This window comes from Cesiribacter sp. SM1, assembly GCF_020178975.1.
Taxonomy (GTDB): Bacteria; Bacteroidota; Bacteroidia; order Cytophagales; family Cyclobacteriaceae; genus Cesiribacter.
Map to the genome: position 1 here is coordinate 288358 of NZ_JAHXBU010000092.1, position 57671 is coordinate 346028.

The following is a 57671-nucleotide window of genomic DNA, read 5'->3' on the forward strand; positions in this document are numbered from 1 at the left end:
GGGTCTCCTCCCTTTTAGTTTAAGCTCTGTTTCAATAATCCACTATATAATTCTATGAACGAATGTGCAATGTCTTCGTTCATGTACTGTCCCTTTACCTGCTGATACGCATTTTGGGTAATGGTGCCGGTTATGTCCTTCCGGCTCACAGCTTCTATGATTGCCTCTGCAAACCCTTTTTCATCACCACACTCCGGCAGCCAGCCAGTTTTAGCAGGTGTTACCACCTCCCCAATACCGCCTACTTTATTGGCAATCACGGGTGTTTTATACAGCATGGCTTCAAGAATTACCCCGGGCAGACCTTCTATAATGCTTGGCAGCAAAAGGGCTTTTCCATGGGCTATGTAATCCAGCGGGTTTTGTACAAAACCGGTGAAATGGACCTTCTCCTGCAGTCCCATGTCAGCAACCATGGCTGTGATCTCTTCTCTCATTGGGCCATCTCCCACCAACCACAGGTGCGCAGCAGGCAACTGCTCCAGCACCTGCTGAAAAATTCGTAACAGTCCCTGGTGGTTCTTTTCAAAAGAGAAGCCTCCCACATGCACCAGGTTAATTTGTGCCGGATCTGCCTCAGGAAAAGGGTTATTAACTACTTTCTGCTTCTCCAGCCCAATCGGGATTACTTTTGCCCTGGCAGAGAGGTAGGGAAAAAGCTTAACCAGGTCCTGCCTTGAGTATTCACTCACTGATGCCACTGCATCTATCTGTCTGAATAAAAAATCTGTGTATACTTTCTGCAGCGGCTGTTTCAGGTATGAACTTAGGGTACTGGCATTACGGAAAACCAGTGGCTGCCGCCAGCGGAAAAGCAGCTTTGAGAATACAGCATATTTAAGTGTGTCTCCTGCATTGGCCTGAACTATGTCTGGCTTTTCCTTTTCCACCACCCTGGCCAGTTCCTTCCATGCTGCCCTGTCCCATAAGCGGGCATCCGGATTTGCTTTTATGCTTATGCAGCTCCTGTTATAGCTGGCGGCATTGGTATTATCATAAATGGCAAGCAGCTTGGAGCTATGCCCCTGTTGCTCGAGGTTATCAGATAACTGCGCAGCAAAAATCTCGGCTCCACGCAACTGTGGTGTATGAATTAACTGAAGAACTTTCATCAATACCGGGCAATTCCCGCTTTACATCCTGTTAAAAAAATAAAAGACACTAAGCAGCAAAATCTGACACAGAGCTTAAATCACCGTCAGCAGGCCAAAAAATGCTTTTCATCTTGTATCCTTTTAAAGGAATACAAGCTTGAAAAAATAGCTCCTTAGCTTAGGATCAGCAGTTTAATCAAGCAGTACGAGCCAGGCTGTATGATTTTGGCTCACTATTAATCTGCTTACGAACGTATTTTACCGCATATGGGTACGATAATTCCTCTGGTGTGTCTGCCGACTTTATATAAGCTTCCTTATATACCCTGAAATCAGGATCTAGGTTAATATCAAGTGTCTCTAAATTATAACTGTCAATATTGATAATGGTTGCATTTAATGCCTTCTTCAGGACTTTTATGGGGCTGGCAATCTTCTCGTAGCCCGCAAAGCTGCCGCTATCAAGCAATACTACAGGTTTGTTGTAGATTACTGCAAAGTTGGTAGCAGTGCTGTAGTGGCTTACCACTAAAAAAGCATGTTTCACCAGGTTAAGGCTTTTTCCTACCACAAACTTCTTACCCCGAAACCTTTTCGCGTAATCCGGATGTTTGTCGGCTTCCGGATGCCCTGCAATTACTACCGGCCTGCCATATTTTAGAGACAGGTCGTCTAACACCTGATTTAATTTCTGGTAGTAAGTGTCTACATTCATCAGGCCTTCTCCCAGTTTTTTAAAATCAGGGTGGTAATAGAGCATCTGGTCCAGAAAAACAATGGCATCCTGAGCCGAAGGATCAGGCAATACATCCTTATTCAGGAGGTGAATGTTGTAATCATCTGCATGTGTTACAATAACTCTGTCTTTAGGAAAACTTGCAGGTGCCTGGCTGGCATTGGAAACCATCAGGTAATCTGGCTGAAATGCGTTTATCCCAAGCCTGTTGCCCCATTTCCGGAGAATTTTCTGAATTACATACAGTACTGCATTACTGAAAGGCCTGTACAGCTTGTAAAAAAATATGCTCCCCATCATAGCTTTAAGGGGATTTACCTTTTTTCTGCTTCCAAGAGGCAGACTTTTGGTAATCCTGCCGATCCAGATCAGGTCTTTGCGTGATTTAAATACTTTGTAAAGGATTGGGTAGTAGTAAAGCATACCCAACATAGAAAATATAATGGTGTTTGGCTCCAGCTGCTGTACCTTTGCCTTTAACGCCTGAAGGCTCTCAATTTTTACAGCATACTCCTGAATTGCTGGTGCATTTAAAATAACATTGCTGCTAACATCAAACAGGCTGCCGATGTGCCAGATCTCTACTTCATGCCCCAATTCAACCAGCTGCCTGATCTGATAGGTTTCTAACATGCTGTTACGGAAGAGGCGCAGTTCCAGAAATATTACTTTACTCATGCAGGTGCATCACAAAATGATCTTGAAAAAATAGCCTGTTGAAGGCACAAAACTGAGAAGTACTACTTTTGTAGATCCTTCAGTAGTATTAACCCGCTGATAAACCCAAAGGTTTTTATATTCAAAGAGGGAGTTGGTAAAGCGTGCGCTCATAAGCCACAACGCCAGCTTATTAGAAAAAACAGTGCAGGAATTTTATTTTCTGTTCTGCGGTAAACGGTAGATATATATTATAGAAGATTAACAGGTTATTTATACCTGGCGAAGTGCTTTGTTCTGCTGTCGGCTGTTTCTACCAAACTTCATGATCATTTCCCTTAAACAAACCACCGGAATTCCTGTAATACTACTGCAGCAATTCTATATTTATTAATGCTTGCTGTCGTTTATATTTCTTAACGTAAATATAACCGCTGAACCTGGGGAAAACCCATTTTGCAGAAATGCCTTGGCGTAGACTTCGTTAGCTGTATCACTACGATCCTGTATTTTTCAATATTAATCAGTCGCAGAGATGAATACATTTTTTATCAGGGCGTTGAACAAATTGAATTATCTGGAAAATTTTAACCTGAGTGGCAGTGTATGCTTAAATGGGAAAGTTTTCAAAGTACCTCTTCATGGAAAAATAGGTCTGGGAAACCTGCTGATGAATGAACCCTGGATGATTGATGTTCTAAAGATTGCGCTTAAAGTTGAGGACAGAACTTTTATAGACATTGGCGTTAATGTTGGGCAAACCCTGCTAAAACTAAGAAGTGTTTCTGACAGCATCAGATATGTTGGCTTCGAGCCCAATCCCGGCTGCATAAGCTATGTTAATAAACTGATAAAAGACAACAGGCTTACCAACATTGAATTAGTGCCGGTGGGCGTTTCTACCGTAAACCAGATTGGTAAACTGGTTTTTTTCAATGAGAACCCTGCAGATAGTTATGCCTCTATCATCGATGACCCAAGGCCTAATAAAAAGGTTAACAGGAAGGAATTCATACCCCTGTTCAACATGGGCACCATCAGGAACTATGTGGAATTTGAGAATATTTCTGTGCTTAAGATAGATGTGGAAGGCGCAGAACTTGAAGTACTTACAAGCTTCAGAGAGGAGTTGAAAAAGTATGATCCTATAATTCTGATGGAGATCTTACCTGTGTACAAGCCTGAAAATAAAAGCAGGTTACAAAGGCAGAACAGCATTGAAGCACTATTAAAAGAGGCTGGTTATATCCTGCATAGGGTAGTAAAAAAACATAAAAAACTAGCCGACATCATTGAGATTGATGAAATAGGAATACATTCCAATCTGAAAAATTGTGATTATGTGATTGTTCCTCACACAAAGCTGGCACAGTTCAAAGAACACTTTCAGGAGTGGCGTGCTATGTAATGCTGCAGGAGGTATAAGTCGTTCCAATTTTTCAAAAATGGCACTTGCATGGCCATGAAGGCACATACCGCTGCTTAAGAACTTTTACAGTGTTGGTGGCATTTGATTATTAGCAAAATCAAATGTTACAGTATTGTTTAGACTGTTTCCAATGTCTACAGAAACATACATAGAAACTGATTCTTCTAAATCTTCCAGTAAAATATTCAAAAATCAGGATGATTCAGCAACTGACTTTTAAGGGAATCATCTGCAAGTCCATCGTTTTTTACCCTCTTTTTCAGGAGCTCCCATTGCTTATGCCTTGCCACCACAAGTACCGGTACTTTAGCCAGCTTAAGCGTTTTTGATAGTGCCAGCCTGTTATTACCAGTAGCATTGTTGTAGATAATTTCTCCATTACGGCCTATGTTAACAGAAATTTCGTGATGAATACCCTTGCTCCTGTCGTCTTTGCTGGCAGTTTTATTTTGTGTGTTGTAGCCGTTTATTTTTATATCATTATACAAGCCTTCGATGTATGCGAGCCTGTTATTTTTAAATTCATCGAGTGACCTGCATCCGTACAGTACACCCCCGTTCCTGAGAATTTCAGCTCCTTTTTTAAAATATGGGGTTTCCTCCCAGGCAGCACCTTCATTGAACCTCTGGTTATAAGATTCATACAAAATCTCACCTGCATAGGGTTTTACATGCTGATCCCAGTCTCCGCCAATCACCCTGCCTGTATTGCGCCTCGGATCGAAAGCGCCCAAAGAAAGGTCGTACAGCGGCAGTGTGTCCTCCTTTACTTTCTCAAAGATATTAAGATCTGTTTGGAGGCCGGTTAGCAGCCTAAGCCTGATATCAGCAGGGTTTACCCAGATTAACCGGTGGGGATCTTTAACGGTCTGGTGAATAAACCTGTTTTTAAGATCAGCAATAAAGTATGAAAATCTTTTTCTAAGGTATTTATAAAGACCTCTTAAGTATTTTCTGTTAAAGCGCATGTATGTTTAAAAAGTACAGAATGAAAAAATGCTCTTACTCAGCCGGGTTTACAGGTTGTTCATTTCAACCATTTTCTTAAACCTGTTGGAAGATTCTTTAAGCATATCAAAGCTACCTTCATTTTCCACAACTCCATTTTTCAGGTAAATGATCCTGTCTGCATCCTTTACGGTTGATAATCGGTGTGCGATGATGATGATGGTATACTTGCCCTTTAGCTGATCAATATTTTCCTGTATGCTTTTTTCAGTTTCAGAGTCAAGTGCAGAGGTGGCCTCGTCCATGAACAGGAAGTCTACTTCTTTGTACAACTCCCGCGCAATAGACAGCCTTTGCTTCTGACCACCGCTGACCATGATACCATTATTACCAAGGGTTGCCTGTTCTTTTTCCGGCAGTCCCATCACAAAATCATAGATGGAAGCCATTTCGAGTGCCCTGTGGAAGCGAGCAACATTCTTCTCTGTGGGTTCATCCCAGAAGGTAATGTTATTGAAAATGGTATCGTTAAAAATTACAGGCTCCTGTGTAATATAGCCTATCCTTTGCTGGAAAGAACGTATATCATACGACTGAATGTCTTCGCCATCAATCATGAATGCCCCAGTATTTACCTGCAGCAAGCCGCTCAGTACGTTCATGAGGGTAGTTTTGCCTGAACCACTCTCTCCTACCAGGGCTACTGTTTCGTTTCTCTTTATTTTGAGTGAAATGCCCTTGAGCACATGGGCACTGCCATAGGAGAAATTAAGGTTATTTAGCTGAAGCTCGTGGTTAAAACGCCCGAATTTCTTCTCTCCGGGTGTTTCCTGATGCCTGGCCAGTTCTTCGGTAAATTCTGTCATATTATCCAGAGAGCCCGAAACAGCCAGGAAGGAGTTCCAATAGTTCTGCACCGACATCAGGAAGTTGAGTGCCCGGTAAAAGAACAGCAAACTTAGGATAATCAGGCCAAGGCTTTCGCCGAACAGGTTAACCTGAACCAGGATCACCACCACTACTACCAGTATTACAGTTGGCTCACGAATGGCAGTTAAGGCAGCCGCAAGCGTGCCCAGCCTGCGCTGGATCACCTCTATACCGGTAATTGAGTTTTTTAACTTTCTGCCGTACTCATATATAAGACCAGATGCTTTTAAATATTTAAAGTTTGCAACCATCTGGATGAGCAAACCCTGGAAAGAGTGCGATTGTGAAGTATACTTTTTGGAAAGCTGTTTAGTCTTCTTATAGAATATGTTAAATATAAAGTTGGTAAGTGCACCGCCAACGGCAACAAACAAAGCAAACTGTGCATTGGCCATCAGCGCAAAAACCATGTACACCATTACCATTACCCCATACTGGTAAGTCTTAAAGTAGGCACGATAGGCCTGGTTTACTCTGTCTACCTCTCCGCTGAAGGTATTCTGAATTTTACCGGAGTCGCTGTTCACAAAATCTGTATAGCGGTAACCGGAGAGCAGGGTAATGTTTGAGAAACGGATCTGGCGAATAAACCTCTGCTGCAGAATAACCTTGTACAGCCCCTCAAAGAATTTCATTACGCCCTTAAGGGAGAAAAACAGCAACATTACCAGCAGTACTGTCTGCAGGTTGAGCGATAAGCCGATCGACTCGAGGCCATCTATCAGGAAAGACAGGTTTCCCATCTGCTCAGAATCAACATCTCCGCCACTGCGGCTGTCTACCATCTGGAGCAGGGGCAGAAACATGGCAAGTCCGAAGCCATCGAGCACACCTACACCAATACTAAGTGCCATAGAAACAAATATTCTATAGCCTAGGTGGTGGTAGAAATAGGCAAAGTTCTCAAAGTATTTATTTATGAATTTTTTCAACTTATGTCTGCTCTTCTTCTTTAGAAATAATAAATTCTACAAGCCTGAAATCTGTTTCATCATCAATATCTACAGAGGACCTTTTATCCATTACGTATTTTTGCTTCTTCAGCTGCGAAAGTCCTTTTTGTTTTAACTTTGCTACGTTAATGATGTAAATGGCGCCATTGAGCTCCCAAACAGCCGGGCAATCCTGCCTCCTGGTGAAAGCACCTTCTTTCGATTTCTGTAGTATACCCTGCTCGTCTTCTTCAAACAGCACATAATATGGATTTGCATCTGTTTCCTTTACAGATACGATCATTTCAGTATAAGGGGTAACAGCGGCCATTGCCTCCTGTAGGTGCCTGCCAGTTCTTAAGGGAGAGGTTGGTTGTAGTATAACTACAAAATCATAGTTTATTCCCTGCTCTTCGTAAAACTGCAGGGCGTGCATTAACACCTGCTCGGTGGTGGCACTATCGGTGGCCAATGCAGCCGGCCGTTTAAAGGGCACCGGGAGGCCATACTCCTCAACAAGTGCCGCTATGGTACTATCATCGGTAGAAACACATATATGCTGCTGCTCACTTACTGCTCTTGCAGCATCTATGGTATAATAGATCAATGGCTTACCATTGAGCGGCTTTATATTTTTACCCGGTAAACCCTTAGACCCGCCGCGTGCCGTTATCAGAAATAGAAAGTCCATCTAAAATTTAATATGCCTGATATCTTCCTGTGCTTTTTTAAAGTCTTCGGGCTTACCTATATCAAGCCAGTACCCCCTTAAAGGATAAGAATTCACCTTAAGGCCTTTTTCTATCATCAGCTCCATCAGATCGGTTGTATTGTAAAAGCTATTCTTAGGAATGTACTTCAACACCTCTTTCTTGATCAGGTAAATACCCCCATTCGAATAGTAGGTATAGGTTGGTTTTTCCTTAAAGCTTTTAATGCTGTTATCTTCAGTCTCCAGTACTGCATACGGAATATTAACACTGTAGGGTATGGACACTACTGAAATAGCGGCATCTTTAGAGATAAAGTCCAGGAAAAAGTCTTCATAGTCGAGGTTAGTGAGCAGATCGGAATTAGTAACCAGGACGTAGTCATGCTGGAATTCCTCTATTTTGCTAACAGCACCCAGGGTACCGAGTGGTTCATCTTCCCACACCCACTTGATATTGACAAACTTAGAGCTGCCATCCTGAAAGTACTCTTCCAGCTGCTCGCCCAGGTATCGTACCGAGATCCAGAAATCATCGATCCCAAAGCTGATCAACCTGTCGATGTTGTGCTCTATGATTGGTTTTTCACCAACCTTCAGCAGTGGCTTGGGTACATTATCGGTAAGCGGCCTCAGGCGCGATCCTCTGCCACCAGCCATGAGTACGGCATCTACGGGAAGATAAGATTTTAAGAATCTGAAGTTGATCACATTTACAATCTTGCCCTCTCTGCAGAGCACAGGGATAATCTTAAAATGATTTTTCCTGTAGTTGATCACCTCTTCAATGGTGTAAGCTCCCTTTTGTATATACTTAGGGTTTGACTGGATAAATTTGTCTACAACATCATCCAGGGTGAGCCCTCTTAAAAACCCCCTGCGCACATCACCATCCGTTAAAGAGCCCTTTAGCTTTTCTTCCTCATCCACTACAAAGAGAATGGCATCGGCCGCCAGTTCATTTAACTGTGCCAGTGCCTGTTTTATAGGTGATTTACATTTGATAATATGCCTGTGGTAGTCGTTCATATTATTTATCGATATATTTTAAAAGTTGATAGGCCTCTGCATACTGCACACCAACACTTGCTCCGCGGTAATGTGCCAGGGCCTTTATATTTTCAATGGATCGTGGAAAAGGATGCTCACCCAGTTCGGAGGCGTATATTCTCATGATATCCAGCTTCTGATCCAGGTATTCGGTAATGTCTACAAAGTAATTAGGCAGGAATGCCTTTTCCGGCAGCACAGGCGCAAACTCTGTTTCAGATATACATTCATACATCAGCACCTGCTTTACATAAGGATAGCGGAAAGACTTTGTACAGGCCATTACCCCGTCAAAAACAACACGGTGGTCTGAATGAGCATCGGACCTGTTAAGGCAGTAAACGGTTTCCGGTTCAACCTCCTGGAAAACAGCAGAAATTTTGGGTATCAGCTCCCGCAATGAGGAGTTTGACAGCGACATAGTAGGATAACCCAGCTTGAACGTTTTTTTGATGCCCAGCTTTTCTGCAACCCTCCGGATCTCCTGCTGGCGGCTTTCCACTCTTTCCTGTGTAAAGCCATGTTCTTCAAAAACATCTGTAATAATTAACCAGTAAATGGAGTCGCCCCGGGTTTTATGTTTAAGTAAAGTTCCTCCTGCACCCAGTACTTCATCGTCGGGATGCGCAGAAACGATCAGTATGTTCTTCATATCAGATATTCTCCGACTGCTATATTTTCTGTTAAATCAAATTCTGTTAGCCATACTGCGCCATCACCTGTTTTTACCAGCAAGTTGCCTTTCTCATTCCCCAGCACTTTACCCGGTTCTATGTTACTGTCAAAGTCCATTTGGGGCACCTTGCATTTCCAGACTTTAAACTCACTGTCATTATATATAAAATGGGCTCCTACATAAGGCCTGGTAAGTGCCCTTACTAAATTCCTGATATTTTCGCTGCTCATCCGCCAGTCAATTTCCCCGTCTTTCCGGCCCCGCTTTCTCCAGGAATTCCCTTCTCCTGATTGTGGAATCCTGGGATAGTACCCGTCCTGTAACTGGGGCACAAACTCTTCTATCTGCTCAAGCGCAAGTGCAGTAAGCTTTTTGTACACACTACCGGCATCATCTTCGTATACTATCTGTAACTCTTTCTGGCTAAGAATGTCACCGGTGTCGGCTCCTTCGTCCATAAAAAAAAAGGTGGAGCCTGTTATTTGCTGGCCTAGTACCAGTGCCCAGATAATAGGGTGTCTCCCTTTATTCCGGGGTAAAAGTGCCGGATGATATCCAACCACCCCCATAGGTGCAATGGATAGTAATTCGGTTTTAAGTAAACTGGACCATCCAAAACAAAAGATGATATCGGGGCTTAATGTTTTGATCCAGGCTATATTATTGGGATGATTGATGTTCCTGACCAGTTTACAGGGTATGCCTTTCTCCAGGCATACTTCCTCCAGGTTTGCAAAATCAGCATTGAAATCAGACTTTCCTTTAGTCACAACTCCAACAACATCAACCTCTAGCTCTAAAAGTTTTAGCAGCGCTCTTTTAGAAAATTCAACGGTTCCTATAAAAATGACCTTCATTCTAAATCAAAAAATTTCTTCTTCAGAAGATGCTCTATCTCGGTTTCTTTAAGTATGCTTACAATTTCTCCTGATGCGTTCTTTTCTCCATACGGGTTTTTCACCCCCTCTAACGTAGCGCTGAAATCTGCTGAAAAAGCTTTCTGAAGGGCCTCTTTCACAGAGCTGTAGTCAGGTCCGCAGGAAATAACACTCGCTGCTTTAATTCTTCCCCGCTGACGGTCACCTATATCAATGGTTGCCTTTTTAAAGCTGGGCACCTCTATCAGTCCGCTGGAGGAATTTCCCGCTACCACATCTACATGCTGTAAAGCAGAAAGGTACCGGAGCTGTCCCAGAGATATAAAAGCTACGCTCTTAGCAGGATGGTTTTTTACGTAATCGTCAATCAGGTTTATGATTATTCTACCGTCTGTATCGGCATTAGGTTTCGTAAAAATGATTTTTGTATCCTCCAGCTCATCCAGCGCCCGCAGCAGGTCACTAAACTGTTTTTCTGCTGTGGCATGCTCCAGGGTAACCGGATGAAAGGTTACGAGCACATTTCGACTGCCCAGTTCAAAATCAATACTTTTTTCAAAGCTCCTTCTGTCGAGCAGCTCCAGCCTGTTGATGTTTTCAATACCAAGGGCACCAACGTTATGTACCCGATCGGGCTGCTCTCCGAGCTGAATCACCCGCTTTCTGTACTCCTCTGTAGCCGTGAAATGAATGTGCGACATTTTAGTGACGGAGTGCCTGATGGGCTCATCAATGAGCCCTTCGGTAGCTTCGCCGCCATGGCAGTGTGCCACAGGTATCTTGCCTATCATGGCGGCTGTGGCAGCTGCAAAAATCTCAAAGCGATCACCTAAAACCAGGATCAGGTGGGGCTTTAGCTCGGCAAAGGCTTCAGCAAAAGAAATTACACCCAGGCCTATGCTCTTTGATACGCCCACAGAAGAGTCGGAAGACAGCAGCACTTCAACCTTTTTATCGATGCTGAAGCCATCTTTTTCGATTTGCTTATAGGTTAAGCCAAACTCAGGAGACAGGTGCATACCTGTTACGCACAGCTGTAACTGAAAGGTGGGATCTTCTTTTAATGCTTTTAGTGTCCAGTACAGCAGGCCATACTCCGCACGGGTACCAGTCACTACACAGATCTTCTTCATGAAAAATGATTAAAGGCTGCAAGTTCACCTTCCTGCACAGCCCTGTTCAGGGTTCTGCCTACCAGGCTATCTACCTGCATAGGGCTGATGCCTTCAGCCGGGCGTTTAGCAATAAAATGATTTTCCTGCAGTATGGTCCCTTCCGGAAGATCTCCATTATAATAGAGGCTCTTTCGTACCAGTGGCTTGTTTTTTGCTTCTGACTGGCTTGGCCTTTTTCTTCCATCCGCACTAAGTGCCATCTCTATATTACGGATGGCCTGTACCATGGATTTAAGCTCTGTTGGGTTAAGGGAGGCTTTATGGTCCGGGCCAGGCAGGTTGTTATCAAGGGTAAAGTGTTTTTCTATGATGGTGGCCCCCAGTGCTACTGCCGCAACAGGCACCTCAATGCCCAGGGTATGATCTGAGTAGCCAACGTTGATCTTAAAAGCATCCCTGATGGTTAGCATTGCCTTAAGGTTTACATCTTCCATGGGCGTGGGATACTCGGTATTACAATGTAACACAGATATCTGTGAACGTTCCAGGCCTGCCTCTTCCAGTACCTCTATGGCCTCTTCTATTTCTTTTAAAGAAGCCATACCTGTTGACAGGATAACAGGCTTGCTTTTGCGGCCAATATGCTTCAGATATGGTTTATTGGTAATTTCCCCTGAGGGGATCTTAAAAAGCTCAAGCCCAAGCTGGTCTAAAAAGTCGAGGCTGTCGTGATCGAAACCAGTGGAGAGAAACTTTATACCTTTTTGATGGGCATAGCGCTGAAGTTCATGATGATCGGCCTCGGATAACTCCAGCTTCTTCAACATACCATATTGGGTGTCATCATCCTGGCCGCTCTGGTTCTTCACCTGGTATGCGGCCTGTTTGGCCGATTTGCTTACCAGCTTATCGGCTTTAAAGGTCTGAAATTTTACAAAATCAGCGCCGGCTTCTGCAGCTGCATCTATCAGCTGTTTGGCAAGTGCTATATCGCCATTATGGTTTACACCAGCTTCGGCTATAATCAGCGTTTTACTCATTTTATTATCTCTCTGGCTGGGTTTCCTACCCAGGTTTGATGATCGGGTATGTCTTTTAACACTACTGCACCGGCACCTATTACTACATTACTGCCAATGCGCACACCTTGTTTAACAACAGCATTGGCACCAATAAAACTACCTTCGCCTACCTGCACACTGCCGGCAAGCACAGCACCGGGGGCTATATGAACAAAACCAGCTATGCTACACTCATGTTCAACAATACAGCCGGTATTGAGGATAACCCCCGCCCCTATTGTTGCCAGTGGATTTACCTTTGCACCTGCAGCAATAAAGCAGCCATCGGCCACTGTAGCCAATCCAGAAACAATGCTGGCAGGATGAATCACGGTAGTAAAGCTTACCTGCTGGTGCTGCAGGTGTTGCATTACTTTTCGCCTGATGTTGTTTTCGCCTACACTGACAATTGCGCAGGCAGATTGCTGCTTTAAAATATCTAAAGCCCCTGCAACATACTCATCGCCTAACCAATCCAGTCCAAAGGGATTAGTGATGGCCTGCTGCCGCTCATAGTACCCCAGCAGCTGATCTCTGCTCAGCTTTACAGCATCAGCCACTACATAGGCGTGTCCGGAATAACCTAATAGTGCGATTTTCTTCATAAACTATACTCTAACACTGCTCGGAATATTCACCAGCCTGTCTTCTACCCACTGGCTTACAGCAACACTATCGTGCTGGCAGTCCCGGAACATGGGCAATTTGTGCATCAGCGTCCAGGCTGGCCGTGACATTACTCCATTATTATTTGCTTCCGCTAAAAAAGCATCACGTTCTTCCCTGTTATCCAGCAGCAGCACATTGAGCCAGTAATTGGCTTTAGCTTCTTTGGCTTCTTCACAATATGCTATGCCAGCTATATCCTGAAAAAAAGCTTTATAGGTTGCTGCCAGTTTACGTTTATTTTCTACAAAACCAGCTAACTGCTCCAGCTGTGCACAGGCCAAGGCAGCATTAAGGTTAGGCATACGGTAGTTGTAGCCAATGTAGTCGTGGTTAAACTCCCAGGCATGCGGTACTTTGGCCTGTGTGGTTAGGTGCTTTGCCAGCTTTGCCAGTTGCTCATTATTAGTAACAATGGCCCCGCCTCCCCCGCAGGTAACTGTTTTGTTGCCATTAAAGCTGTAGGTACCCAGCAGCCCAAAAGTACCGGTGTGTTTACCTTTGTAGTAGCTTCCCAGCGATTCTGCGGCATCTTCAATCAGTGGAATATTCCATTCACTGCAGACAGCAGCAATGCGGTCTATTTCGCAGGGAAAGCCAAAACTGTGCATGGGCACACAGGCGGCAATACGGTTGCCAGTTTTTTTATTGATGGTGCCTTCGGCTCCCTTCTGCCCCCACTCATCCAGAAATGCCTGCAGCACATCTGCCGATAAGCCCAGGTTTTTTCTGTCGATATCCAGAAACACCGGCTTTGCACCAATGTAGCTGATGGCATTGGCTGTTGCTATAAAGCTAAGGTCCTGTGTCAGCACTTCATCGCCCTGCTTAACACCTGCCACTAGTAGTGCCATATGCAGGGCAGCGGTGCCATTTACAGTTGCAACAGCATACTTTGCACCCGTAATCTCCTGCATCATTTCTTCAAAGCGGTTCACATAGGCACCTACCGACGAAACAAAGGTAGAGTCTATGGCATCTGCCACATATTTTTTCTCATTACCTGTAAACCTGGGCTCATGCAGTGGAATAAAATCCTGCCCCGGATAAAGTGTTTTGATAAAATCAATGATATGGCTGAACTTGCTGCTTTGCCCCATAAGTTTTTAATGGTTGGTGAAGCTGATGTTTTCTGCAGCGAGCGCTTTACCCCGCTATGGAATGAAAGGAATAAAAACAGATCCTAAATATTATATATATCAGCCTTGTAATGGCGCAGGTTCTCTTTGTTGCTGAACCATTCAATGGTTTCACGAAGGCCTTCCTCCAGGCTGTACTTCATTTGCCAGCTGGTATTTTCCCTGATCTTGCTATTGGCTCCATACAGGCGAAACACCTCGCTTTTGGCCGGGCGTAAACGCTCCTCGTCCTGTACAATACGGGCCTGGGGGTTGATCTGGTCAATCATGCCCTGCGCCAGCTGTCCGATGGATATTTCAGATTCGGTGGCTATGTTACAGTCCTCACCCATCAGGCTGTCAGATTTGGCAATTTCTACAAATCCGTTGGCGGTATCTTTTACAAACAGCAGATCGCGTGTGGGTGTAAGATCGCCCAGCTTGATTTCTGTTTTACCATTGAGCAGCTGTGTAATGATGGTAGGAATTACCGCCCTGGCAGATTGGCGGGGGCCATATGTATTAAAAGGACGAACAATGGTAAGGGGCAGGTTAAAGCTCCTGTAGAAGGATTCTGCTATACAGTCTGCCCCTATTTTTGAGGCCGAGTATGGTGACTGTGGCTGTCTTGGGTGCTTTTCATCAATAGGGATGTATTGTGCCGTTCCATAAACCTCTGAGGTAGAAGTTACCAGCACACGCTCCACGCCCAGGTCTTTTGCGGCCTGAACTACGTTAAGCGTTCCTTTTACATTGGTATCGATGTAGCTATCTGGCGAATGGTAGCTGAAAGGGATGGCAATAAGTGCCGCCAGGTGAAACACTACCTCTACTCCTTTCATGGCTGTGCGTACTCCATTTGGATCCCTGATGTCTCCGGCAAATATCTCTACCTGCGAGAGCTTTTCTTTAGGGAAGTTATCCAGCCAGCCCCAGCTGTTAAATGAGTTATAGTATACAAATGCCCTTACCTTACACCCTTCTTCCAGCAAACGCTCCACTAAATGGCTTCCTATAAAACCATCGGCACCAGTTACAAGTACTTGTTTATTTTTTAAGTCCATTGAAAAGTTAATTTTTGCAGAGGCTCCTGTGGCAGTACCTCTTTTATTCATTTATTAAAAAATCATGTCTTCTCCGGCTGTCGGCAGGGCAGAACCAGACGCATGTAAAGAAGCTAAAAAAGAATTTATTTATCCAACGGGAAAGCCCTGTTTTATACGTATGATCAGCTTTCCACAGCTTGTTTGCTTACTTTCCGGTAAAAATTCAGCATTTCCTCATTTATATTATCTAACCTGAACTTCTCCTGATAGTTTATAAGGCTGCGTTCACGCATGCGCTTTTGCAGTTCGGCATTACATACTACTTTCTCGATCTGCTTTGCCATGGCCTGTGCATCCGTTACAGGAAACATAAGCGCATTATCACCCGCATTCACCACCTCGTGCAGCACAGGAATATCAGAACACACCACCGGCAGTGCTGCTGCCTGTGCCTCAATCAGGGAGCCTCCCAAACCTTCATACAAAGAGGGAAACACAAACACATCTGATGCGGCTAATAGTTGGGGTACATCATGCCGGTGTCCCAGCCATTGCATATGCTTGTTCAGGTAGGGATGTGCCTCTGTGAAGTCATCAATATCTGCAGAGGCATTGCCCATTCGGCCACAGAACAGTATAGATATTTTATCCCAGACTTCCCTGTTACGCTCATGGAGTATGTGCAGGGCTTCCAGCAGATGTACGTGTCCTTTCTGGTACTCCTGCCTCCCTACATGTATCAGCAATACTTTATCTGCTGCTATCCCCAGTTCTGTAATTAACTTTTCCCGTATGGCAATCCTGTCGGCCAGGTGTGGATTTTCCTTTCTGCCCCGGAAAATAACAGACATCTGAGAAGAGGGGATGTTAAACTGCTCCTGATAGTGCTTTGCTACTTCGCGTGTGATGGCTATGGAATGATCGACCCCCCTGGAGCGGCTAAAGAAATCCATGTACTTTGCCAGGTAAAGGCCGGGTTTGCTTACCCTGGGATCCTTGAAACGGATTGGTGCATAGGTACAGTTTACCAGGCTTTCAACATGGTAAAAATCGGCAAAGAGCTTGGCAAACCTAACCCTCATATTCGATTCATACAGCACTGAATGAACAACAGAAGGATTGAATTCCCTGATGACATCAGCAATATCGCGCCCGTTTTTCAGAAAGTTACCCCGCTCCAGAAAGGTAACGTTAAAACCTTCGGAGAGAATCTCCTTTTCTATTCCTTCTTTCCGGTGCCCCAGCACAACAATCCTGAACTCCACGCCCCTCTCCCTAAGGTAATACCAGAGGTAGGCATTGGAACGCTCTGCGCCGCCTGTTCCCAGGCTATCCTGTACAAATAGTATTTTCATGCCTTAATCAGGTATCCGTACTCCTCCAGATAGGCAGCAGCCTCCCGGTTTATTTCTTCAATGTCCTTCCCGCTAAGTTTCTCCAAACTTTTTTCATTCATGTTCCTGATACTGCTCTCCACGTTATGAATTTTAAACACATTTCCTTTAAAGGTATCCCTGAAAGGTTCAACACCTATAAAGTCGGTTATCGTCCTTAAGACCTCGTCGGGATTATCAGTAAACTCTTCGTAAGTAATTTCATGAAAGCGGTTAGCCTTATTTTTGGTTTGCTTTACAAGCGCTATACTCCTGGCCCATTGTCTGGCACAATACGCCAGCGGATACTGCGAACCGGCCCTGAACTGGGGGTTACCCTCCATTATATCTGCCTTTCGGTGTATACCCTCTGCTACAGCATAGCCATTCCTGACCAGATGTATAAAGTATACATCATCGAAATGACGGTTAAAAAATTCTATCCGGGTAGTGTTGGCAATTGATTTTTCAAGCAGTACCGGCTTTTTCAAATCATAGAAATGCGACCACTGCCTTTTGATTCTGTTTGCTCTGGCTGCTGCACCGTTTTCATCAATCTTCATTTCTTCTTCACAGGCCTGCCACATACGGCGCCAGTTAAAATCTTCGGGCCGCAGCAGGGCATCAGTGAGCACAACACCCTCATCGTTCAAAGAGCTCATGGCCGGATGTGTGGAAAGCACCTCCTCCAGCAGTGTAGTACCGGAATTGTAACACCCAATGATAAAGACCCATTTCCTGTTGTGGATATTTCTGCCGCTTATGTTGAGCAGAGACATTAAAGTTTTATGCTTCCTGTAGCGGGAAACAAACCGTTGAAAAAGTGATTTCTCAGCCATTTAATACTTTATAGAGTTTTTTACTCACAGGCAATACCCTGCTGTGCCAGCCGCTTAAAATAAAGTGCAGCTTATTTACGCTGGTCTGGTCTGTTACACTTAACCTGGATATGCGGTATGGGTTAAAACCTTTCGAGGGCAGCTTATGATCAAACAGAAAGGCGTATTCAATGCCTGCTTCTTTTGCTACCTTTTCTGTTAAAGTGCTGTGGTTGCCATTTGGATAAGCAAACAATCTATATCCCTTCAGCCCCCGCTCTTCAAAAAACTGCTTAGATTTCATAAACTCGTCCTGCAGCTCTGCTTCCGTACACTTATCGAACATGGGATGTGTGTGCGAATGATTTGCAATGGTAACGCCAGCTTCCTGCATTTCCAGCAGTTGGGCAGTGGTTAGCTGCTGTTGTTCAAGGGGTGCCTTATCAACAGTAGCGCGCAGCTGCTCCAGGTATGCAAGCCTTTTATGATTAGGCCATTCCTTTACTTCCCACACTTTTTTTCCGCCTTGTTCCGGCCCCAGCAGGTATTCAAGTTCATCCCACCAGAATGGTATCTTAGTATCTATGAGTCCGGTAATAACAAACAGAATTGCAGGAAGTTTGTATTGCTTAAGCAGCGGGAACATATGCTGATAGAAGGAAACATCACCATCATCCACAGTAACAAGAATGTTCTTCTGCTGGTAAATATTGAAATGTGCAGCAAGCTTATGCTGTGCATCTATCTTGTGATAAGTTACAATTGTAGGATTTAGCTCTAGCTCCTTCATGCTTTGGGTGCAATACTTTTATGAGACCTTTAAGGTTGTGACGGTACTGAATACCCTTTTATGCTGCAGTCAAAATATGAAAGCAACTACTAAAGAAAGGCTCACCTTCTGCATGCATAACACTTAAACTGATCTCTATATAAGAACAGCACACATGCTGTGATGTTTAGAAATAACTGATCTGGACTAACCTAACATTTTGTCTGCTGCCGGCGTGTTGACATAGCAGAAAGGGAGCCAGTACATAGCACTTTTTCTAAGCAGTCTTTTTAATTCCACACCAGCATATATCGAAAGGCTTTTAAAGTTCCATGACAAGCCTTCGCCGGAAGTATCAAAGTCTTTGTATCCGAATTGTTTTGCCAGCTCTATGGTTTCATCGCTTAGCTGATGGCCAAATGCTTTATCCTTTTTCCATTTGTCAAGCGAAGAACTTCTAAAGCTGAATGCATCAGAAACCGGTTTCAAACCTAGCTTTTCCTCAAGAAATGCAGCATTTTCAGCAACCAGATCCTCGTAACGGACAATATCTATATTAAGTGATTCTTTATTCTTCAGCAGGTTAACGTTGGAAACAAACCATTCCCGTTCAAACTCGCTGCAGTCATGTTTCCAGCGATCCCAGCCAGAATAAATAACAGATAAAGGATGCCGAACAAGCCCCAAAAACTTCACATTAACCTTATCTTTATACTGACAGGCAAATTCAGCCAATAGATCCAGATTGCTCTGATTATACAGATGATGCGGACTTTTCTCAACAAATAATGGTTTGTACTGGCTGATCAAATCAAAGTAAGCGCTGAATATTTCTGCCTTAGATGCGTCTGCTGAAAGGCACTCTTCTACGCTGTTATCTTTAAGAAATTTATTTAATGCCTGCAGGGCAGCAGACCTGGAGAATGGCACTTTACTCCTGTGCATTTTATCCTGATAGAGATCTAATGCAGAGGCTGCCTTGCTCCAGAAAAGTGTTTCGTTCTCGTGGTGTGTTGTATTCTTAACCATGTTGAAACCATAGTTCTTCACCAGCAATTTTTGTAAAGCGCTGGAGCCTGCAGATTTTGTTGAAAGGATTATACAATTGTAAAGTTTATTCATATCGTTCAATGCCGTTGATCAAGAAAAACAGGACAGGGAATCCCCATAACTCCCTGTAACCTGGTATTATTTACAAAATATAAGGCTGAATTAACAACCTCTTACAGCTTACTTTTTACTTTCCTCAGGTACATAAGCTGAAACCTGGAATTTGCTTTGATCAGGAATTCTTCAGCTTTCGACCGTTTCTTGTCAAAGAAATCCTGATGCTCCCTTACAATGGCCGGAAACCTGTTTTTGATTTTGTCATATATCAGATTCCTGGCCTGTTTAACATAGGAATGGTTGGAAATGCCCAGCTTCTTTTCAATAGCAGAGTCTACCAGTTCCCAGCTTTGAATCACACTCCTGACTTTCTCTTCTTTATTCCAGGAGCTGGTGTTGCCTCCGGTATGGCGCCTGTAATAGACTTCTGTAGAGGGCACAAAAACAATGTGTGATGCACTAAGCAGTACCCTCGCAAAAAACTCACCATCCTGGTTCATTTTCAGATCTTCGTTCCAGTAACCTGCCTCTTCCAAAAGGCTTTTTCTCACCAGGTAAACGTGTGGCGGAAACCAGATGCTGTGTTTGCCAAATACATCCAGCAATTTTAGCGGACCATTACTGCTGATATACGTTGGTTCATGAGCCTTGGATGTCAGCTGATCCTGTCTGGTTCTGAATCTGCCCCATTTACAGGTGGCAACAGCATGCGAATCATAGGGTTCTAAGGCCTTTAGCTGCTCCTCAAATTTGTTGGCAGCAATCAGGTCGTCTGAATCCAGAAACTGAATATACATGCCCTTAGCCATTTCAATGCCTATGTTTCTGCAGGTATTTCCACCCTTACAGCGTTCTGCAGGGCGGCGTACATAGCTAAACCGTGAGTCTTTACTGATGTATTTTTGCAACACAGCCTCTGTTTCGTCAGTTGATCCATCATCAACTACAATACATTCCCATTCAGGCATGGTTTGAGCTGCAACTGAATCTAAAGTTTCGCTTATGATATCTCCCCTGTTATACGTTGGTATAACTACAGAAACTTTGATTTCCATAAAAAAATGATTCTCTGAATCCCGCTTAATATTGTGCTATTTTAGACCCATAGTCTTATATAATAATATGATCAGGGCCATATTGTTTAGATTATGCAGTCTATTGATATTAAATAAACAAAGTAGCGGAAGCCATATAAAACAACATATATGAGGTGCATAAAATATTAAAGCCGGCTAAACCGGCTTTATAAGATTTTCTGTAGATAACACTTCATGCTTTGGCATACCAGTCTACCGCCAAAGACAAACCCTCCTGAACAGAATAAGCTGGCTGGTACCCAATCAGTGATTTTGCTTTGGATATGTTGGCCAGGCTATGTTTAACATCCCCCACTCGCTCTTCCCTGTAAATGGGCTTAATGTCTGTTCCAGTTAGCTCACATATCCTGTTCCACAGCTCATTAAGGGTGGTGCGCTCTCCAAAAGCTATGTTTACAACCTCATGTTCGGCTACTTCCGGGGCAAGCATCGCTTTTATGTTTGCCTGAACTGCGTTTTCAACAAAGGTAAAATCACGACTGGTTTCCCCATCACCATTGATGTATGCCGCCTGCTTGTTTAAAGCAGCTTCTATGAACAGGGGAATAACTGCAGCATAGGGTCCGTTAGGGTTTTGCTTTGGACCAAACACATTAAAGTACCGCAGCCCTATTGTATGGAAATTGTAGGTTCTCGAAAAAACGCTGGCATATAACTCATTCACATACTTGGTAATTGCATAGGGAGATAAGGGATTGCCTATTTCGTTTTCAACTTTAGGCAGGCCCGGGTGATCTCCGTAAGTACTGGAACTGGCAGCATAGACCATACGCTTCACCCCCGCATCTCGGGCAGCAACCAGCATGTTTAAAAAGCCAGAGATGTTCACTTCATTTGTAGTAACAGGGTCATTGATAGAACGCGGAACAGAACCCAGTGCCGCCTGGTGAGAAACATATTCTATTCCGGCTACTGCTTTTTTACAGGTCTCGGGGTCACGTATATCTCCTTCCATAAATTCAAATGCGGGGTTCTCCATGAACTCCTGCAGATTGCTGCGGTCACCTGTAGAGAAGTTATCAAGCACCCTTACCTTTTTAGCACCATATTTCAGTAGGTACTCTACTATATTAGATCCGATAAAACCTGCGCCACCGGTCACTAAAAAACTGTGCTTGTTAAGTTCTTCTTTATGGTAAGCTGTATTGTACATGATGTAGGAGATATGATAATTTTAAAAATCAGGGTAAATGTAAGCTTAAAGATTCAATTTGTGATGCGCAGCTAGAGGCTATGCCAGCAGAACAACCGTTGCGCCACCACTTAGGCAAATAAGTGCCTGCACCTGCAATAAACACTTGCATAAATACGGTGCGGCAAACAGAGGCCGCACCGTAGTACTATAACAGTTTTCAGAATTCTGTATTAAGCTATTTACTTACCAAATAACCTGCCGAAAAATCCTTTTTTCTTTTCCTGACCATAGCCATAGCCGTAGCCTTTGCCATAACCGTAACCTCCACCCTTTCTGGCGTCGTTGAGTACGATCATGGTATGTTTCAGCTTTTTCTTTTTGTAGATGTCATCAACTATTTTCACCTGTTCCTTTTCTGTAAACTGGTAGCGGATCAGGTACAGGCTTACATCAATATAAGCCGACAGTGAGAAAGCATCTGCCACCTGTCCAACCGGAGAAGTATCAATGATCACATAATCAAAACGCTGCCTCAGGCCTTCTATCAGTTCACCTATTTTCGGCAACAGCATCAATTCTGATGGATTTGGCGGTATTGGCCCTGCTCCCACCAGAAATAGATTAGGTGAAACTTTGGTAGGCTTGATCAGATCATTGATCGGGGTATTTTCTGTTACCAGGTAATTAGTAATGCCAAAATCATTGGTCATCGCCAGGTTTTGGAGCAGGCTTGGCTTTCTTAAGTCAAAATCCACCACCACCACTCTTTTGCCTGAAAGCGCCAGGCTGGCGCCAAGGTTAAGGCTGAAGAAAGTTTTTCCTTCGCCACTGGCACTGGAAGTTACCAGCATCACCTTGTTTTCTTTGCCAGCATTGGCAAACTGCAGGTTTGCCCTGATGAGGCGGAACAATTCTGCCACCGGACTTCTGCTGTCCTTTGTTACCACCAGGCTCTCGCCACTACGCTTATGTGCTATTTCTCCAAGTACAGGTGTAGCAGTAGCCTTATCCACATCTTTATGCTCCTGCACCTTGTTGTTAAGCATTTCCTTAACAAAAATAAAGGCAAATGGAACCCCAAGGCCCAGTATCAGGGCATACATGTAAAAGGTGGAGCTTTCAGGCGAAACGGGGATACTACCTGCCGTTGCAGGATCTATAACACGTGAATTTGACACGGTTGCAGCCAGTGATAATGCAGATTCTTCGCGTTTCTGCAGCAAATACAGGTAAAGACCTTCTTTGATTCCCTGCTGTCTGCTAATGGCCTGTATTTCACGCTCCATAAGAGGAACCTGCTCAATTTTTGATTCAAACTGTGCAAAATTTGCCTGCAGATTGCTTCTGGTAAGTTCCATGCTTTGCTGAATGTTCCTTAAATTTTCAAGGATATTCAGGCGCAGGTCATTCAGCTGTTCTGCTAAATTTTGTACCAGTGGGTTGTTGGGTTTGTTGGTTAGCAGCAGACGCTGTCTCTCCAGCTGAAGTTCGTTGAACCTGTCAATGAGCCGCTGCAATGTAGGGTCGCCAATGCTGAGACTGCTGGGCACTAAACCAAAATCATTATCACCTTTACTGAGATAGTTCTCTATAGAACTTAGGATTTCAAGTTGTAAATCATATTCTGCTAATTGCTGGTCGTAGCCTGTTCTTCCCTGCAGGTACATTTCTGCCTCTGTGCCAACATTTACCAACCTGCGTTCACGTTTGTATTCTTCAACGTCTTTTTCCACATCTGTGAGCTCATCTGTCAGAAACTTTAGCCTTTCGTTTATAAACTCAATTGTGTTCGCTGCAATTACATTTTTATCTTCAACAGCCTCTTTATTATATACTTCTATAAGTTTGTTCAGAATATCCACTCCTTTTTCAGGAACCGGATCTACAAGACTCAGCATAAGGGCACTGCTCCAGGCAAGCTGGTCTTTTTCTACAACCAGCCTGTTACTGTAATTACTGGCCACCTTTTCAGTATCATGAAAATGCACCCTTACCCGCATCCCTTCCCTGTTCCTGGCTGGTGCCGAAACAATGGTGAATTCTCCAAACCCCAGGTTTACACTTTGCCCGAATTTATGAGTGCTTACTTTTTCATTGTACTCTATGTTATATACGTTATTTCCCCTGAGATGAACTGTTATTACCTTGTTGTGAGACAGTGTATCAAGTTTGTTGGTAATTACCCTGAAGGGCAGCGAATTACCATACAATTCCGGATCTTTGATCCTGCCTTCTCCATAATAGGTTACATGCAGGTCCAGTTCGTTAAATACCCGGTACATAAGGCTCTGTGATTTTAGCAGCCTTATCTCGTTATCAATATTGGTACTTGATTTAAAACCTGGTATATCATTGAACACGGCACTTTCTGTGAGGCCACCAGATTGCTGATCGCTCTTAACCAGAATACTGGTTGTCACTAAATATTGCGGTGTGGTGTAGCGCAGGTAAAGATAGGCCAGCCCAAAAAACACAATGGTAGCCAGCAAAAACAGGTACCAGTAACGCAGGTACTTAAGAATGATTTCTTTAAAATTTATTTGCTCAGAATCTTCGGCAAGAAGGTTTTCCTGATCTGTCATTTTTAATGGGTTTATCTAGAAAATCGCCAGAATAACACTGTTACAGCAGATACCAGGCTTAATACAAATGGAATGTTCGCTCTTACAGGATTAGCTGCATATCCGCGTGCTTTTACGGCTTCAACATAAATCACATCGTTCTGCTGAAGGTAGAAATAGGGTGAGTTCAGCAGATTCCTGCTGTTCAGGTTTATCCTCGTCATGGTCCTGACCCCTCCTTCCTCTCGGATCAGCAGCACATTTTCCCGCTTTCCGTAGATGGTAAGATCACCAGCCATACCCAGGGCAGTCAGCAGGTTTAGTTTTTCCGATTCAACAGTAAAGGTGGAGGGGTTTCTAACCTCCCCGATTACCGTAACCCTGTAATTCAGAAAACGGATATTCACAACAGGCTCCCTCAGGTACTCCTGCAAGGAAGTCTCCAGCTTCTGCACTGCCTCTTCCTTAGTAAGACCGGCCAGGTGTAGTTTTCCCAACACCGGGAATCGGATGTAGCCTGCAGAATCTACAAGATAGCCATCGGTACTCTGGCTGCTTACACCTCCTCCACTCATGCCGCCCGGACCAGGCGCAATCACGCCCTGGTTGAACAGTGTGTTGGACTCTGGACTCAGACTGCTTACTTTGATGCTTAAAATATCATCTGGCTGTATTCTGGGAGCACTTACGTTGGTTACAGCTTCTACATGTTCTTCCCGTGTAGCAGGTTCATCAGGCTCAGTAAAATATGTTAAGTTTCTGGAGCAGGAGGCAAACAGAAGCAAAAGCCCCGCAAGCTGTAAAATTCTAAAATTCATTATGATGTACAAGGTTAAAAAAAGGGCAAAGCACCAGGCTTTTTGCCTGAAGGCTTATGCCATACATTAACATTTATTGTTTATTGATCTCTAATACCACTGATTATCTACTTTATTTATTCGGATAAGAAAGGCATCCTACTGCTTCTGATATGCCATAAGACTGATTATGCACATATTTGCAGGATGTCTGTTCCAAAAAATCGATGAACTCGTCCGGTTCCTCATACGGCTTCTTTCACATTGCAATCAATACTGACAATAATGTGCATCTCTTAACTAACGCACCAATCCTGTAATTTGTGTGGTTCATCATCTATGATTTAACTACCATCAACTTTCAGGTTTAAAAAAGATAAACGGCCAGTCCAGCTCTACATGCTGTCGTGATTCTGCTCAGGTTGTTGCGGAAGCTACACCTGAGCTGCCATTCCGGTTGTTTATACATTCACACAAATTCTCATCATCATCATCTTCTTCAGCAGAGAAATAAAAAACACTATATATTTTAACTGAACCCTCTTACTAATGTTTTAGGTGTTGTAAAACTTTACTCAAACCTGCCAAAGGCAGAATAGCATCACCCAGAGGGCTTATAAAATAGCTGTACCTGCCCCTTTCATTGGTATTGCTGAAAATTATGCGTCAATCCCGCTTGGTATACATGCCGGCACTGTTCACATAAAATGGGGTATTGGCTGTACCAACATTTCCCTGGCCATCATACACGTATACAAACAGCCTGTAGGGGCCTTCCTTTGCCGGTGCTCTAAGCCTTATTTTACCGTCTGCTACATTGTTCAAAGAAAGTGGTAAAGGTTTAGCATCTGTGGGTGAGCCTTCATTGCCATGCTCATCAAATACCTCTGGCAGAAGCTCCCATTCTATTCTAAGGGAGTCACCTTCTGGATCAAAAGTATATACTGCAGCCTCATATTCCTGCTGTGGCTTCAGGTAGATGTTTTCGTAGCCAAATGTCTTGTTTAGCTTCAGATAAGCTATGTAGGGTGGTTTGTTTTTGGTGGTATCGCCAGTCCAGAGCTCATGCATGGCATGCACCATTTCAGTTTCTTCACCAGATTTGGTGAAGAGGCTAAACCAGGTGGGGGTACCCTCAAACTTGTATCCCCAATAAAACACATAGCCGCCCAGGCACCTGGTGGTATCAACGCTTACTACCCGCTGGTAACGTTCTTTAATGAAACCGGCCTTTTCGGAGCTGGTTTGTTCCAGTGGTGCATACCACCAGGTGGTGTACGATTCCCAGTAACCCCGCGGACCGAACTCTGATACGATGTATGGACCTGCCCAACTACTTTCACGGATCTTACCCGGTATGTTGGCCATGGCTCCAAATGTATTGACTGCTATAACATCAATTGCAGGACACTTTTTTGCTATAAGATTGATTAATTTTGTTCTTGCGCCAACCAGCATGGTGGCGGTGGGGTGATCGGGATCAAGCTCATCGATCATTTCTGCAATATCATTTACGGCATCCCATACTTTTGTGTTGGAGGCTTCCAGGTTCAACTCATTTCCCAGGCCCCACATTAGCAGTGCAGGATGATCTTTGTACTGTAGCACAACTTTCCGTAACTCCTCAAACTGTTGCGTTACCAGTTCTTTATCGTAATAATTGAAGCCATCTTTTTCAGGAGCCATCCAAAGTCCTAGGGTAACCGTTAACCCATGTTTATGTGCTTCATCCAGTATGCGCTGAGCATCATCGGTATGCCAAACCCGCACAGAATTGCCCCCATGCTCTTTTATTTTGTCAAAATTATCGTAGCCGCCGCCACCCCTGATAAAATAAGGGCTACCATTGCGAAGAAGAGTGTAGTTTCCCTTCTCAAATACGATTTCTACTTTTCTTCCCCGGGCTACATACTTTTCTTCAGGATCCGGCTGTTCATCACAACTATTCAAAAACAAACCGGTAATGCACAAAAAAATTAAAATAGAGTTTGGTAAAACTCTGCAGGAAATATACATACGAATTTGGTTGAGGCAATGCCTAAGCTACAGCCCTGGCTTATGTTGCTGTACAGCTGTAAGGCGTAAAAATAATCTGCAGTTGTCCCTGCCCGCTTCATTAGAAAAAATACGGCAAACAGCTGCTGCAGGTTTAGTTTATTTACTGTCGCTTGTTGTTAATTAACAACTGGCATTTTTAAACTTAGTTATGATAATCGGCCCCAAAATTAAATACAGAACAAAATTATGCCTGTACCTGCAGTAGCAAACACTAAGACTGCAAATCAGGCATGAACTAAAAATAAAAAATATTCAGCCAGCTTCAGATCCAGCACTGCCAAAAGTTCTCTTTGCTTAAGAACGCAGCCCTTCTACAAACTTTTGCCACTCTTCAAATTCCTCCTCCTTCATAACACGAGGCATTTTCACCTGTCCGCCTTTTTTCTTTTCCCGCTCATTCCATTTGTAAAAAACATCAGGCGTTACATTGCTAACCTTAACACCCTTCAGGGCCTGCCTTCTGGCAACACCGTAGTTTTTATTCGATTCCTTCAGGTATTCATCCAGTGCTTCTGTGAGCTTGTCTACATCCACCGCACCCTCTACCCCCAGATACCAATGGTGTATATAGTCGCCATCCGGTCTAACAGCAGCCACGGTAAACTCCGGAATGGCAACATCAAAGGTTTGTTCAAGATGTTTCATGGCGCTATTCATTTTCATTACAGACAGCTGTGAGCCAACCACGTTTAAAAAATGTTTAGTCCGGCCTGAGATCACTATCTCTGCTTTTTCTTTATCTGTAAAGCGAACTGTGTCCCCAATCATATAGCGCCAGGCACCTGATACTGTAGAAATGATCAGTGCATAGTCTACCCCTTCTTCTACTTCATCAAGTGTATAGGCCGGGGCGCTCTGTACAACATTTCCATTTTCGTCTATATTTTCCTCCTTAAAAGGCACAAATTCAAAATAGATCCCATTGTTGATTACCAGCCGCATGGCCATGTCTTTGTTGGGCCTTGCCTGGTATGCCAGAAAACCTTCGGAAGCCAGGTAAGTATCAATAATGGTGATGGGTTTACCAAGCAATGATTCGAAGCTTTTCCGGTAGGGACCAAAAGCAACACCTCCGGATGCAAAAACGCTTAAGTCTGGCCAGATTTCATGTATATGATTAAGATTATGGTATTCAATGATCTTTTTTAGCATCAGCTCATTCCAGGATGGGATGCCACTCAGGGCACCCACATCCCAGTTTTTTGCATTCCTGGCGATTGCTTCTACCCGCTCGTCCCAGTCGTTCAGGGCAGAAATTTCATCTCCTGGCCTGTAATATCCCTTGAACCAGTCGGGGATGTTACTCGCTGAGATACCACTAATTTCACCCTCCAGGTGGGAACCTTTATCCACCAGGTCTGTAGAGCTGCTAAGCATCATCACTTCTTTCTGGAAAAACTCAGAGGGAAAATCAAAATTGGTAATGGCCAGAATCTGCATAATACCCGCTTTGCGGATAGCTTTCAACATATCGTCAGTTACCGGAATCCGCTTGCTTTGTTTACCGGTAGTTCCGGAGCTTAGGGCATAATACTTGGGCTTACCTGGCCAGGTAACATTTTCTTCGCCATCCAGCTGCCTGGACCACCATTGATCATGCATCTGGTGGTAATCAAAAAAAGGTACGGCCTTGGCAAATGCTGCCGCTATGTCTTTTTCCTCCAGAATCTGCTCAAAATTATATTGCTTGCCAAAAGCAGCGTCTTTTGCATTTTTGAGTAATTGTGGCAATACCTCACGCTGATTTTCAGAAGGAGATAAATCCGGAATAACCTTCTCAGTTAATTCCAGCGCATGTTTGATGATGTTTCCCAGTATGGCCATTTCCAGAACTTACGGATATATGATTTAAGAATAAAAAAGCTCCTGTAGCAGGCACAGGAGTAAATGAATGCCACTCCCATTAACGTAATGGAGAAGATTTGGTTAATTGACTGGTGCAGGAAATAGCCTGCTGCTGCCAGCAGATCCCTGAAATTCTGCACCAGTTTGCTGCAGCAGCATAAAAAAAGGCAGCGGGTAAGTACCCGCTGCCATTCATATAACGCAAGAATGCAACTATATTAAATCAACTGATTAGGAAGTGCGATTTCGGTCTTTATCTGCACTTACTCTATCCACTTCCACATCTGTTCTGCGTTCTGTATCACGCACTTTTTCAGTATGCGAAGTTGTTTCCTTACCAATGTTAACTTCTTCTACCACACGGGCTTCTTTTTTAATCATTGGCTGCTCGGCATGCTCTGTGATTCTGGCATCACCTTCCTGGAAGGTATCAAAATCACGCTTAGAAGCCGGGCGGTCAACCGGATGACGCTCTACGTTTACGTGTTCTTCACGCAGACGAAGCTTTTCTTCTACCGGACGTTCAACGATACGGCTATGCACACGTACCTCGCCAGTTTCAACTTCGCGCTTACCTACCTGTACATTCTCCTCAATTACTGGAATTGATTTGCCTTTTACATCAGCATCTGCAGTTGTGGCAGTTGCTGTACCTGTGGTACCTTTTGCTTTGGCTGCATCAGCTACATTTATAGCACCAAACTTATCCAAAATAGCTGCTGCACGCTCGGCATTCGCCATTTCGTCGGTGTGTACCGTTACAACTGTACCACGTCGGGCTGCTTCCCTGTAATTGGTTACATGCGGATCTCTGCCCAACAGATTAGTGAAAAAAGTATCAGTTCTGTCGTGAGCAGTATTATCTTTTATATCTGTACCATGAGCAGAAAGGTCAATAGTACCGCGGTCAAACCCGTCGGTTACCAGCTGATCTGCTGCTTTCTGTGCTTGTACTTTATTTTCGAATATTCCTATTACTGTTTGTGACTTTGACATGATTATTATTATTTAAATTAAAAAATACTAAGGCCTGATTTTCAAACCCTAATCTATTCAGAGGTGTTGCTATTCTTGCGTTTAACAGACACCTCTTCTGAGCGAAGTGTCATGTGCTGCGAGGCTTGTTTTTTAACCTTGCGCTTGGTTACATGAAGCTCCTCTACTAACACCAGCCTTTTAACCACTACTTCTTTCAGTACTGGTATAATGGTGGTTTCACCTTCCTGCCTGATTGCAGGGGGAGGCGTATCTACATACTGGTTGATGGCTATGCGCTCTACGTCTACATCCTCATAAACATAAGGCACCTCTACATCAACCTCATCTTCGTGTACTTTTTTGCTGATATGTACAGAGCCGGTTTCAACTACTTTTTTCCTTACTTTCACCTTTTCCTCAATCACCGGAATGGTTTTTGATTGATAGGCAACCCTGTCTTCTGCGGCCTGTCCTTCAGCTTTATTATATGTTTTATCTTTTGATGCCATTCTTATACATAGTTTAAAGAACCCAAGTCTGTTCCAAAATCTTGCTTTCTGCTACAATTCCAAGAGTTCCCTCTATATAGAGTTACGGGACTATGCGCATAGGGTTTTATAAATCTTTGCTTCTACCCCTCAAACACTAAAGATCTGTTAGCCAAATACTACCAGCTGTGATTTTATTTTCTGCTCCTGTTTTTCTGTTATGGTTTAAACTCCTGCTTACCCCCACTCCATTATATAGCACCAGCTTATGAAGGAATTGATAAGGCGCAATGCCTCTCTAACGCCAACATTTGCAGCAACAGATCAAAACAGCCCTTAGCACATCTAACTTAAGAGTGCTGCTGTCACCAATATTTACCGACATACCTCTATCAACAAACCACATGCATGACCTGCGATCACCCCTGCAGCATTGGCAGGGCCTCCTCATTACCCTGCTGATATGCAAGGTCCAGGGCAGTAAGTCCCCTGTTATCTCGTATGGTTTTATCGGCACCATGTTCCATCAATAACTTTACAAGCTGATTTCTGCCAAACAGAGTCGCAAACATCAGGGCTGTACCGCCATTTCCGTTCTGTAGATTAAGATCAGCTCCATTTTCAATCAGCAGGCTGGCAACCTCGGCATAGCCTTTAAAGCAAACACCCATAAGGGCAGTATTACCACCAAAATCCTGTTTGTTCACATCTGCATTTGCCTTTATAAGCTCCTTTGTTGCCTCCAGGTTACCTTCATAACTGGCGAGTATCAGGGGCGTAAAGCCCCTGCCATCCTGTGTATTGATATCTGCACCTTCTTCTATTAGTTGTTTCAGATAGTTAGTGTCGCCTTTACGGGCTGCATCGAATAGAAGATCCTCTTGTTTGGTTGAGTAGAAGTTCATAGTTAGGAACTTGGTTTGTTTAAGTAGATTACCTGAACAAAACCCGGTAGAGCGAAATCTGTTTGAAAATAAATTGTTAAGAATGACTTGCCTAAGATAAGCTGCCAACCCGGCGCTAAGAGAAAAGGAAATATGCAAATTTAACAATTGCACATGCGCTATGTTCTATAGGTGTTACTTAACCTGCAGCAGAAAGGTCCGTATGTTTTAGAGTTAAGCTTTAGAATAAGCCTACAGCTGCTGTTAGCTGTGAGTGGATACTCTGCAAATCAGGACGAGTATTGTCAGGCTTTATGCACAGCAGGATTATTATTAGATACCGGCAAACTTTAGCTGTTGAATCCTGCCCTGATGTTGATTAATATTTTTTAAACAAACTAAAACAGAATGGAAATTTCATTAAAACCACTAAACGAACAGGTAATAGTTATTACCGGGGCATCCAGTGGTATCGGACTAGCAACTGCACGTGCTGCGGCAAAAAAAGGTGCAAAGCTCGTATTGGCCTCCAGGAATAAGGAAGCCCTTACGGAAATTGAACAGCAGCTTTCAGCTGAGGGTGGTACGATAAAGCATGTAGTTGCTGATGTAGGCAAACGCGATGACATTCAGAAGATCGCAGATGCTGCCATAGAACATTTTGGTGGCTTTGATACCTGGGTAAACAATGCGGGTGTATCTATTTACGGAAGGCTGGAAGAGGTAAGTGACGAAGATCATCACCGCCTGTTCGACACAAACTTCTGGGGTGTGGTGTATGGCTCACTGATCGCTGCCAAGCACCTGAAAGGCAAAGGTGGTGCTATCATAAACCTGGGCAGTGTGTTATCTGATGTTGCCATACCAATTCAGGGTATGTATTCTGCCACAAAACATGCAGTAAAGGGGTTCACCAATGCTTTACGTATTGAATTGGAAGATGAAGGCGCAGGTATTTCTGTAACCCTGATCAAACCCGCTGCAATTAACACCCCCTACACCCAGCATGCTAAAAATTACACTGGTAAAGCTACTACCCTGCCACCACCTGTATACCAGCCAGAGGAGGCTGCAAATGCCATTTTACATGCAGCAGCCCATCCAAAACGCGATATATTTGTGGGCAGCGGCGGAAAAATCATGAGCAACACCAACAGGCTAGTACCTGAAGTAATGGACTGGGTAGGTGAAAAGATGATGATAAAGATGCAAACCAAAGACAGGGCACCAAAGCACCTGGAAGATGGTCTGAACCAGCACGGTGAAGGCGGCAAGGTACATGGCGATTATGATGGCTATGTAATGAAAACCAGCCTCTTTACCCGTGCCTCCATGCACCCAATTATTACAGGTGCCGTAGTTGCTGTTGCCGGTGCTGCAGCCTATGCGTTCTTAGGCAACAGAAAGTAAAGCAGTATATTTTAAAATACAACCACAATAACAAGAAAGGCCCCGCCATAATAGCGGGGCCTTTCTTGTATTGATTACATCTTTAATTTTATTGCACCTTTTGCAGTGTTCCGCTTATGTCTCTGCCCTGGAAGTTAACGCTGATGTTCAGCTTATCTCCTTCCAGGCTGCCTTTATAAGGTACCACATCACCTCTGACAGAAATGTTGAAAGAAATTTCATTTCCCTGGATTTTACCATCAGAAATGGCCTGCCCGCCCATAGGAGTCTGTACAGTTCCGGTAAGCGTTTCGCCATTTGCCTGCAGATCCAGTGTTAGCTCAAGCTGGCCTACAGTTCCCTGCCAGCGGCCATTAATGTTTTCGGCATTGCCCGCAAGGCTATCTGCAGCTGCGGTAGAAGTCCCTGCCGTAGGGGCACTGGCAGGACGGGCTGCTGGTGCAGGCCGTGCAACCTGCGGAGCACCTCCCGCCGGGGCGCCTCCCTGCGGAGCGCCTCCCTGCGGAGCGCCAGCTTCCGCCCCACCTTCACCGCCTTTAAGGTCGTCGTTGTTTACAGACTTTCTTCTTCTGCGGGGAGCATCCATCGTCATTTTACCAATGCGGTAGCTGAAGTTGATTTTAAAATTCAGGTTGTGAATTATGTTGGTACTTTGCTGGCTGATGGTTGGGGTGTTCAGCTCATTTCTGATCTTCATGGTATTAGAGAAGAAGTTCTCTGCACCAAAGCCAATGCTTCCTTTTCTTTCATTGAACTCCTTGCGAATGTTCAAACTGTAAATGCCAAAGCCACCCTGGTAACCCTGTAACTGCACCTGTCCGCTGCGATAAAAGCCAAATCCCTGCAGGCCCCAGCCACTACCAAGACTGTAATTACCAAAAGCCCTGATGTTGGCAACCCAGCCACTGTTTGTTGCACGCTGGTCAGGTGCATCAACATTGTTGCTTAGGTCTGCATAGTAAAAGTCAGTGCCGCCATTGAGCGTGAATTTTTTGGCAATATTGATACCACCAAAAATACTGGCACCATAGGCATTCTCCCTGCCAATGTTATAATAGGAGGTTTCAATAACACCCTCCTCCACACTGTTGCGCACCGCCTGAATAGAGTTGTTTGTATTACGCACAAAAGTGGTAACATTCAGCGATGTACTTTTAAAGTAGGTGCTGTAGCCTAGTTCAAAGTTGTTGGTATATTCCGGGTCCAGCTCCGGGTTACCTATGGTTCTGAAGGCAGGGTTCGGATTCTGAACATTCGGGTTCAGGAACTGCAAAGAGGGACGCTGAATGCGGCGATTGTAAGCTAACTTTACAGTGTTACCCCCTTTCAGGCTTTTTGATAGGTTTATACTGGGTACTATAACTCCATAGGAGGGTATCTTCACCTCACCAAGGCTGTTTTCAAAATCGGCAGTGATGGTGGTGTACTCATAACGGGTACCTGCCTTGATACTGTACTTGTTTGCAGTTGTAAGGGTATAGGAAAGGTAGCCTGCTGATATGTTCTGGTTGTAATTGAACACATTGCTGAGGTTCTGGTTCTCTGATTTTTCGAATGCAGCTGTACCCTGGGCTACAAAGGTTTCATAATCACTGATCACCTGCCGCAGGATCTGCTTACCGCCAAGTTCCAGCATCTGGTTTTTACCGATCGGGTTCTGGTAATCGAGTTGAACGGTAGATTCCTGGTTATAGCTTTCGTTGATATTCTTTACCCGGCTGTCTATCGTGGTTTCATCTTCCTGGAAAAGGCTGTTGGTAAAGTTGTTAGTGCGGTTATTGCGACTAAACTGGGTAAGCAGGCTTAGCTCCTGCTGTGGTTTATTGAAAGTGTGGGTGTAGTTCAGGTTAACATCCCATGTTCCTGAATTATCGGTTACCTCCACATCACGCATTTCTCTGCTCGCCAGCTCGCCATTGATAAAACGCTGGGTTAGCAGATCATCCTGGTAATTATGGCCGTTGCGCAAACCATACTGTACCGAAGCGTTTACATAATTCTTTTCATTGATCTCATAATCCCAGCCAAAGCTGTAGCGCCCAAACATCATATTGTTACGGGTATCAGCTTCCTGTTTTGTTACATTTTCATTGCCATCTGCTACAATGGTCTGGGTATTTTCAAAGCTGCCGGGCATATTGTAACCCGCACGGCCAAAACCACCTAAAGAAAAGCCCATTTTACCCACACGATAGCTGCCATTCAGGCCCAGGTTAGTGCCACGCAGGCCAACACCTGTATCAACATTCAGGCTGCCCCCCTGCAGGGTGTTTTTCTTGGTTATGATGTTGATAATACCTGCAGAACCTTCTGCATCATATTTTGCTGATGGAGAGGTGATCACTTCTACAGATTTGATCATGTCTGCAGGAATTTGCTTCAGGGCATCGGCAACACTGCCGGCTGTTATGGTAGATGGCCTGTTATTGATCAGCACCCTTATATTCTGGCTGCCGCGCATCGATACATTTCCATCCAGGTCTACTGAAAGCATAGGCACTTTGCGCAATACATCTGCAGCATCGCCACCTTTATTGGATGCGTCATCTTCTGCATTATATACGGTGCGGTCAACACGCTCCTCTATCATGGGGCGCTGGCCTTCAATGGTTACTTCATTGAGTATTTCTTCACTTTCACTGATCAAGATTTCCCCCAGGTCTATTTTTTTATTGCCAACAGCAACTTTGGCAATTGTTTTGGTTTCAAATCCAATAAATGAAACCTGGATGTTGTAAACACCATGAGTGATTTTTTCAATGGTGAACTTACCCTGATCATCTGCAATGGTACCATCCACTGGCTTTGCTGTAGCAGGATCTATCAGGGCAATTGTTGCATAAGGGATTGGCTGTTTGGTGGCAGCATCTATAACAGTGCCTGTAATTTTTCCATTATCCTTTTCATTATCAGGGTTGTTTGGCGATGTGCTAGATGGGTTACTATGGACAGTTATCGCAGCACCAGCCGGGGGTATGGCAAAAGCAGAAAGGCCTGCCAGTAAAAGTAGGGGTAAAAGCTTATTCATTCCGGGTTGAAATTCGACTAAAGCGCAAAACAACCCTCTTTCCTATCAATAACAAAATAGAATAGACCTACGCCCCCTAAACACCGACCAATACCCCTATCTGGCCGATGACTTTAAGCCAGAAAGTAATGATTACGGATTAAATATTTTTCTTCAACGATGCTGTATTAAGGGTTGCTATAGAAAACTAGTTTAGCTATAAAAGCCAGTATTGACGCTTTAAGCCTGTTTAGCAGTTATCAATAAATCCATCCATAGAATAGAAAGGGGCAATAGTCGGTAAAATCTAACTAATGGCAGATCTTGAAAGCATTTGAATGCCAGGGCTATTACCTTAGCAGTCAATATTGTATTAATTTGCTCCTTTCATGGCTGCTCCTCTCCTATATCGCAGGGCATACCCCCTCATAAACCTGATGGTACTGCTGGGCCTGCTGCTGTTGCTTTGCCAGCCGCTTTTGTGGGATATAGAACTGCCCACAACATTTTGGGTAAAACAGGCTATAATGTTTGGCTTTTGGGTTGCCCTTTATTTCCTGAATGCCTATGTGCTGGTGCCCCGCTTTCTGTTCCGGAACAGGATCAAATGGTTTGCTGCCGCTCTGTTTACAGCTGTACTGTGCGCCCTGCTGCTCGATCTTGGCATCAGCTACACCCTTAAGCTGCAGCAACTTATATTTAAAGCCTTCAACCCTGAAGGAACACCCCCGACAGGCTTCAGGTTTGATATAAACCCGGTGCTACTCCTGGCAACATTACTGGTGCTGGGCATCAGCACCACCATTAAGGTAGTGCAGAAATGGCAGAAAGATACGGTGATCAGACAAACCCTGGAAAAACAGAAAATAAGCACTGAGCTTTCTTTCCTGAAGGCGCAGATCAACCCACACTTCTTTTTTAACACCCTCCACAGCATTTACGCACTTACCCACATGGATGTGGAGACTGCCCGTGAGGCACTATATACCCTTTCCAGGATGATGCGCTATGTGCTCTACGAAACGCAATCTGGTAATACCCTGCTTAGTAAAGAGATAGAATTTCTGGAAGATTACATTAAGCTGATGCAGCTTCGCCTTACTGAAAAAGTACAGGTAGCTTTCGAAAAACCACAGTCGTTTCAGGATGTGCGGATAGCCCCCATGCTATTTTTACCATTTGTTGAAAATGCATTTAAACATGGAGTAAGTGCCATACACGCCAGCAGTATCAGAATAGTTATTTTTCAGAATGAGCAGAGCCTTAAACTGGAGGTATGCAATACCCTTTTACCAGAGAAAAGAGTTGTACTGGAGGATAGCAGTGGCATTGGGCTGGTAAATACCCGCAGGCGGCTGGATTTGTTGTATGCCGATAAATACCACCTGCTGATCAACGAAAGATCTCCCAAAAACGAATACCAGGTGTACCTAACCCTTGACCTGTCATGACCCTTAGATGCATTGCAGTAGACGATGAACCCCTGGCCCTGAACATGCTGTGTACCTTTATACAGCAGACCCCATTCCTGGAACTGGTGGGAAAGTACAGCAGTGCTGTAGAGGCGCTGCAGGGGCTGCATCAGCAGAAAGCAGAAGTGATATTTCTCGATATTCAGATGCCAGACCTGAGCGGCCTGGAGCTGGCACGCATTCTTGACAAAGGTGAGCCGGGATCCTGGCCCAGGATCGTTTTCACCACTGCCTTCAATCAGTATGCAGTAGAAGGTTATAAGGTCGATGCGCTCGATTATCTCCTGAAGCCTTTTAATTATGCAGACTTTCTGCGTGCTGCCAGCAAAGCAAAGGCCTATGCCGATCTGCTCAACAAAACCATTGCATTGCCTTCTGCCGCCCCGGAGCCTGAAGAAGAATACCTGTTTCTGAAAGTAGAGTACCAGCTGGTGCGTATTGCCTTTAGTGATATATTATACATTGAAGGCCTGAAAGATTATGTAAAGGTGCACCTGGAGAGCAATCCCAAACCTGTGCTGTCGCTAAGCAGCCTTAAAGTACTTGAGGAAAAGCTGCCTGCCAGGAGGTTTATGCGCATTCATCGTTCTTATATTGTTGCGCTAGATAAAATCAGTGCAGTTTCGCGTAACAGGGTGCAGATTGGCGAAAACAGCATTGTTGTAAGCGAGCAGTATAAAGATACCTTCGGCCAGTTTTTAAGTCGCTGGACATAAAAGACTGGCTGAAGGCTTGTGCCTAATCATGAATTACCTCATGTTTCTTCAGGTCTCTTACCACAGCAACGATATAAAGAACAACAGCAGCGAGCAGAACGGGAAATCCAAAGAAAACGCCCACGCCCACCGACCAGGCTTCAAAGCCGGCAATCAGAAAAAGTAGCACACAAAACAAGCCGATGCAGCCCAGGATCACTGAAATTCTGATGAGTTTATCTATGTTCCGTCTTCTTTTCATGGCGATACACTGCTTGTTTGCTCAATACCAAGGATCTTTTCCGTGCCAAGGGTTTTAACGTAATTGTAGACTTCATAGGAGTTCTCTACATCATGCTGATGCCACACAAGCTCATCTTCCTGGTTATCTGATGGTTCCACAGGCTGAATGGGATTCCCCCTTTCCAGTGGAGTTGGATGCGCCGGTCCGTGGCAGGAAGAACAACTTACCTCGTTGTTCATCAGCTTTTCCCTTAACGCTATATGACTGTTTACTGTCTGGAATTTTTTGGTTGAGCCATGGCAGGTAGTACAGTTTTGGTTAGGGTAGCTCCCCTTAAAAGTAATGGGCTCCGGCCAGGTGTCTGTAACATACATCAGCCAGTGCCTGAAACCATCTCTTTTAGCTTCTGCGGTGCCGTGTATACCGTAAGAGGTGTGGCAATGATAACATTGATTTTCTGCAATCCACTTGTTTTTGAAATGCCTCGCTGCAAGCGTTGGACTCTCTTCATTGCGAAGATCATTTACAAAAGGCTCCATAATATGGCAGGAGGCGCAGGATTCAACGGTGGTGGTTTCATGCATCAGTGTGGTGGTGCTACCTACCATAGCAATTACCGGCAGCATAAACAGACCCAGAAAAAGTGCCCATTTATAGGAGCCCCTGGCGATCTTGTTCTTCAGGAAAAATTCAACAACAATTAGCACTGCAATGGCTATAATGGTCACTACAATGGCAATTTCACGAAGAAGTTCTGCAGCAGATACTCCCTGCTCTTCGGGATAACAGAAGGCTGGTACAGCATTTATCAGTAGTAAAATCAGCAGAAATACAGTTCGTTTACTTTGTTCGAATTTAAGAAACTTCATCAGCTGCTGGTTTGGTGGTTGATACAGGTTCTATTGCTACTGCACAGTATTTATAAGCCGGCTGTTTGGAGATTGGGTCGTATGCGTCTGTGGTGGCATGGTTAATAATGCGCTTCATGGAATGAAAGGTTGTAAACAACATTCCTTCACGCGTTTTCTCCACAATCCTCACCCTGAAAACATCGCCGCCCCGATTACTGCGCACCATTACAGGCATATCCTGCCGCAGGTTTAACCTTTGTGCATCGGCAGGGTGTACCTCCACAAAATCAACAGGTACCCGCTCGAGCTCCTCCAAACGGCCGGTGATGGTATCTGTATGCCAGTGTTCCAGCACCCTGCCGGTGGTTAGAATAAAGGGGTAATCATCGGTGGGTGGTTCTGGCGGCCCCTGCTGGTTGTGTATAAAGATTATGGCCCTTCCATCTGGCCTGCCATAAAAGTCGAGCCTGTCATTACCTTTGGCCATTGGATCTTCGCCTGGCACATAGCGTCTGCAGGTGCCCGGATGATCTTCTGTTGGGCAGGGCCACAGCAGACCACGTTCCTTTTTCATGCGCTCATAGGTAATTCCCTTAAAATTGTAGTAGGAATACTGCGAAATGTTACGCCATTCCTCCCATACCGCTTCCGGAGTGCGTGCAGGTAAAATATGCCCCAGGCCCAGCCTGTCAGCAAAATCAACGAGTATGTTCAGATCACTTCTTGCCTCCCCGGGCGCCTCTACTAATTTAGGAACATGGTGGTAACGCCTTTCAGAATTACTGAAAACACCCCCCTTTTCTGCCCACATGGATGTTGGCAGCACCACATCAGCAAATATTGTAGTGTTGGTGGGGTGGAAAGCATCTGCCACCACCAGGAATGCCTTTTCCATAGCTGCCCGGTAACGGGTAGTATTTGGCATAGACTGCCCCGGGTTGGTAGCCATAATCAGAGCACATTTTAGTTCACCAGATTCCATAGCCTTAAACATCTCTACAGCATGGTATCCTGGTGTTGGCTTGATGGTTCCCTCTGGCACATTCCAGAGCTTTTCCATCTCCCGCCGGTGCTCTGGCACCAGAATCTTGCGGCCGTTTGGCAGCGAGTGAGACAGCGCCCCTGTATCGCGAACACCGCCCCCTGCATTCGGTTGCCCGGTGAGAGAAAAACAGGTTGCTCCCGGACGGCCTATGTTGCCCGTTAGCAGGTGCAGTGCAATGATCAGCTGGTTGGAAGCGACTCCCTGTACCTGCTGGTTCAGGCCCATTGTCCAGATAGTCATGGTGGCACCTGATGAAATAAAAAGGTAAGCGGCTTCTCTGATCGATTCTGCAGAGATTCCGCATACAGCAGCAACTTTCTCCGGGCTATAATTGCTCAGATGCTCCCTGAATGCCTCAAAATCTTTATTTTCATCTCCCTGTTTGAATGTTACAAATTTTGCAAGCATCTCTTCATCTGCCGCGCCACGCCTTACAACCTCGTACATCAGCGAATTATACAGAGCCACATCAGTGCCCGGAATTATTTGCAGGTGAAGATCAGCATCACGGGCGGTGCGGGTATGCCGGGGGTCTACAACAATAATTGGGGTTTCGGGCCGGCTTCTTATTCTATCCTGAATTCTTTCCCATAGAATCGGGTGGCATTCAGCCGTATTGGAGCCTGTAATCAAAAAGCAGTTGGCATGATCCATATCATCATAGCAACCCATTGGTTCATCAAGGCCAAATATACCGGTATAGGCATAGGCGGGAGAAGCCATGCATAAACGGGGGTTGCCATCAACATTATTGGTGCGGATGCCTGCTTTAAACAGCTTGCTTGCCGTATAACTTTCTTCGGTAAATAACTGACCGCTGCCAAAGTAACCAACACTATCGCTGCCATAGGTTTCAATTGCATCTTTGAATCGCTCTGCAACGAGCGACATGGCATCATCCCAGCTGGCTGTTACAAGCTTTCCATTATTGCGGATCATGGGGTATAAGGCCCTGTCTGGTGCATAAAGAATATCTCGGTTCATGACACCTTTGATGCATAGCCTGCCCCGGTTATGGGCATATTTATCCCCTCTTACATCCACCACTTTACCTTCGTGCAAGCCAATTTGCATGCCACAGCCAGTACCACAGAACCTGCAAACGCCTTTATGCCAGGAATCTACTGCTATGACGGGCTGCCTTTGCCAGAGTTCTCGAATATCTCCACAGCCTCCCAGGAACACCATGCCCGAACCAAGACTGGCTAGCCTTAAAAAATCTCTTCTGCTTAAACCTTCAAAACTATCAGTTTCCTCGTTTTTCATTATAGATATGATTGGAGGGTGATTAGACTTCTATGCTGTGCTTTTTAAAAAAAATAGCACCAACAGCCGGGGACACTCATGTCCGGGACAAAAGAAAGGCTGAAAAATATGTACTGCTATGATATCAGTCATGTCTATGCATGACCTCTGTCATAGGTACATCAGCTCAATAAATAAAGAGCCTGCAACCGCTTAATCTATTGTAAACCAATGCAGGTTTTCTAGAAGAACAAGCAGGTACAGGCGTTGTTATTTTGATTGGGTATAAATAAAAGCTTTAGAGGCTCCGTCCAATCCTCATTAGCATGCGTTTCCTTCAACAGGATTCGGAAAGGCATCCGACTCATCTTCATTAGGCCTTTCCTGCAGGCATTTAAAGTCTTTTTCAATCAGAATGTAAAGATGCTCTCCGTTTATCAGTGGCATGTTTGCTTCTATGCCCACTTTGTTTGTTCCTGCCCAGTCATCGGCAAGTTTAGCCGGTACTGATACTGTTACTTCACCTTTCTCGAAAAAGGCTGTTACCGAACCTGATCCGTCATTTTTTTTAAGGGTGTAAGTAAGGCAGTTTTCCGGAGATGCCCCCATCCAGGTTGCTGTAGTTACAATACCTTCTGTACTAAACCGTTCCACCTCCTGCTGCATTAGGCGCAGTCTGATGGTGTTATCTTTCATCCTTATTTTCATATAGTTCTGCTTTAATGTACCTGTAACTTTGATCAATGTATGAAGTTATGCAACTGCAATAAAGATAAACCAGCCCTCCTAAAGATACAAAAGCTGCAAAAACAGTGTTTGCTGCTTAGAGCTTAGCAGCAGTAATTTTAAATTTACCCCCAGCACCCGTCTCATGTAAAAAAAATTGCAGTTGCTGCTGCTTTTACTAACTGGCAAAGCATGAATGATCTCCTCGTTTCCTTTGATGGAATCACCGTAAGGTATCTGGATAAATTAATATTTGAAAACCTGGACTTTAGAATTGAAAAAGGCCATAACTGGGCAATTACCGGCCCCAGCGGTTCAGGCAAAACTGCACTGCTGGAAACTATTGCAGGCAGTTTTAATATTGTAAATGGCGAGGCCAGCTATCCTTTCTTTGATCAGCTGGTTAAGAAAAACAGGATCACAGATCCACTCATCAGGTGGAGACAATTCATTGCCCTCATCTCTTCCAGGCATAACTTCCGTACCCTTTCTAATACTACAGAAATTTACTACCAGCAGCGCTTCAATGCTGCCGATGTAGAAAACCTGCCATCGGTAAAAGACTACCTCTTATCGCAGCAGGCACTTTTCCCCTCCCCTGTCTGGAATTACCAGTACACGATAGAACGCTTAAGACTAATACCCCTGCAGGACAAGCAGCTCATTATGTTATCGAATGGTGAAACCAAACGACTGCTCATTGCTGCTGCCCTCCTGCGCAACCCTGTTTTGCTGCTGCTGGACAATCCGCTAAGCGGGCTGGATGTGGAGGCAAGGAAAGATTTTAATACTCTTCTTGAAGAGATTATTGATTCAGGCATACAGGTGGTGATGACGACTAGCCCTACGGAAATTCCGGATGCCATAACGCACATAGCCATGCTGGAGAATGGAAAGATCACCAGGCAGCTGCCAAAATCTTCTTTTGCTGCTGAAGAAGTGCCTGCTGTTGCATCACCTGATATCGATACCAGGGAACTGGAGAGGCTGTTAGCTATCAATGCCTTCGGCAACTACAACACAATGATAGAAATGAAAGAGGTTAGCATTACCTATGGCAGTAAGGTGGTATTGGATAACATAAACTGGAAGGTAGAGCAGGGTGAACGCTGGGCACTGCTGGGGCATAATGGTGCAGGTAAATCAACGCTCCTGAGTCTGATCAATGCAGATAACCCACAGGCATATGCCAACCATATTGTGTTGTTCGATGTGCAAAAAGGCCATGGAGCATCTATCTGGGATATCAAGAAAAAAATTGGTTTTGTATCTCCGGAACTGTTTCAGTATTTCCCGACGGATAGTAGCTGCCTGCAGGTTGTGGAATCAGGATTTCATGAGACCCTGGGGTTTCTCCGGTTCCAGAGCCCTGAAAGCACTAACCTTGCCCGCCGCTGGATGCAGCTGCTGGAAATTGAACAGTTTGGGAGTAAAACCTTCAGACATGTTTCTGCCAGTATACAGCGCCTGTGCCTGCTGGCCAGGGCACTTGTTAAAAACCCGCCCCTGCTGATCCTGGATGAACCGGTGCAGGGCCTTGACAGCCATCAGCAGGAACATTTTAAGGCAGTGGTAGATTTAATCTGTCAAAAGGGTAATACTACCCTTATTTATGTAAGTCATTATCAGCACGAAATTCCCCAATGCGTTACCCATACCTTAAGGCTGGAGCGTGGCAGGGTTGTTTAGTCTACCCAAGCGCAAGAGGGTTAAAACCTCTTGCCCTGCAGGCACTATAAAAAATCATTAGCATCTCTAAACCTATCTTAACAGATTAAACATGGCAGGCTCACAAGAATCCGCTTCCACCCAGGACAGCATTCGCATACCTCATCAGCAGCTGGAGGAAACCTTTCTGAAGATACTCCTGAAGAACAATTATTCAGAAGCTGATGCCGATACCTTAGCTGCACTGTTCATGCAGAATAGCCTGGAAGGTGTTTACACCCATGGAGTAAACCGCTTTGCCCGCTTCATTGAATACACCCAAAAGGGATGGGTAAAGCCACAGGAGAAAGGAGTATGCAAACACAGCTCGGCAGCTTTGGAGCAGTGGGATGGCATGCTGGCCCCCGGCCCCCTAAACGCACTGCAGTGTACTGATCGCGCCATGGAACTGGCCCAGAAGTATGGCATGGGCTGTGTGGCACTGGCAAATACCAACCATTGGATGCGTGGAGGTGCATATGGCTGGAGGGCGGCAAAGAAAGGTTTTGTTTTTATTGGCTGGACCAACACCATTGCCAATATGCCAGCCTGGGGTGCTACAGAAAATAAACTGGGCAACAACCCCCTGGTAGTGGCGCTTCCTTATGGAGCGGAAGCCATAGTGCTTGATATGGCCATGTCGCAATACTCCTATGGTTCCCTGGAAGCACAGCAGCTTAAGAAAAAAGCATTGCCTGTGCCTGGTGGCTGGGATCAAAATGGAGAACTGTCTACTGATCCGGATGCTATTCTCCAAACACGCCGGGTAGTACCAGCCGGTTACTGGAAAGGTGCCGGGCTCTCCCTCCTGTTAGACCTGCTGGCCACCCTTCTGTCCGGTGGATTATCTACTGCAGATATCAGCAAAAAAGAAGCAGAACACAGTGTTTCTCAGGTGTTCATTGCCATAGATACTAAACGACTTTCCCATCACCAAACCATCCATCAGCTTGTAAATACTATTATAGACGATTACCATGCCTCACAACCAGCAGATGAGAACAGCAACATACGCTACCCGGGTGAGCGCGTACTAAAAGATAGGGAGCAGAATCTGCAAAAAGGGATTCCCGTAAACATCAGGGTTTGGGAAGAGATAAAAACCATGCTCTAGCAGCATACACTTATATTTTGCCTTAACACTTGCTCAACCTGTACCTGCCCCTAATACTTACATTGATATTTGATTTTCCGGCTCATACTTCAATCTATTTCCAGCAGCAGCAGCCTGCTGCATCAGCTGAATTAAACATAAACCTTTCAGAAGAGCCAGGGCTGTTAATTTTTCCCTATTTTTAACCAGATCGTTAAACACTGGTTAATAATCAGTAACCGTACCCATTTTTATGTTTAGTCTTATCTACCTGCTGTTACTCATAGGCTCCGGAGCCGTTTTTTTCACCGGAATCAGAAAGGGTAAATCTTCTCAAATCACTGTTGGTATAATTCTTCTGCTGCTGGTGCTTGTTTTCTTCTGGTTTATAAATTTCTGGGGGGAAAAACTCTGGTTTGATTCCCTTGGCTACACAGATCGCTTCTGGAAACTGGAGCTGGCACAATGGGCTGCTGCAGCGGCCGGTTTGCTTATTGGGGCACTGGTGGTTTGGCTGGTGCTGCTTGGCATATCACATGAAAGAAAGTGGATCCGATACCTGGCAATGCTCCTGGGGGCATTATATGCCATGAACTGGGGCTGGGCCAACTGGCCCCTGCTGCTGCTCTACATCAATAAAGTACCTACGGAAGTAACTGATCCCATTTTTGGGATGACTACCAGCTTTTACCTCTTCAGTCTGCCACTTTATAATGCTGTACTAAATCTGCTCCTTGCATTATTTACCATTGCCATCCTTGCCTCCCTCCTGGTAGTGTTTGTTGATCCTGATAGCTGGCGCAGAATTATGGATCCAAACAGGTGGCAGAATTTCAGCTGGAATCAGCAGGCTTTTTCCTCCTTTGTAGATCCTGCTCTTTATAATCCGCTGTTAACAAATGCTGGCTTTTTTCTGCTGGTGCTGGCCGGCAAAAAGTACCTCGACCGTTTTGAGCTGATGTACTCCGGCAGTGGCGTAGTATATGGCCCCGGCTGGACAGATGTAAACGTTCGCCTGCCCATGATGTGGGTGGTAATTGGCGTATGTGTGCTGTTTGGTTTGCTGCTGATCATATCGCCCCTGCGTGGCAGGCTACGCTACTGGCTGGCAGGTCGTTTCAGACTGATTGGCGGTAATCCGGGGAGTTTTCTGCTGGCACTGATGGCGTTTCTGGCGCTTGTGTGGTTTGTTTCTTTAACGATAATTCCGGCTATGTTTCAGAATTTCAAGGTTAACCCAAATGAAATTACCCTGGAACAACCCTACATCATTAATAACATACAGTTTACCAGGGAGGCTTTTAATTTAAACAAGATACAGGAACGGGAGTACCCTGTTGTTAACACCTTCAACAGGCAAACAGTGGAGGAAAATATGGGTATATTTTCCAACATACGCCTGTGGGATTACAGGGCTCTTGATGAAGTATACAAGCAGTTCCAGGAATTCAGGCTGTACTATGAGTTTGAAGACATAGACATTGACCGCTACCGCTACAACGGGCAGTATAACCAGGTGATGATCTCTGCCCGGGAAATGGATGTAAATAACCTGCCGGCGCAAAGCCAGACTTTTGTAAACAGAAAGTTCAAATACACCCATGGGTTTGGTGTGGTACTGAATAATGTAAGCGAGTTCACAGCAAGCGGTCTGCCAGAACTGCTGGTTAGTAACATACCACCAGTCAGCAAATTCCCTGAACTTACCGTTGAGCAGCCTAGGATCTACTATGGCGAAAATGAAGACGGGTATGTAGTAGCCAATTCTGCAGAAGAAGAGTTTGATTACCCAAGTGGCGACAACAATGTTTATAACAAATACGATGGTACCGGTGGTGTTCGGCTCGACAATTACTGGCAACAGTTTCTATTCGCCTATAAATTCAACGAAACCAAGCTGCTGTTCTCAGGCTATCCGCAGAAAGACAGCCGCATTATGTTTCACAGAAGCATCAGGGAAAGGGTTAGCAGACTGGCTCCCTTTCTGCAGTTCGACAACGACCCCTATATCGTACTGGCAGAGGGCAAACTGTACTGGATGATAGATGCCTATACCATCTCTAACAACTACCCCTACAGCCAGCCCTATGCAACCATAGAAAGCGACATCCGCAGACAGGAACAGGCAGAGGTACAGCGTGGTGTGGGGCAGTCGCTAAGGAGTGTGAACTACATCAGAAATTCAGTGAAGGTAGTGGTGGATGCCTACAATGGTTCTGTGGATTTTTATATGTTCGATCAGGAAGACCCACTCATCCAGACCTGGAATAACATAATACCCGGCCTTTTAAAACCCTGGCAGGAAATGCCCCAAAGTTTGCTTGACCACATCCGTTACCCTGTGGATCTTTTGCTGGTACAGGGTATAGTATATGCAAAATACCATATGATGGACCCAACAGTATTCTATAACCAGGAAGACCTGTGGGTTAGGGCAACTGAAAAATACTACGACAGGGTACAGCCGGTAGAGCCTTACTACATTATGTGGCAGTTGCCCGAGGCGGAGGAACATTCTTTTGTGCTGATGATGCCTTTTACACCCAAAAACCGGCAGGTGCTCAATGGCTGGCTGGCAGGTATGTGCGATCCGGAAAACTACGGCCAGCTGCTGGCTTACAACTTTCCAAAGGACAAACGTGTAATTGGCCCGCAACAGGTAGAAACCAAAATTGACCAGGATCCAAACCTGTCGTCGCAGCTTTCGCTCTGGGACCAGCGGGGATCCAATGTAATAAGAGGTAATGTGCTGGCCATACCTGTTAATGAAACCCTTTTCTATGTTGAACCCATCTACCTGCAGGCAGAAACTGCTGCCTACCCCGAGCTGAGGCTGGTGGTGGTAATGCACAACGACAACATGGCCTATGCCCCTACCTTTGAAGCAGCGCTGCAAAAAGTACTGGCAGGTACTGATGCAGCTGTTGCAGAAAGAGCCAGTGAGCTGATTGACGGAGAAGAAACAGCAGCTACAGCGGAAACAACAGATAATCAAGCTACTCCGCAGCAGGCAATACCACAGGGCTTGAATGAGCGTATAAGGGCTGCTAACCAGGCCTTTGAAGACTACCTCCGCTATACCGGCGAAAAAGATTTTCAGCGTGCCTCAGAAGCCCTAAACAGACTGGAGGAAAACCTGGAGGCACTGGAAAGAGAACAGCAGTAGTTAGAAAATTAAAAAGCAGGCACCGGGTATCGATGCCTGGCCTGCTTTTATTTATTCTTCCGGTATGCTCTGGCTACACCCACCTGCTACCCACTGGCATACTAATAGGCTCAAATACAGCACTTATTTTCACAACATCATAGCCACATTGGGGAAAGATCATTCAAACGGCTCTTCAACAATAATCCCTCTGCTACCTTGAATTAAATCAGCCCTGCTTGTTGATGTTACCAGCATTTTCCAGTGTTACTGCCGCTTTAAAATTGGGCTGCCCTGCCAGGTAAAGCGTGCGTGAAGGAAAAGCAAAGGATATCTCCATCTTTTGAAATTCTTCATAGATACGCAGATTGATGGCTTGCTGGATATCCATATATGTATTGTATTCTGAACTTAGCACATAATACACAATTTCATAAATAAGGCTGGAATCTCCATAACTTTGAAAATGTACCCTGTCAAAACTTACCGGGTCCTGCTCCAGTATGATGCCTTTGATTACCGCTGGCAGTTGGGTTAACTTCTCCAGGGGAGTGTCATAGGTAACACCAACTTTAAAGAGCACCCGGCGCTGCTGCATTCGCTTAAAATTATGAATGCGGGAGCTGGTAAGATCGCTGTTGGCAAAAACAAGCTGCTCTCCTGATAATGTTTTGATTCTTGTGGTTTTAATACCGATGTGTTCTATAACGCCATTCTTATCATCTACCACTACAAAGTCGCCTACCTCAAAAGGCTTGTCGAAGAATATTACAAAATAGTTGAAAAGGTCGCCTAAAATGTTCTGTGCCGCCAGGGCTATGGCAATACCCCCGATCCCAAGGCCGGCGATGATGGCCGTAAGATCATAGCCCAGGTTATCAAACAAAAAAGCAAGGCCAATAAACCATATCACAATGTTGATGATCAGTTTAAGGCCGCCAAAATTGTTGACATCCTCCTCCTCATGATTTCTGCGTCTTAGGTAAGCAGTCATCAGGAGCACCACGGTATTTGATAAAAAACGTATCGCCAGAATGGTAATAGCTATCGTTGCTCCTATCGCTATGATACGGGCTACCCTGGGTGATAGCACCAGGTAATTGAGCCCCATGTATAAGGCTCCTATATTGAGAATAGGAATACCAAAGCGATCAAAACTAACAACAACAAAATCATCAAAGCTGGTTTGGGTGCCCTCGGCCCATTTTTTTATACGACTAAGGATTACACTGCGAAAAGATTTAATCAGCAACAGAACAGCAACTGTAATTACAAAAGCAATAAGGTAATCCTGCAGGGTGTTTTGATAGAATGTTCTTTCCAGTACTTCGTTCATTTCGGTACAGGTTCATTAAAAAAGCCAATATACAAAGGCAATTGCTTTTCCCTTCCTTCCCTGCCACATAATAAAGAAGAGTCCTCTCTTTACATTTTAATACCAATGGTTATCTCCAGTTCTACTTCTTCATCCAAGAGGCTTTCTATTTCTGATTTCAGTTTTCTTAGCTCAACTTCATCAAGGGGTTTATCAGTAAAAATGGTAACAGATAAGCGTAAGGGATCCATTTTCCGAATGCTCACATCCCTTAACACCATATGATCTATTGTGCGCCCATTCAGGTTTTGGGTGATCCTGGTTTCCTTTACCATCCTTGAAAACCCAAAAGCCAGCGGAGCACTGATGCCCAGCATAAAAACGACAGAGATAATAAGACCTTTTTTAGCCAGCCTGAAGGGACTGAAGCCAAGAAAAAGAAAAGTAATGGCAGCGGCGAAAACAATGCCTGCCAGGTTCGTCATCAGGAGTAGTAATGCACCGGAAAATACATTCCAGTTCATCCAGCCCACGCCTATGCCCGATACCGCCAGGGGCGGCACAAGGGCAACAGCAATGGCTACACCTGCAAGGGTCTTGGCAATTTCTTTTTTTGCATGGGCATAAGCACCGGCAATACCCGAGCCCACTGCTATCCATAAATCAAGCAAGTTAGGCCTGATCCGGCTTAGGATCTGTGAATTGCTCGCAGTTAAAGGTGTCATCAGCGTAATAAGTATGGCACAGAGGTAGCCTACCAGCATACCATAGCCAATAGATTTCAGGCTGCTCCTGATCAGCATGTTATCCTGCCGCAGCACCCCCATGGCAAGAGAAATAATGGGCGACATCAGCGGGGCCAGTATCATGGCACCTATCACCACCGGCGATGAGTTTCCGAATAAGCCCAGGGTGGCAATAAAGGTGGAAAGAAACATTAGCACCAGGTAGCTGGAGGTTGGCCTGGCATTTTCCCTTAATGTGGTAAACAGATCTTTAAACTGGTCGGTGGTGGCATGGTTGATCAGCGGAAGCGGTCCCTTCAGTAGTTCATCCCTTTGCTCACCTATAGGCAACATCTGAACTTTAAAGACCTCTTTACTGCTTCCCTGGTTTATCGTTTTCAGGTGCACTCCCGGAACCACCTGAATCACCTTAGGCACCACCTCCAGCTCAACCTCTTTTGCGCTCAGCAAGGCATTGTCAACAGAAAGGTTCATGGGCTCCTTGCTGTATATCTTAATTTTGTTCGTTCTGATATGTGCAGCAAAGGGAGGCAGCCGTGTATTTTTCTGTGACTGGAATAAGCTTACCAGCCCGAACTTCACCAAACCTAATACACTTTCAGGTGCCAGTACCAGGCTGTTCATCATACCATCATTAGAAAAAGATTCTTTGATGATCTTTCTGGAAATCAAAGAACTGCCGCCGTGCTGAACGATGAACATACCGAGTGCAGCAGTATTAATCGTTTGCTTTTCCTGGTGGCCTTTTTGCTGAAATTCCAGGGTATACTGTTTCAGCTGTACACTTTTGAAAAGCCTGAAAAAGTTTTTAACCTTTCCCATTATTCGCCTGCTTTTTTTAAGCTCTGTGCTTCCATACACAAAGCTTAGCGACTGCCCTATCACTACAGTATCAAAAGAAGGTCTTCCGTTCACCATCAGCATATCAACATGCTGGGCTGTATCTGTGTGGATGATGTTATTGACTGCCACTTCCAGGTCTTCAGAAATACCAAAGCCCAACCGTGCATTGAGCATAGCAGGATGTGGCAAAAAGCCAATTTTCAGTTTCCGGTCAATCACAATGGGTAGCAGTTCTTTCAGTAACTCATCTGGCAGGTAGGTAACAATAAGATCATTGTCATCCAGGTGAATATCTATGCTGTTTTTGAAAGGTGCGTGAATTTTTAAATGCTGCTGAAAAAGTGGTATGATTTCATCTTTGACTGTTTCAGCCATAGACTCATCATAAAGCAGGACAATACTCTTCATCAATAATTTTCTTAAGATAATCTACTAATACGTGTATATGTTCTGAACAGCTTTAATAATCATTCCTGCTTTTATCGGCGGGGTACCGGAAAGGCGAGAAAGATCATTTTCAAGTATGCTCAATGTCATGGTTTTACAATTTTTCAACATTTAAATTTCTTTACACGATTAGTGAAAAAATCGGTTTTACCCTCTGCTTATTTCACCAGAAATAAAGATGAGAACTAAATTTTTTAGCCATGAAAACAATACTGATCGCAACCGACTATTCCAAAAGTGCTAATAATGCACTGGAATATGCTGCAGCCCTGGCAAAGGGCTTAAAAGCTAAGCTCGTAATATATAATGCCTTTAACCTTGCACTGGCACCAGCCACTGCTCCGGATACTTTTCCCGATGTTGATGACCTGATCAGGGAAAATGGGGAACGCATTAATAGAATTGGTACCAGGATTTCAGAGACCTATGGCATTGTTGAGGAGTGTGTAAGCACCACCGACCTGGTACTGGATGGTTTGAGAAAGCAGGTAAAAAAGAAACAGGCAGACCTGTTGGTACTGGGGATAAAAAACAGATCAATGCTCACTAAAGTACTCGGCACCCTCACCACTTCGGTAATCAGGCACAGTAAGGTTCCTGTATTGGTAGTGCCTGAAGATGCCACATTCAGGGGAATCAGGAGACTGCTTTTTGCCTGTGATTATAAGTACCTGTCTGAAAACAGCAGACTGGAAGCAATCTATGAAATAGCCGCTGCTTATAAAGCCCAGGTACAGATACTGCATGTGGAGAAAGGCGATGGATTAATGATGCCTTCAACTACTAAAAAACAAGTACATGGGCATGCTCCTAACATGGAAGAGCTGCTGCGGGGAATTAAACATACCTACCGCTTTGTACACGAAGAGAGTGTGCTGGAGGGTATAAAAAGAGGACTGGAGGAATATCAGGCAGATCTATTGGTTATGGTACCGCATAAACCAGGATTCTGGTACTCCCTAATCCACACCAGCATAACCAAAGAAATGGCACTCAACACGCATGTACCCCTGTTAGCTTTACCGGCCTTGGGCAAAGCAAAAACCAAAGCACACAAAGTAGCAGGGCTTGCACACTAAAGGCAACAGTAGCCAGCACATTAAATCTTTAGTCATGAGAATCTTGCACAGGGGGAGTATTCTGGTCCTATTCTTTATTGGCTTTGCGGCACTTTGGGGCGGTATACCACTGGTACTAGATCCATCAGGAGTCCTGAACCAAATGCAGCTATCATGGCTGAACGGCTCCCCCTTTAGCAACTACCTGATACCCGGTATTTTTCTTTGCGTAGCCATTGGGCTTTTCAGCCTGATAACGGCTTTTTCTGGCATGCTTCACTCCAGGAATTATCCTTTTATGTGTACCACAGCTGGCGCTATCCTGCTGGCCTGGTTAATCGTGCAGTTGCTGATTATTCCTGCTCATTCCTTGCTGCAACCTCTCTTTATGGTACTTGCTATTATCCTGCTGTTAACAGGCATCCTGGAAAAGGTAAAATTATAGGGGGTTCAATGCTCCACCCTGCAGTGCTTAAGCAGACAAAAAAATCAGGAAGATTAACCTAAGGAATTATCAGGCAGGTGCTAACGTATTAGATTTTTTCCGCATGCGCATCAGTTCAGAGGCAAGCGCAATGTCTGGAATCCTTTCCCTTAGTCCCATTATCACCAGATCTGCTTTGTATTTAAGTGTTGCGTTTGCCAGCTCATTCAACAGCTCACCATTCAGTACCTCAAACCTGTAATGAGTGGAAGCCTCTTTTAGTGTACTTACTTCAAAACTTTTAAAGATCTTTTGAATATCCTGCTCCTGCTGCTTTTGCTCCGGTGTATTCACATACACCATCACCACTTCTGCTGGATGCTTCTCAAGGATACTGTTGGCATGGCGCACTGCATTCTGCGTGGCGTTTGAAAAATCAACCGGCATCAAAATCATCTGTAGTTTATTCATCATGAACCTCCTGTTAGCAATTTCACAAATTTCCCCTTTCAGCATGTAAGAAAATATGACCAATATCACAATATCAAAATATAATCCTGCCTTTTTCGGCTGAATGAGCCGGTATATCTTTCAGTGGGCAATATGGTTCACCCTAATTTACAATGCCTTACAATAAATAATTACTAACAGGCAATGCAAAGGTGTTATTATAGGAAATGCTTAAGCATGTATGGTTTACTCCATTTGAACAACTATTTATAGTATATAAGCACAGCAGATGGTAGTAATTCAGAATGATCAGTATTCTGCAGATGGGCGCAGTTTTGGGTGTAATGTGCACATTGGGCTTGAACAGCCCCACATCCGCTGATAAGCTGCATGCCTGATATAAACCATTTTCTTCTAATTGCGCCCAGTTGACAAAGATCAGCTGCCATGCAGACTTTTATCATATTTCCTTGATCAGGTCTTTCTTAATTTGAGGCATAGGCAATCTTTTATGCTGCTCTGGCTGCTAATAATTTTTGACTTGCCAGCCAAGTATAGAGCGCCTTCAGTTAATATCTGCCATTCTTGCATAACTCATCCGGCAATGGTTTGGCTGATATTTGGTTGTTATCCGTTTTGCATCAGCTGATGATGACGGACGCTCCACAAAGTGATAGCAGTAGGCTATTCAATCGTTGCTTTTCAGGTGACCTGTCTTTGCACCTAGCTTTTTGAATTTGCTTCAGGCAGGTATGCATTTTTTTGTTTTCGAGCTTCGAAATTTTGCTGAGCATCCTGTAGAAGAATAAAGCTTGTGTATTGCAGGTAAGCAGCAACCAAAGACCAACAGGCTATACATTTTCACTCAAACTTATCCCCTCATGAAAAGCATTTTAGTACCCACCGACTTCTCGGAATGCGCCGTTTCTGCAACTAAGGCAGCCATTACGATTGCACAAAAAACTGGTGCAGAAATTCACTTTCTCCACCTGATATCAGTTCCTGAAGACTGGATGTACCTGATGGATTATGCTGAAAAGATGTATCCCGACACCCAAAGCAGGGTTAGGAAAGCCAGCATAGCCTTAAATAACCTTGTTTCCCAGGCCGATAAAGCAGGTGTAAGCGCCAAAAGGTTTATCTGCTATGACGAAAGCCATCTGGAAATACTACATCACCTGGAAAAACACGGCAATGACTTTATTGTAATGGGCTCCCATGGCATCAGTGGTTTTAAGCAGTTCCTGATAGGCTCAATGTCACAGAAAATTGCACGCCAGGCGCCTGTACCAGTGCTGGTGGTTAAAAATCCTGTTCAAAACTTCAGGCTCGCCAATGTGGTGTTTACCTCAGACTTTGGAGAAGAAGCACTACCGCAGTTCCAGGAGGTGGCAGCGTTCTGTAAAGCTGTGGAGGCTACCCTGCACCTGGTATACATCAACAGCCCTATGTATTTTACAGATTCAGAAACCATCAGCAGAAAGCTAGAGCAATTTTCTGCCCAGTGTCCGGAGCAGATCGGCTCGGTAAGCACATACAATTACCAGAGTCTTGATGGTGGCCTGGTGAGGTTCTGCGAACACCTCAATCCAGATCTGATCGCACTGATCATCCATGGCAGAAAGCCATTATTCAACAACCTGATCGACTATACCCTTAACTACTCCGGAAAGCCCGTACTAAGCATCAATAAAGAGGTGGTGAAAGCCCATGAGGTGGTTTAAACAGTTACAATGCAAGTTTACCTGAACGTTCTCATAAGTAGTTTGAAAGCAGGGAATGGCATTCCTGATTATATCTGGAATGCCATTCCCTGCTTTTATCAATTGATTGAGGTAATTCAAGAAAAGACACTCACCCAGCAGCCAGTCCCCCTCAGAAACATTCCCTGCTTGAAATAACGTGCGTATGGATTAAAGCTAATGGTACTCTACTTGTTATCAACTTCTAGAGTCAAGTACAAGCCCTCATTCCCCTGAGGAGGGAGATCTGTTTGCTTTTACAGGTAGAATCACCATTCCTGTTTTTAGCTGACAGATCCCCACCTGCGCGGAGATGACGATTAAGGAGCAACTGACGCTGATGCTAATCTTTAGCTCACGTTAAAATATGTTGATGAACCCATCTAACAACGCACCAGCGCTTTTTTGATCCTGTCAATCAGCTCCTAATGCAATTTATTGGCTGTGGTTGTGGTTATCTGGTGAAAGGTTTTTGAGGAATGAATCTGCAGGTACTTGCGTATTTTAAACCGGCTGATGGCTCGAAGTTCAGATTTTTTGTAAGTGACCATGAAAGCACTGTTGAAGAACCCAATGCCCTGACAGCTTATATGAGCATCAGAGATGTAATGAGGCTATTGCCCAATCTCCACATAGAATATGCCTTTGGATCATTTGTGGTAAAAGGCAACCAGGATTGTATTAAGCTGTTGGCGCACCTTTACCTTAAGGATCTGCTCAGGCCGGAAGACGCTAAAAGGCTCGAAAGCATCTGGTAAAAAAGAAATAGGGTCTTAGCTGTCATAGCTATAAGGAAGCATCCTTCAGTTTCCTGTTGGCTTTGGTATGATTATACCTGGCTCTGTAAAAAATAAGTATATTTCTTAAACTCGCTGGAGTTAAATCAAGGTCATCTATTTTGAATTTGACCATTTCAGAACCATTACTGAAGACCAGAAAATTACTGCGATTTCTGCCTGAACCTTCTACTGATGGCTTTTCATGATGGATTTGTCCCCACCTGTAAGTTTTCCCCTTGATTTCAATACCATGATTGCCAATTTTCAAAGGAATATCCCCTGATATTAATTTTCTGAAACATTTAAACCCAACATATCCGCCGTACACCATGATCATTAGCCCAAATATCCAGTTCTGCAAAGTAGTCAGGAGGTATATTCCCAGCACAAAGAAAATCAACATAATGACCATATAGGTAATCAAGGCAGACCTTGAATAACCGATCTCATCTATTTCGGGAACAGACAAATCATCCTTAAACACTTTTTGCTGCTGCCTGATCAGATACTCCTGATTAAGCTTTTCCAGTAGCTTTCTTTCTTTGAAATTTCCGGTGTGGAAGCTGCTTTCTGACGAAACTAACCCCCTGTTAACAGCATAGAACTTTAATTCTGAATGATCTTCAACATTTGTTAATGCCCATACAAGCCACCTTGGAAGTGCATATTTCCAATACAACCAGGCAGCAGGGGGTGCTACAACAAACGCACCAGGCATAAACAAAAGTTTGTGAATCAGAGCATTATCCGACAGGTAGTAAAGACATATTGCTACACCAACAAAGATCAGCAGTGTAGGCAAGCTAACAGCCAAATGTCCCTTGAACACAGCTTCTTTTGCTGTCATTTTAATAAGCGTTGAGTAGATCTACGGCTGCTTGTTAAACAATATTTTAAAAACGATATCCAATCCTTAGGTGTAGTGTGTTCAGCAAAAATTACCTAATTCCATTAACATTCAGATGTTGCACTAACATACTACACTTGCCCCTCATAAACAAGACATTGAAGGTATACAGCTTTAGGGGTGGGCAAAATTAAGTAAATGAAGATTTACTGCCGACTCCAGGAAATAACAAGGACGAAGATTAAGCTACAACATATAACCGGCACCTGGTATTTTGTACCTCACAAGGTAATCTTTATTGCAAAAGCTGTTGTTAAAGATCAGCCTTTAGAAAATTCCTGCAGCAAGCTGAGGTTGAAATCAGGATTATCCAGTACTATCACATCACTGATGTCTCCCAGCACCTCGTCAATAAGACCGAAATTTTTAGCCTCCGGTGCACTCATGAACTTGTCACGCAGAAAGTAGGCTTCTATTTCTTTCCAGCTATGACCAGTATTTTTGCCCATCAGGTAAAAGAGCTGCGCCTGCAGCCGCTCCTGTTCCCGGGTTGCAATGCGCACATCTTCGGTATAGCCTTTAGCGCCTCCTCCTGCAGGATGCATATGAATGGTGGCATGTGGCAAGGCGTATCGTTTACCTTTTGCACCGGCTGTCAGCAGAAAGGTACCCATGCTGCCTGTAAAACCAACCGAAACGGTAGATACTGGCGCTGCTATCATCTGCATGGCATCGTAAATGGCCATGCCTGCATACACGCTGCCACCTGGGCTGTGAATGTAGAGGTTGATGGTTTGCTTGGAATCTATGCTGTTAAGGTACAGTAACTGGGCTACCACCACATTTGCCACGTTGTCGTCAATCTGGGTGCCCATAAAAATAATACGTTCTTTTAGCAGCAGGCTGTAAATGTCATAGGCCCGCTCTCCCCTGCCGTCGCTGTCGATCACCATGGGGATTACACTGTTTGTTATCATGTGCTGTAGATTTAAGATTTAAATAACTGGGAGATCTGCTGGCGGAAAGCTTCCTTGTCGGGGCTATTGAAAAGCTGCTCCTCTACAGCAGTTGCCTCCTGCTTTAGCTGTTTGCGATAAAGAAGCCTAAGGAGTGCATAAGCCTTTTGCTGAAAGCGTACCTGCATACGCAGCACCGGGTCTGTGAGCAGCCTGGCTTCAAATACCAGCGCTTCTTCAGTGGGCATTTCTCCCTTCAGGTATGCTTCTGCGCTGCGGATATTATGTAAGGAAGTCCTCATAGCCAAGTGATTTATCTCTGATGGTGTCTCTTACTTTTTCCAGGCATTTGAATTTCTGAACTGTTGCAGAACGATCAGAGGCATATCCCAGCACTTTGGCTATTTTTTTCATGGAGAGGTTATCAAAATAAAATACCTTTAGAATATCCAGGCACTTCTTTCCGCTC

General features: G+C 44.5%; 50 protein-coding genes (1 of these 50 running past the window's edge). 11 read left to right on the top strand and 39 right to left on the bottom strand.

Annotated features, from left to right (window positions below):
* Positions 1–14: 14 nt before the first annotated feature.
* Both KWJ01_RS20945 and KWJ01_RS20950 read right to left on the bottom strand, forming a co-directional pair.
* The gene (locus tag KWJ01_RS20945; protein WP_224999067.1) at positions 15–1112 is read right to left on the bottom strand and encodes a glycosyltransferase; all 1098 of its coding nucleotides are present in this window, start codon (positions 1110–1112) and stop codon (positions 15–17) included.
* Positions 1113–1290: 178 nt separating this feature from the next.
* Positions 1291–2508, bottom strand: a complete 1218-nt coding sequence (locus tag KWJ01_RS20950; RefSeq protein WP_224999068.1) for a hypothetical protein — start codon at positions 2506–2508, stop codon at positions 1291–1293.
* A 514-nt stretch (positions 2509–3022) separates the two neighbouring features.
* On the opposite strand from KWJ01_RS20950, the gene KWJ01_RS20955 reads away from it, so the two are divergent.
* Positions 3023–3895: an FkbM family methyltransferase gene (locus KWJ01_RS20955; protein ID WP_224999069.1), complete on the top strand. Its 873-nt coding sequence runs from the start codon at positions 3023–3025 to the stop codon at positions 3893–3895.
* A 206-nt stretch (positions 3896–4101) separates the two neighbouring features.
* Here the strand turns inward: KWJ01_RS20955 and KWJ01_RS20960 are convergent, their stop codons facing one another.
* From KWJ01_RS20960 to KWJ01_RS21075, 24 genes are all read right to left on the bottom strand, one after another.
* Positions 4102–4884 (bottom strand): hypothetical protein, encoded by a 783-nt coding sequence (locus KWJ01_RS20960; protein WP_224999070.1) that lies wholly within the window; start codon positions 4882–4884, stop codon positions 4102–4104.
* A gap of 48 nt (positions 4885–4932) precedes the next feature.
* The gene (locus KWJ01_RS20965) at positions 4933–6726 is read right to left on the bottom strand and encodes an ABC transporter ATP-binding protein (protein WP_224999071.1); all 1794 of its coding nucleotides are present in this window, start codon (positions 6724–6726) and stop codon (positions 4933–4935) included.
* Position 6727: 1 nt separating this feature from the next.
* Positions 6728–7417: a cytidylyltransferase domain-containing protein gene (locus KWJ01_RS20970; protein WP_224999072.1), complete on the bottom strand. Its 690-nt coding sequence runs from the start codon at positions 7415–7417 to the stop codon at positions 6728–6730.
* Positions 7418–8464: a nucleotidyltransferase family protein gene (locus KWJ01_RS20975; RefSeq protein ID WP_224999073.1), complete on the bottom strand. Its 1047-nt coding sequence runs from the start codon at positions 8462–8464 to the stop codon at positions 7418–7420.
* 1 nt (position 8465) lies between these two features.
* A complete protein-coding gene (locus tag KWJ01_RS20980; RefSeq protein WP_224999074.1) occupies positions 8466–9137 on the bottom strand; it encodes a PIG-L deacetylase family protein in 672 nt (223 codons plus the stop codon).
* A complete protein-coding gene (locus tag KWJ01_RS20985; RefSeq protein ID WP_224999075.1) occupies positions 9134–10018 on the bottom strand; it encodes a methionyl-tRNA formyltransferase in 885 nt (294 codons plus the stop codon). Before KWJ01_RS20985 ends, KWJ01_RS20980 begins: the two co-directional genes overlap by 4 nt.
* Positions 10015–11172 (bottom strand): UDP-N-acetylglucosamine 2-epimerase, encoded by a 1158-nt coding sequence (neuC, locus tag KWJ01_RS20990; RefSeq protein WP_224999076.1) that lies wholly within the window; start codon positions 11170–11172, stop codon positions 10015–10017. Before neuC ends, KWJ01_RS20985 begins: the two co-directional genes overlap by 4 nt.
* Positions 11169–12194 (bottom strand): N-acetylneuraminate synthase, encoded by a 1026-nt coding sequence (neuB, locus tag KWJ01_RS20995; protein ID WP_224999077.1) that lies wholly within the window; start codon positions 12192–12194, stop codon positions 11169–11171. The genes neuC and neuB overlap by 4 nt, the downstream gene beginning before the upstream one ends.
* Positions 12191–12820 (bottom strand): acetyltransferase, encoded by a 630-nt coding sequence (locus KWJ01_RS21000; RefSeq protein ID WP_224999078.1) that lies wholly within the window; start codon positions 12818–12820, stop codon positions 12191–12193. Before KWJ01_RS21000 ends, neuB begins: the two co-directional genes overlap by 4 nt.
* 3 nt (positions 12821–12823) lie before the next feature.
* A complete protein-coding gene (locus tag KWJ01_RS21005) occupies positions 12824–13981 on the bottom strand; it encodes a LegC family aminotransferase (RefSeq protein ID WP_224999079.1) in 1158 nt (385 codons plus the stop codon).
* Positions 13982–14064: 83 nt separating this feature from the next.
* Complete coding sequence (locus KWJ01_RS21010) at positions 14065–15114, bottom strand: NAD-dependent 4,6-dehydratase LegB (protein ID WP_304502776.1); 1050 nt, start codon at positions 15112–15114, stop codon at positions 14065–14067.
* 113 nt (positions 15115–15227) lie between these two features.
* Entirely contained in the window at positions 15228–16400 is a 1173-nt protein-coding gene (locus KWJ01_RS21015; protein WP_224999080.1) for a glycosyltransferase family 4 protein, read from the bottom strand.
* A complete protein-coding gene (locus KWJ01_RS21020; RefSeq protein WP_224999081.1) occupies positions 16397–17197 on the bottom strand; it encodes a sulfotransferase in 801 nt (266 codons plus the stop codon). Before KWJ01_RS21020 ends, KWJ01_RS21015 begins: the two co-directional genes overlap by 4 nt.
* 52 nt (positions 17198–17249) lie before the next feature.
* Complete coding sequence (locus tag KWJ01_RS21025) at positions 17250–18026, bottom strand: polysaccharide deacetylase family protein (RefSeq protein ID WP_224999082.1); 777 nt, start codon at positions 18024–18026, stop codon at positions 17250–17252.
* 186 nt (positions 18027–18212) lie between these two features.
* On the bottom strand, positions 18213–19127 hold the full coding sequence (locus KWJ01_RS21030) for a sulfotransferase (protein ID WP_224999083.1): 915 nt from the start codon (positions 19125–19127) through the stop codon (positions 18213–18215).
* A 101-nt stretch (positions 19128–19228) separates the two neighbouring features.
* Positions 19229–20167 (bottom strand): glycosyltransferase family 2 protein, encoded by a 939-nt coding sequence (locus KWJ01_RS21035; RefSeq protein ID WP_224999084.1) that lies wholly within the window; start codon positions 20165–20167, stop codon positions 19229–19231.
* 214 nt (positions 20168–20381) lie between these two features.
* Entirely contained in the window at positions 20382–21362 is a 981-nt protein-coding gene (locus KWJ01_RS21040; RefSeq protein WP_224999085.1) for an SDR family oxidoreductase, read from the bottom strand.
* Positions 21363–21583: 221 nt separating this feature from the next.
* The gene (locus KWJ01_RS21045) at positions 21584–23926 is read right to left on the bottom strand and encodes a tyrosine-protein kinase (RefSeq protein WP_224999086.1); all 2343 of its coding nucleotides are present in this window, start codon (positions 23924–23926) and stop codon (positions 21584–21586) included.
* Positions 23927–23937: 11 nt separating this feature from the next.
* Positions 23938–24723 carry a polysaccharide biosynthesis/export family protein gene (locus KWJ01_RS21050; protein WP_224999087.1) on the bottom strand — a complete coding sequence of 262 codons (786 nt, stop codon included), beginning with the start codon at positions 24721–24723 and terminating at the stop codon, positions 23938–23940.
* A gap of 645 nt (positions 24724–25368) precedes the next feature.
* Positions 25369–26652 (bottom strand): glycoside hydrolase family 2 TIM barrel-domain containing protein, encoded by a 1284-nt coding sequence (locus tag KWJ01_RS21055; RefSeq protein WP_224999088.1) that lies wholly within the window; start codon positions 26650–26652, stop codon positions 25369–25371.
* Between the two features lie 402 nt (positions 26653–27054).
* Positions 27055–28584, bottom strand: a complete 1530-nt coding sequence (locus tag KWJ01_RS21060; RefSeq protein WP_224999089.1) for a GH3 auxin-responsive promoter family protein — start codon at positions 28582–28584, stop codon at positions 27055–27057.
* A 252-nt stretch (positions 28585–28836) separates the two neighbouring features.
* Complete coding sequence (locus tag KWJ01_RS21065) at positions 28837–29601, bottom strand: YsnF/AvaK domain-containing protein (RefSeq protein WP_224999090.1); 765 nt, start codon at positions 29599–29601, stop codon at positions 28837–28839.
* Between the two features lie 53 nt (positions 29602–29654).
* Positions 29655–30092, bottom strand: a complete 438-nt coding sequence (locus KWJ01_RS21070) for a YsnF/AvaK domain-containing protein (RefSeq protein ID WP_224999091.1) — start codon at positions 30090–30092, stop codon at positions 29655–29657.
* 398 nt (positions 30093–30490) lie between these two features.
* A complete protein-coding gene (locus KWJ01_RS21075) occupies positions 30491–30976 on the bottom strand; it encodes an ankyrin repeat domain-containing protein (RefSeq protein WP_224999092.1) in 486 nt (161 codons plus the stop codon).
* Between the two features lie 387 nt (positions 30977–31363).
* Here KWJ01_RS21075 and KWJ01_RS21080 point away from each other — a divergent pair, with 387 nt between their 5' ends.
* Positions 31364–32365, top strand: coding sequence for an SDR family oxidoreductase (locus KWJ01_RS21080; RefSeq protein WP_224999093.1), 1002 nt, complete (start codon positions 31364–31366; stop codon positions 32363–32365).
* Positions 32366–32453: 88 nt separating this feature from the next.
* On the opposite strand, the gene KWJ01_RS21085 is transcribed toward KWJ01_RS21080, so the two are convergent.
* Positions 32454–35393 (bottom strand): TonB-dependent receptor domain-containing protein, encoded by a 2940-nt coding sequence (locus tag KWJ01_RS21085; RefSeq protein WP_224999094.1) that lies wholly within the window; start codon positions 35391–35393, stop codon positions 32454–32456.
* A gap of 368 nt (positions 35394–35761) precedes the next feature.
* Here KWJ01_RS21085 and KWJ01_RS21090 point away from each other — a divergent pair, with 368 nt between their 5' ends.
* Positions 35762–36823, top strand: a complete 1062-nt coding sequence (locus KWJ01_RS21090; protein ID WP_224999095.1) for a sensor histidine kinase — start codon at positions 35762–35764, stop codon at positions 36821–36823.
* A complete protein-coding gene (locus tag KWJ01_RS21095) occupies positions 36820–37560 on the top strand; it encodes a LytTR family DNA-binding domain-containing protein (protein WP_224999096.1) in 741 nt (246 codons plus the stop codon). Before KWJ01_RS21090 ends, KWJ01_RS21095 begins: the two co-directional genes overlap by 4 nt.
* Positions 37561–37582: 22 nt before the next feature.
* On the opposite strand, the gene KWJ01_RS21100 is transcribed toward KWJ01_RS21095, so the two are convergent.
* The 4 genes from KWJ01_RS21100 to KWJ01_RS21115 form a co-directional block, all read right to left on the bottom strand.
* Complete coding sequence (locus KWJ01_RS21100; protein ID WP_224999097.1) at positions 37583–37801, bottom strand: hypothetical protein; 219 nt, start codon at positions 37799–37801, stop codon at positions 37583–37585.
* Entirely contained in the window at positions 37798–38652 is an 855-nt protein-coding gene (locus tag KWJ01_RS21105) for a hypothetical protein (RefSeq protein ID WP_224999098.1), read from the bottom strand. The genes KWJ01_RS21100 and KWJ01_RS21105 overlap by 4 nt, the downstream gene beginning before the upstream one ends.
* A complete protein-coding gene (locus KWJ01_RS21110) occupies positions 38639–40945 on the bottom strand; it encodes a molybdopterin oxidoreductase family protein (RefSeq protein WP_224999099.1) in 2307 nt (768 codons plus the stop codon). The genes KWJ01_RS21105 and KWJ01_RS21110 overlap by 14 nt, the downstream gene beginning before the upstream one ends.
* A 300-nt stretch (positions 40946–41245) precedes the next feature.
* The gene (locus KWJ01_RS21115; protein ID WP_224999100.1) at positions 41246–41632 is read right to left on the bottom strand and encodes a hypothetical protein; all 387 of its coding nucleotides are present in this window, start codon (positions 41630–41632) and stop codon (positions 41246–41248) included.
* A gap of 210 nt (positions 41633–41842) precedes the next feature.
* Here KWJ01_RS21115 and KWJ01_RS21120 point away from each other — a divergent pair, with 210 nt between their 5' ends.
* Positions 41843–43339, top strand: coding sequence for an ATP-binding cassette domain-containing protein (locus KWJ01_RS21120; protein ID WP_224999101.1), 1497 nt, complete (start codon positions 41843–41845; stop codon positions 43337–43339).
* Positions 43340–43430: 91 nt separating this feature from the next.
* Positions 43431–44471, top strand: a complete 1041-nt coding sequence (gene yiaK, locus KWJ01_RS21125; protein WP_224999102.1) for a 3-dehydro-L-gulonate 2-dehydrogenase — start codon at positions 43431–43433, stop codon at positions 44469–44471.
* Between the two features lie 57 nt (positions 44472–44528).
* Here yiaK and KWJ01_RS21130 read toward each other — a convergent pair whose 3' ends face one another.
* A complete protein-coding gene (locus tag KWJ01_RS21130; protein ID WP_224999103.1) occupies positions 44529–44672 on the bottom strand; it encodes a hypothetical protein in 144 nt (47 codons plus the stop codon).
* A gap of 31 nt (positions 44673–44703) precedes the next feature.
* Between KWJ01_RS21130 and KWJ01_RS21135 the strand changes: the two genes are divergently transcribed.
* A complete protein-coding gene (locus KWJ01_RS21135; protein ID WP_224999104.1) occupies positions 44704–47616 on the top strand; it encodes a UPF0182 family protein in 2913 nt (970 codons plus the stop codon).
* Positions 47617–47824: 208 nt separating this feature from the next.
* Here the strand turns inward: KWJ01_RS21135 and KWJ01_RS21140 are convergent, their stop codons facing one another.
* A complete protein-coding gene (locus KWJ01_RS21140; protein ID WP_224999105.1) occupies positions 47825–48931 on the bottom strand; it encodes a mechanosensitive ion channel family protein in 1107 nt (368 codons plus the stop codon).
* An 89-nt stretch (positions 48932–49020) separates the two neighbouring features.
* The gene (locus KWJ01_RS21145; RefSeq protein WP_224999106.1) at positions 49021–50907 is read right to left on the bottom strand and encodes a TIGR00341 family protein; all 1887 of its coding nucleotides are present in this window, start codon (positions 50905–50907) and stop codon (positions 49021–49023) included.
* Positions 50908–51146: 239 nt separating this feature from the next.
* Here KWJ01_RS21145 and KWJ01_RS21150 point away from each other — a divergent pair, with 239 nt between their 5' ends.
* A complete protein-coding gene (locus KWJ01_RS21150) occupies positions 51147–52025 on the top strand; it encodes a universal stress protein (protein ID WP_224999107.1) in 879 nt (292 codons plus the stop codon).
* A gap of 34 nt (positions 52026–52059) precedes the next feature.
* Positions 52060–52449, top strand: coding sequence for a hypothetical protein (locus tag KWJ01_RS21155; protein WP_224999108.1), 390 nt, complete (start codon positions 52060–52062; stop codon positions 52447–52449).
* Positions 52450–52518: 69 nt separating this feature from the next.
* On the opposite strand, the gene KWJ01_RS21160 is transcribed toward KWJ01_RS21155, so the two are convergent.
* Positions 52519–52902 carry a universal stress protein gene (locus KWJ01_RS21160; RefSeq protein WP_224999109.1) on the bottom strand — a complete coding sequence of 128 codons (384 nt, stop codon included), beginning with the start codon at positions 52900–52902 and terminating at the stop codon, positions 52519–52521.
* Positions 52903–53759: 857 nt separating this feature from the next.
* Here KWJ01_RS21160 and KWJ01_RS21165 point away from each other — a divergent pair.
* Together KWJ01_RS21165 and KWJ01_RS21170 are read left to right on the top strand one after the other, a co-directional pair.
* A complete protein-coding gene (locus KWJ01_RS21165; RefSeq protein ID WP_224999110.1) occupies positions 53760–54602 on the top strand; it encodes a universal stress protein in 843 nt (280 codons plus the stop codon).
* Positions 54603–55099: 497 nt separating this feature from the next.
* Positions 55100–55378: a hypothetical protein gene (locus KWJ01_RS21170; protein ID WP_224999111.1), complete on the top strand. Its 279-nt coding sequence runs from the start codon at positions 55100–55102 to the stop codon at positions 55376–55378.
* Between the two features lie 28 nt (positions 55379–55406).
* Here the strand turns inward: KWJ01_RS21170 and KWJ01_RS21175 are convergent, their stop codons facing one another.
* From KWJ01_RS21175 to KWJ01_RS21190, 4 genes are all read right to left on the bottom strand, one after another.
* Complete coding sequence (locus KWJ01_RS21175) at positions 55407–56246, bottom strand: hypothetical protein (protein WP_224999112.1); 840 nt, start codon at positions 56244–56246, stop codon at positions 55407–55409.
* Between the two features lie 320 nt (positions 56247–56566).
* On the bottom strand, positions 56567–57223 hold the full coding sequence (locus tag KWJ01_RS21180; protein ID WP_224999113.1) for an ATP-dependent Clp protease proteolytic subunit: 657 nt from the start codon (positions 57221–57223) through the stop codon (positions 56567–56569).
* 11 nt (positions 57224–57234) lie between these two features.
* Positions 57235–57504, bottom strand: coding sequence for a hypothetical protein (locus KWJ01_RS21185; RefSeq protein WP_224999114.1), 270 nt, complete (start codon positions 57502–57504; stop codon positions 57235–57237).
* Positions 57485–57671: the final stretch of an RNA polymerase sigma factor gene (locus tag KWJ01_RS21190; RefSeq protein ID WP_224999115.1), read on the bottom strand. It continues 371 nt past the right edge of the window; the window shows 187 of its 558 coding nt (coding positions 372–558); the start codon falls outside the window, past its right edge; it ends in the stop codon at positions 57485–57487. Before KWJ01_RS21190 ends, KWJ01_RS21185 begins: the two co-directional genes overlap by 20 nt.

What these genes read in the sequence shown, in the direction of transcription:
- KWJ01_RS20945 (WP_224999067.1), bottom strand. Translation starts at nt 1,112, where the DNA reads ATGAAAGTTCTTCAGTTAATTCATACACCACAGTTGCGTGGAGCCGAG.
- KWJ01_RS20950 (WP_224999068.1), bottom strand. Translation starts at nt 2,508, where the DNA reads ATGAGTAAAGTAATATTTCTGGAACTGCGCCTCTTCCGTAACAGCATG.
- KWJ01_RS20955 (WP_224999069.1), top strand. Translation starts at nt 3,023, where the DNA reads ATGAATACATTTTTTATCAGGGCGTTGAACAAATTGAATTATCTGGAA.
- KWJ01_RS20960 (WP_224999070.1), bottom strand. Translation starts at nt 4,884, where the DNA reads ATGCGCTTTAACAGAAAATACTTAAGAGGTCTTTATAAATACCTTAGA.
- KWJ01_RS20970 (WP_224999072.1), bottom strand. Translation starts at nt 7,417, where the DNA reads ATGGACTTTCTATTTCTGATAACGGCACGCGGCGGGTCTAAGGGTTTA.
- KWJ01_RS20975 (WP_224999073.1), bottom strand. Translation starts at nt 8,464, where the DNA reads ATGAACGACTACCACAGGCATATTATCAAATGTAAATCACCTATAAAA.
- KWJ01_RS20980 (WP_224999074.1), bottom strand. Translation starts at nt 9,137, where the DNA reads ATGAAGAACATACTGATCGTTTCTGCGCATCCCGACGATGAAGTACTG.
- KWJ01_RS20985 (WP_224999075.1), bottom strand. Translation starts at nt 10,018, where the DNA reads ATGAAGGTCATTTTTATAGGAACCGTTGAATTTTCTAAAAGAGCGCTG.
- neuC (WP_224999076.1), bottom strand. Translation starts at nt 11,172, where the DNA reads ATGAAGAAGATCTGTGTAGTGACTGGTACCCGTGCGGAGTATGGCCTG.
- neuB (WP_224999077.1), bottom strand. Translation starts at nt 12,194, where the DNA reads ATGAGTAAAACGCTGATTATAGCCGAAGCTGGTGTAAACCATAATGGC.
- KWJ01_RS21000 (WP_224999078.1), bottom strand. Translation starts at nt 12,820, where the DNA reads ATGAAGAAAATCGCACTATTAGGTTATTCCGGACACGCCTATGTAGTG.
- KWJ01_RS21005 (WP_224999079.1), bottom strand. Translation starts at nt 13,981, where the DNA reads ATGGGGCAAAGCAGCAAGTTCAGCCATATCATTGATTTTATCAAAACA.
- KWJ01_RS21010 (WP_304502776.1), bottom strand. Translation starts at nt 15,114, where the DNA reads ATGAATAAAAGAGGTACTGCCACAGGAGCCTCTGCAAAAATTAACTTT.
- KWJ01_RS21015 (WP_224999080.1), bottom strand. Translation starts at nt 16,400, where the DNA reads ATGAAAATACTATTTGTACAGGATAGCCTGGGAACAGGCGGCGCAGAG.
- KWJ01_RS21020 (WP_224999081.1), bottom strand. Translation starts at nt 17,197, where the DNA reads ATGTCTCTGCTCAACATAAGCGGCAGAAATATCCACAACAGGAAATGG.
- KWJ01_RS21025 (WP_224999082.1), bottom strand. Translation starts at nt 18,026, where the DNA reads ATGAAGGAGCTAGAGCTAAATCCTACAATTGTAACTTATCACAAGATA.
- KWJ01_RS21030 (WP_224999083.1), bottom strand. Translation starts at nt 19,127, where the DNA reads ATGAATAAACTTTACAATTGTATAATCCTTTCAACAAAATCTGCAGGC.
- KWJ01_RS21035 (WP_224999084.1), bottom strand. Translation starts at nt 20,167, where the DNA reads ATGGAAATCAAAGTTTCTGTAGTTATACCAACGTATAACAGGGGAGAT.
- KWJ01_RS21040 (WP_224999085.1), bottom strand. Translation starts at nt 21,362, where the DNA reads ATGTACAATACAGCTTACCATAAAGAAGAACTTAACAAGCACAGTTTT.
- KWJ01_RS21045 (WP_224999086.1), bottom strand. Translation starts at nt 23,926, where the DNA reads ATGACAGATCAGGAAAACCTTCTTGCCGAAGATTCTGAGCAAATAAAT.
- KWJ01_RS21050 (WP_224999087.1), bottom strand. Translation starts at nt 24,723, where the DNA reads ATGAATTTTAGAATTTTACAGCTTGCGGGGCTTTTGCTTCTGTTTGCC.
- KWJ01_RS21060 (WP_224999089.1), bottom strand. Translation starts at nt 28,584, where the DNA reads ATGGCCATACTGGGAAACATCATCAAACATGCGCTGGAATTAACTGAG.
- KWJ01_RS21065 (WP_224999090.1), bottom strand. Translation starts at nt 29,601, where the DNA reads ATGTCAAAGTCACAAACAGTAATAGGAATATTCGAAAATAAAGTACAA.
- KWJ01_RS21070 (WP_224999091.1), bottom strand. Translation starts at nt 30,092, where the DNA reads ATGGCATCAAAAGATAAAACATATAATAAAGCTGAAGGACAGGCCGCA.
- KWJ01_RS21075 (WP_224999092.1), bottom strand. Translation starts at nt 30,976, where the DNA reads ATGAACTTCTACTCAACCAAACAAGAGGATCTTCTATTCGATGCAGCC.
- KWJ01_RS21080 (WP_224999093.1), top strand. Translation starts at nt 31,364, where the DNA reads ATGGAAATTTCATTAAAACCACTAAACGAACAGGTAATAGTTATTACC.
- KWJ01_RS21085 (WP_224999094.1), bottom strand. Translation starts at nt 35,393, where the DNA reads ATGAATAAGCTTTTACCCCTACTTTTACTGGCAGGCCTTTCTGCTTTT.
- KWJ01_RS21090 (WP_224999095.1), top strand. Translation starts at nt 35,762, where the DNA reads ATGGCTGCTCCTCTCCTATATCGCAGGGCATACCCCCTCATAAACCTG.
- KWJ01_RS21095 (WP_224999096.1), top strand. Translation starts at nt 36,820, where the DNA reads ATGACCCTTAGATGCATTGCAGTAGACGATGAACCCCTGGCCCTGAAC.
- KWJ01_RS21100 (WP_224999097.1), bottom strand. Translation starts at nt 37,801, where the DNA reads ATGAAAAGAAGACGGAACATAGATAAACTCATCAGAATTTCAGTGATC.
- KWJ01_RS21105 (WP_224999098.1), bottom strand. Translation starts at nt 38,652, where the DNA reads ATGAAGTTTCTTAAATTCGAACAAAGTAAACGAACTGTATTTCTGCTG.
- KWJ01_RS21110 (WP_224999099.1), bottom strand. Translation starts at nt 40,945, where the DNA reads ATGAAAAACGAGGAAACTGATAGTTTTGAAGGTTTAAGCAGAAGAGAT.
- KWJ01_RS21115 (WP_224999100.1), bottom strand. Translation starts at nt 41,632, where the DNA reads ATGAAAATAAGGATGAAAGATAACACCATCAGACTGCGCCTAATGCAG.
- KWJ01_RS21120 (WP_224999101.1), top strand. Translation starts at nt 41,843, where the DNA reads ATGAATGATCTCCTCGTTTCCTTTGATGGAATCACCGTAAGGTATCTG.
- yiaK (WP_224999102.1), top strand. Translation starts at nt 43,431, where the DNA reads ATGGCAGGCTCACAAGAATCCGCTTCCACCCAGGACAGCATTCGCATA.
- KWJ01_RS21135 (WP_224999104.1), top strand. Translation starts at nt 44,704, where the DNA reads ATGTTTAGTCTTATCTACCTGCTGTTACTCATAGGCTCCGGAGCCGTT.
- KWJ01_RS21140 (WP_224999105.1), bottom strand. Translation starts at nt 48,931, where the DNA reads ATGAACGAAGTACTGGAAAGAACATTCTATCAAAACACCCTGCAGGAT.
- KWJ01_RS21145 (WP_224999106.1), bottom strand. Translation starts at nt 50,907, where the DNA reads ATGAAGAGTATTGTCCTGCTTTATGATGAGTCTATGGCTGAAACAGTC.
- KWJ01_RS21150 (WP_224999107.1), top strand. Translation starts at nt 51,147, where the DNA reads ATGAAAACAATACTGATCGCAACCGACTATTCCAAAAGTGCTAATAAT.
- KWJ01_RS21155 (WP_224999108.1), top strand. Translation starts at nt 52,060, where the DNA reads ATGAGAATCTTGCACAGGGGGAGTATTCTGGTCCTATTCTTTATTGGC.
- KWJ01_RS21160 (WP_224999109.1), bottom strand. Translation starts at nt 52,902, where the DNA reads ATGATGAATAAACTACAGATGATTTTGATGCCGGTTGATTTTTCAAAC.
- KWJ01_RS21165 (WP_224999110.1), top strand. Translation starts at nt 53,760, where the DNA reads ATGAAAAGCATTTTAGTACCCACCGACTTCTCGGAATGCGCCGTTTCT.
- KWJ01_RS21170 (WP_224999111.1), top strand. Translation starts at nt 55,100, where the DNA reads ATGAATCTGCAGGTACTTGCGTATTTTAAACCGGCTGATGGCTCGAAG.
- KWJ01_RS21175 (WP_224999112.1), bottom strand. Translation starts at nt 56,246, where the DNA reads ATGACAGCAAAAGAAGCTGTGTTCAAGGGACATTTGGCTGTTAGCTTG.
- KWJ01_RS21180 (WP_224999113.1), bottom strand. Translation starts at nt 57,223, where the DNA reads ATGATAACAAACAGTGTAATCCCCATGGTGATCGACAGCGACGGCAGG.
- KWJ01_RS21185 (WP_224999114.1), bottom strand. Translation starts at nt 57,504, where the DNA reads ATGAGGACTTCCTTACATAATATCCGCAGCGCAGAAGCATACCTGAAG.